At 33.0% G+C, this 42,423-nt stretch carries 46 protein-coding genes (1 of these 46 only partly in view); 20 read left to right on the top strand and 26 right to left on the bottom strand.

What is annotated here, in order from left to right; all coding sequences use genetic code 11:
- The first annotated feature begins 692 nt into the window (after window positions 1-692).
- From AC4NPH_RS23475 to AC4NPH_RS23450, 6 genes are all read left to right on the top strand, one after another.
- Entirely contained in the window at window positions 693-1,223 is a 531-nt protein-coding gene (locus AC4NPH_RS23475; protein WP_074683099.1) for a MerR family transcriptional regulator, read from the top strand.
- A 1,127-nt stretch (window positions 1,224-2,350) separates the two neighbouring features.
- The gene (locus tag AC4NPH_RS23470) at window positions 2,351-3,652 is read left to right on the top strand and encodes a replication protein (protein WP_491939018.1); all 1,302 of its coding nucleotides are present in this window, start codon (window positions 2,351-2,353) and stop codon (window positions 3,650-3,652) included.
- A gap of 108 nt (window positions 3,653-3,760) precedes the next feature.
- Window positions 3,761-4,549, top strand: a complete 789-nt coding sequence (locus tag AC4NPH_RS23465; RefSeq protein WP_491939017.1) for a ParB N-terminal domain-containing protein — start codon at window positions 3,761-3,763, stop codon at window positions 4,547-4,549.
- Window positions 4,550-4,568: 19 nt separating this feature from the next.
- Window positions 4,569-4,865 (top strand): hypothetical protein, encoded by a 297-nt coding sequence (locus tag AC4NPH_RS23460; RefSeq protein WP_097826789.1) that lies wholly within the window; start codon window positions 4,569-4,571, stop codon window positions 4,863-4,865.
- 131 nt (window positions 4,866-4,996) lie between these two features.
- Window positions 4,997-5,476: a hypothetical protein gene (locus AC4NPH_RS23455; RefSeq protein ID WP_491939016.1), complete on the top strand. Its 480-nt coding sequence runs from the start codon at window positions 4,997-4,999 to the stop codon at window positions 5,474-5,476.
- Between the two features lie 344 nt (window positions 5,477-5,820).
- Window positions 5,821-6,042 (top strand): helix-turn-helix domain-containing protein, encoded by a 222-nt coding sequence (locus AC4NPH_RS23450; protein ID WP_075422544.1) that lies wholly within the window; start codon window positions 5,821-5,823, stop codon window positions 6,040-6,042.
- Window positions 6,043-6,139: 97 nt separating this feature from the next.
- Here the strand turns inward: AC4NPH_RS23450 and AC4NPH_RS23445 are convergent, their stop codons facing one another.
- The 3 genes from AC4NPH_RS23445 to AC4NPH_RS23435 all read right to left on the bottom strand — a co-directional run bounded on the left by AC4NPH_RS23445 (window position 6,140) and on the right by AC4NPH_RS23435 (window position 8,882).
- Window positions 6,140-7,693 (bottom strand): DUF4365 domain-containing protein, encoded by a 1,554-nt coding sequence (locus tag AC4NPH_RS23445; protein WP_491939015.1) that lies wholly within the window; start codon window positions 7,691-7,693, stop codon window positions 6,140-6,142.
- Between the two features lie 318 nt (window positions 7,694-8,011).
- Window positions 8,012-8,416: an NUDIX hydrolase gene (locus tag AC4NPH_RS23440; RefSeq protein ID WP_098278716.1), complete on the bottom strand. Its 405-nt coding sequence runs from the start codon at window positions 8,414-8,416 to the stop codon at window positions 8,012-8,014.
- Between the two features lie 133 nt (window positions 8,417-8,549).
- Window positions 8,550-8,882, bottom strand: a complete 333-nt coding sequence (locus tag AC4NPH_RS23435) for a hypothetical protein (protein ID WP_098278717.1) — start codon at window positions 8,880-8,882, stop codon at window positions 8,550-8,552.
- Window positions 8,883-9,470: 588 nt separating this feature from the next.
- Here AC4NPH_RS23435 and AC4NPH_RS23430 point away from each other — a divergent pair.
- Both AC4NPH_RS23430 and AC4NPH_RS23425 read left to right on the top strand, forming a co-directional pair.
- The gene (locus AC4NPH_RS23430) at window positions 9,471-9,659 is read left to right on the top strand and encodes a hypothetical protein (RefSeq protein ID WP_098278718.1); all 189 of its coding nucleotides are present in this window, start codon (window positions 9,471-9,473) and stop codon (window positions 9,657-9,659) included.
- A 317-nt stretch (window positions 9,660-9,976) separates the two neighbouring features.
- Complete coding sequence (locus AC4NPH_RS23425) at window positions 9,977-11,116, top strand: NADH:flavin oxidoreductase (protein WP_335404675.1); 1,140 nt, start codon at window positions 9,977-9,979, stop codon at window positions 11,114-11,116.
- A gap of 245 nt (window positions 11,117-11,361) precedes the next feature.
- On the opposite strand, the gene AC4NPH_RS23420 is transcribed toward AC4NPH_RS23425, so the two are convergent.
- The 5 genes from AC4NPH_RS23420 to AC4NPH_RS23400 form a co-directional block, all read right to left on the bottom strand.
- Window positions 11,362-11,919 (bottom strand): hypothetical protein, encoded by a 558-nt coding sequence (locus AC4NPH_RS23420; RefSeq protein ID WP_097826793.1) that lies wholly within the window; start codon window positions 11,917-11,919, stop codon window positions 11,362-11,364.
- Between the two features lie 388 nt (window positions 11,920-12,307).
- The gene (gene sinI, locus AC4NPH_RS23415; RefSeq protein WP_098278721.1) at window positions 12,308-12,442 is read right to left on the bottom strand and encodes a DNA-binding anti-repressor SinI; all 135 of its coding nucleotides are present in this window, start codon (window positions 12,440-12,442) and stop codon (window positions 12,308-12,310) included.
- Window positions 12,443-13,065: 623 nt separating this feature from the next.
- Entirely contained in the window at window positions 13,066-13,761 is a 696-nt protein-coding gene (locus AC4NPH_RS23410; protein WP_098278722.1) for a hypothetical protein, read from the bottom strand.
- On the bottom strand, window positions 13,758-14,891 hold the full coding sequence (locus AC4NPH_RS23405) for an FtsK/SpoIIIE domain-containing protein (protein ID WP_491939014.1): 1,134 nt from the start codon (window positions 14,889-14,891) through the stop codon (window positions 13,758-13,760). The genes AC4NPH_RS23410 and AC4NPH_RS23405 overlap by 4 nt, the downstream gene beginning before the upstream one ends.
- A gap of 12 nt (window positions 14,892-14,903) precedes the next feature.
- Window positions 14,904-15,203 carry a hypothetical protein gene (locus AC4NPH_RS23400; RefSeq protein ID WP_491939013.1) on the bottom strand — a complete coding sequence of 100 codons (300 nt, stop codon included), beginning with the start codon at window positions 15,201-15,203 and terminating at the stop codon, window positions 14,904-14,906.
- Window positions 15,204-15,539: 336 nt separating this feature from the next.
- Between AC4NPH_RS23400 and AC4NPH_RS23395 the strand changes: the two genes are divergently transcribed.
- Window positions 15,540-15,743 (top strand): hypothetical protein, encoded by a 204-nt coding sequence (locus tag AC4NPH_RS23395; RefSeq protein ID WP_176528279.1) that lies wholly within the window; start codon window positions 15,540-15,542, stop codon window positions 15,741-15,743.
- Window positions 15,744-16,024: 281 nt separating this feature from the next.
- Here AC4NPH_RS23395 and AC4NPH_RS23390 read toward each other — a convergent pair whose 3' ends face one another.
- A complete protein-coding gene (locus AC4NPH_RS23390; RefSeq protein ID WP_098563049.1) occupies window positions 16,025-16,432 on the bottom strand; it encodes a hypothetical protein in 408 nt (135 codons plus the stop codon).
- A gap of 211 nt (window positions 16,433-16,643) precedes the next feature.
- Between AC4NPH_RS23390 and AC4NPH_RS23385 the strand changes: the two genes are divergently transcribed.
- Window positions 16,644-16,844, top strand: a complete 201-nt coding sequence (locus AC4NPH_RS23385; RefSeq protein WP_491939012.1) for a hypothetical protein — start codon at window positions 16,644-16,646, stop codon at window positions 16,842-16,844.
- A gap of 448 nt (window positions 16,845-17,292) precedes the next feature.
- Here the strand turns inward: AC4NPH_RS23385 and AC4NPH_RS23380 are convergent, their stop codons facing one another.
- The 7 genes from AC4NPH_RS23380 to AC4NPH_RS23350 form a co-directional block, all read right to left on the bottom strand.
- Entirely contained in the window at window positions 17,293-17,625 is a 333-nt protein-coding gene (locus AC4NPH_RS23380) for a YolD-like family protein (RefSeq protein ID WP_491939011.1), read from the bottom strand.
- A 475-nt stretch (window positions 17,626-18,100) separates the two neighbouring features.
- Complete coding sequence (locus AC4NPH_RS23375) at window positions 18,101-19,501, bottom strand: sucrose-specific PTS transporter subunit IIBC (protein WP_328230613.1); 1,401 nt, start codon at window positions 19,499-19,501, stop codon at window positions 18,101-18,103.
- 641 nt (window positions 19,502-20,142) lie between these two features.
- Window positions 20,143-20,493: a DoxX family protein gene (locus AC4NPH_RS23370; RefSeq protein WP_491939010.1), complete on the bottom strand. Its 351-nt coding sequence runs from the start codon at window positions 20,491-20,493 to the stop codon at window positions 20,143-20,145.
- 254 nt (window positions 20,494-20,747) lie between these two features.
- Window positions 20,748-21,257 carry a cyclase family protein gene (locus AC4NPH_RS23365; protein ID WP_491939009.1) on the bottom strand — a complete coding sequence of 170 codons (510 nt, stop codon included), beginning with the start codon at window positions 21,255-21,257 and terminating at the stop codon, window positions 20,748-20,750.
- Between the two features lie 2 nt (window positions 21,258-21,259).
- On the bottom strand, window positions 21,260-21,415 hold the full coding sequence (locus AC4NPH_RS23360) for a hypothetical protein (protein WP_328230610.1): 156 nt from the start codon (window positions 21,413-21,415) through the stop codon (window positions 21,260-21,262).
- 804 nt (window positions 21,416-22,219) lie between these two features.
- A complete protein-coding gene (locus AC4NPH_RS23355; protein ID WP_491939008.1) occupies window positions 22,220-23,005 on the bottom strand; it encodes a tyrosine-protein phosphatase in 786 nt (261 codons plus the stop codon).
- A gap of 46 nt (window positions 23,006-23,051) precedes the next feature.
- Window positions 23,052-23,876 (bottom strand): alpha/beta fold hydrolase, encoded by an 825-nt coding sequence (locus AC4NPH_RS23350; protein WP_328230607.1) that lies wholly within the window; start codon window positions 23,874-23,876, stop codon window positions 23,052-23,054.
- Window positions 23,877-24,069: 193 nt separating this feature from the next.
- Here AC4NPH_RS23350 and AC4NPH_RS23345 point away from each other — a divergent pair, with 193 nt between their 5' ends.
- The 3 genes from AC4NPH_RS23345 to AC4NPH_RS23335 all read left to right on the top strand — a co-directional run bounded on the left by AC4NPH_RS23345 (window position 24,070) and on the right by AC4NPH_RS23335 (window position 26,330).
- On the top strand, window positions 24,070-24,660 hold the full coding sequence (locus tag AC4NPH_RS23345; RefSeq protein WP_328230606.1) for a TetR/AcrR family transcriptional regulator: 591 nt from the start codon (window positions 24,070-24,072) through the stop codon (window positions 24,658-24,660).
- 904 nt (window positions 24,661-25,564) lie between these two features.
- Window positions 25,565-26,017: a hypothetical protein gene (locus tag AC4NPH_RS23340; protein WP_328230605.1), complete on the top strand. Its 453-nt coding sequence runs from the start codon at window positions 25,565-25,567 to the stop codon at window positions 26,015-26,017.
- Between the two features lie 13 nt (window positions 26,018-26,030).
- Window positions 26,031-26,330, top strand: coding sequence for a DUF2653 family protein (locus AC4NPH_RS23335; RefSeq protein WP_335404709.1), 300 nt, complete (start codon window positions 26,031-26,033; stop codon window positions 26,328-26,330).
- A 153-nt stretch (window positions 26,331-26,483) separates the two neighbouring features.
- Here AC4NPH_RS23335 and AC4NPH_RS23330 read toward each other — a convergent pair whose 3' ends face one another.
- From AC4NPH_RS23330 to AC4NPH_RS23315, 4 genes are all read right to left on the bottom strand, one after another.
- Window positions 26,484-26,681, bottom strand: a complete 198-nt coding sequence (locus tag AC4NPH_RS23330; protein WP_491939007.1) for an IDEAL domain-containing protein — start codon at window positions 26,679-26,681, stop codon at window positions 26,484-26,486.
- 614 nt (window positions 26,682-27,295) lie between these two features.
- The gene (locus AC4NPH_RS23325) at window positions 27,296-27,505 is read right to left on the bottom strand and encodes a cold-shock protein (RefSeq protein WP_491939006.1); all 210 of its coding nucleotides are present in this window, start codon (window positions 27,503-27,505) and stop codon (window positions 27,296-27,298) included.
- A 330-nt stretch (window positions 27,506-27,835) separates the two neighbouring features.
- Window positions 27,836-28,267: a hypothetical protein gene (locus AC4NPH_RS23320; protein WP_491939005.1), complete on the bottom strand. Its 432-nt coding sequence runs from the start codon at window positions 28,265-28,267 to the stop codon at window positions 27,836-27,838.
- A gap of 25 nt (window positions 28,268-28,292) precedes the next feature.
- Entirely contained in the window at window positions 28,293-28,859 is a 567-nt protein-coding gene (locus tag AC4NPH_RS23315) for a tubby C-terminal domain-like protein (protein WP_308334646.1), read from the bottom strand.
- Window positions 28,860-29,207: 348 nt separating this feature from the next.
- Here AC4NPH_RS23315 and AC4NPH_RS23310 point away from each other — a divergent pair, with 348 nt between their 5' ends.
- The 4 genes from AC4NPH_RS23310 to AC4NPH_RS23295 all read left to right on the top strand — a co-directional run bounded on the left by AC4NPH_RS23310 (window position 29,208) and on the right by AC4NPH_RS23295 (window position 31,713).
- Window positions 29,208-29,642, top strand: coding sequence for a tetratricopeptide repeat protein (locus tag AC4NPH_RS23310; RefSeq protein WP_308334647.1), 435 nt, complete (start codon window positions 29,208-29,210; stop codon window positions 29,640-29,642).
- A gap of 416 nt (window positions 29,643-30,058) precedes the next feature.
- Window positions 30,059-30,496: a hypothetical protein gene (locus AC4NPH_RS23305; RefSeq protein WP_308334648.1), complete on the top strand. Its 438-nt coding sequence runs from the start codon at window positions 30,059-30,061 to the stop codon at window positions 30,494-30,496.
- A 16-nt stretch (window positions 30,497-30,512) separates the two neighbouring features.
- The gene (locus AC4NPH_RS23300; protein WP_308334649.1) at window positions 30,513-31,124 is read left to right on the top strand and encodes an SMI1/KNR4 family protein; all 612 of its coding nucleotides are present in this window, start codon (window positions 30,513-30,515) and stop codon (window positions 31,122-31,124) included.
- Window positions 31,125-31,248: 124 nt separating this feature from the next.
- The gene (locus AC4NPH_RS23295; protein ID WP_491939004.1) at window positions 31,249-31,713 is read left to right on the top strand and encodes a hypothetical protein; all 465 of its coding nucleotides are present in this window, start codon (window positions 31,249-31,251) and stop codon (window positions 31,711-31,713) included.
- A gap of 110 nt (window positions 31,714-31,823) precedes the next feature.
- Here AC4NPH_RS23295 and AC4NPH_RS23290 read toward each other — a convergent pair whose 3' ends face one another.
- The 4 genes from AC4NPH_RS23290 to AC4NPH_RS23275 all read right to left on the bottom strand — a co-directional run bounded on the left by AC4NPH_RS23290 (window position 31,824) and on the right by AC4NPH_RS23275 (window position 34,842).
- Window positions 31,824-32,276: a DUF4288 domain-containing protein gene (locus AC4NPH_RS23290; RefSeq protein ID WP_308334651.1), complete on the bottom strand. Its 453-nt coding sequence runs from the start codon at window positions 32,274-32,276 to the stop codon at window positions 31,824-31,826.
- A 77-nt stretch (window positions 32,277-32,353) separates the two neighbouring features.
- Window positions 32,354-32,896: a hypothetical protein gene (locus AC4NPH_RS23285; protein ID WP_491939003.1), complete on the bottom strand. Its 543-nt coding sequence runs from the start codon at window positions 32,894-32,896 to the stop codon at window positions 32,354-32,356.
- 47 nt (window positions 32,897-32,943) lie between these two features.
- Entirely contained in the window at window positions 32,944-33,627 is a 684-nt protein-coding gene (locus AC4NPH_RS23280) for a hypothetical protein (RefSeq protein ID WP_491939002.1), read from the bottom strand.
- Window positions 33,628-33,705: 78 nt separating this feature from the next.
- Window positions 33,706-34,842 (bottom strand): tetratricopeptide repeat protein, encoded by a 1,137-nt coding sequence (locus AC4NPH_RS23275; protein WP_491939023.1) that lies wholly within the window; start codon window positions 34,840-34,842, stop codon window positions 33,706-33,708.
- Window positions 34,843-36,006: 1,164 nt separating this feature from the next.
- Here AC4NPH_RS23275 and AC4NPH_RS23270 point away from each other — a divergent pair.
- A complete protein-coding gene (locus AC4NPH_RS23270) occupies window positions 36,007-36,414 on the top strand; it encodes a hypothetical protein (protein ID WP_491939001.1) in 408 nt (135 codons plus the stop codon).
- Window positions 36,415-36,887: 473 nt separating this feature from the next.
- Here AC4NPH_RS23270 and AC4NPH_RS23265 read toward each other — a convergent pair whose 3' ends face one another.
- Together AC4NPH_RS23265 and AC4NPH_RS23260 are read right to left on the bottom strand one after the other, a co-directional pair.
- Window positions 36,888-38,309, bottom strand: coding sequence for a sensor histidine kinase (locus AC4NPH_RS23265; RefSeq protein WP_491939000.1), 1,422 nt, complete (start codon window positions 38,307-38,309; stop codon window positions 36,888-36,890).
- Window positions 38,302-39,003: a response regulator transcription factor gene (locus AC4NPH_RS23260; protein WP_491938999.1), complete on the bottom strand. Its 702-nt coding sequence runs from the start codon at window positions 39,001-39,003 to the stop codon at window positions 38,302-38,304. The genes AC4NPH_RS23265 and AC4NPH_RS23260 overlap by 8 nt, the downstream gene beginning before the upstream one ends.
- A 153-nt stretch (window positions 39,004-39,156) precedes the next feature.
- On the opposite strand from AC4NPH_RS23260, the gene AC4NPH_RS23255 reads away from it, so the two are divergent.
- Both AC4NPH_RS23255 and AC4NPH_RS23250 read left to right on the top strand, forming a co-directional pair.
- Window positions 39,157-39,906, top strand: a complete 750-nt coding sequence (locus AC4NPH_RS23255) for an ABC transporter ATP-binding protein (RefSeq protein WP_491938998.1) — start codon at window positions 39,157-39,159, stop codon at window positions 39,904-39,906.
- Window positions 39,903-42,423 carry the 5' portion of an ABC transporter permease gene (locus AC4NPH_RS23250; protein WP_491938997.1) on the top strand. It continues 95 nt past the right edge of the window, so 2,521 of the gene's 2,616 nt are visible here — the first part of the coding sequence; it begins with the start codon at window positions 39,903-39,905; the stop codon falls past the right edge of the window. The genes AC4NPH_RS23255 and AC4NPH_RS23250 overlap by 4 nt, the downstream gene beginning before the upstream one ends.

Genomic DNA, 42,423 nt, shown 5'->3' with positions numbered 1-42,423 from the left:
TGCCTATCGACACGTTCTTTATTACCCGGACATGATGCAGGGCGACATTAAGATTGAGGATTACCGAATCGTGTTGCCTATCGACACGTTCTTTATTACCCGGACATGATGCAGGGCGACATTAAGATTGAGGATTACCGAATCGTGTTGCCCATCGACACGTTCTTTATTACCCGGACATGATGCAGGGCGACATTAAGATTGAGGATTACTGAATCGTGTTGCCCATCGACATGTTCTTTATTACTTGGGCATGATGCAGGGCAACATTAAGATTGAGGATTACCGAATCGTGTTGCCCATCGACACGTTCTTTATTACTTGGACATGATGCAGGGCAACATTAAGATTGAGGATTACTGAATCGTGTTGCCCATCGACATGTTCTTTATTACCAGGTACAATACAGATTGATGTAGAATTATAATAGGGGGAAACCATGTTATTCTAATCAATATAAGTTTCCCAACTAATGCTACATAGACATACTTAAAAATCTTATTACTATCAATAAAAGGAATTTGGTAAAGGACCTTTTACAAAAATGATGCAGCCTTAAAACATTATAACTACGAAAAACTTCTAATTTCCAGTAACTTATTAGTTAGCAAACCATTTTTCTAGAGAAAATTGGTCTATAGAGGACTTCACTTTACCATATAGAATTTTACATATAAAAGGAGGGTGTCGCTATGGAAAACGACACAACAAGATCTGAAAAAGCATATTGGACAAACGAAGTTGCTAAAAGATTAGACATAGCAGTTACAACAGTACGCAAGTATGCTACTTTGATGGAAAAACATAATTATAAATTTATACGTAATGAACATGATCAAAGGGCCTTTTTGGAACGTGACATAATTGTTTTAAAAGATATTCAATCCCTAAGTAAATCACCTGGTATTACATTAGAAGAAGCTGTAAAAACTGTCCTTGAAGATATCCCTAAGACACCCGTGTCGCCACCCGACATAAAGGAGAATGACCAGTTACAAGCTATAATTAAACAATATGGTAATGAATTTACTACACTAAAAAATGAGAATGCTGAGCTGAAAAATATGATGTTAGAATTACAGGATATGATGAGGGAGCAAAAAGAATATATTGCTGTTTCACTTGAAAAACGTGATAAACAAATTACTGAGTTTTATAAAAAGACTATTGAAGAAAAACAAGAGAGAAAAAAAAGCTGGTTTCAGCGTCTCTTTAATAATTAATTACTACTAACCTGAACTTGAGGTAAAATAATAGTTCAATCAAAACTGTATCGCCCATCGACATAGTATTTTCCCCTAAATAAGATATAATTTAGGGGAAAAATAGTAGTTAGTTATTCATATATCGCCCTGCGATACAAAATCAAGCTTCAAGTACATCATAAGTTGAACTTAAAATAATAACTAGTTATTCATATATCGCCCTGCGATACAAAATCAAACTTTAAGTACGACATAAGTCGAACTTAAAATAATAATCAGCATTCATATGTCGCCCTGCGATATATGCTCCCTCCCACAAGTTGAACTATAGTTCAACTTGTTTTTTTGTATAAGCAATTTTAAAGATTATTTGTTTTACTAAATGATCTTTAAACCCTAATTATTTAATGTTTAGAGATACTTAAATCTCTGAAATCCACGTTGTATGGATAGTAGGATACTTTTGAATGTAATATAAAGTGAAAATAAAACTTTAATACCAATAAAGGGGGTTATAAATGTTACAGTCATGAACTTATTTTCATGAAAAAAATGGATGTGAAAGAGGATTATAAAAGCTGAGAGGAATAAACAATATTATTTCTAAAAGATAAAGACTTATATATCTTTCTCTTTTAGGCAGGGTGAGAAAAAATCACCCTACCCAAACTAATCTTTTGGCATTAACATAGAGAGAGAGTAATTAATCTATTACCTTTGAACAAACCTTGTCTTAAACATTTCATTTTCTAATTAAGTACTCTATTCTGTAATAGTTTCATTTCTACGTAGATATGTAGTTAAAAATAATTGTTTTAAGAGATATTATAATTTTTATTGAATTTTGAGACGAGTTAACGCTATAATAAAACTAACAAAAATGACCGGAATAGAAAAAAGACTTCAACTGTTTAAGAAGTGTTGACCGCACTCTTAAACCGTTCCCCCTAATGACGGTAGGGAAAACACTTGTCGAAGTCTCTTGTTAATAGAGTTAGTTTTTCTATAAGATAAAACTTATGTTTTTATTTTATACGAAATAGCTATCTATTTCAAGGGCTTAGTTCATCAAAATCAAGGCATTGTTTTCCTTTTCCCAGGGAAACAGTGTCTTTTTTGTGTTCCTTAAAGGAGACGATGAACAAATGACAAAGATTTTGACCTGCTATTTAAAAGATGTAGACACCTTTAATGGACGTTTCAAATGGTTATGGACCCACAAGTCCACACTTCGGAAAAAGAAAGAAGATTTTTTAGAAAATCTTTGTATCCACTTTAAACAACAACACTCTGCTATACATAAAGAATTTCCTAAAAAGAGAATGGAAATGCTCGATCACGTCATCTACAACCTAGTGGCTACGGGTATTCAAGCGATCCGTTCTGAAACACTTATGAAGAAATTTAATGTGTCCAAAAGTACAGTTTCTCGTTTTGTACGCTCGTTAAAAGCGACTTCGTTTGTACTTGTGGCACGTTACATCAAAGAGGATGCAACAGGTACTCATCCTGACAGTTATGTATTTATCCTTAAAAGTCATAAAAACTTTCAGCAAATTTGCAACGAAATCTTTTTTGCTCATGATACAACAGGTATACAAACGCTTCAACAAGAAGAAATGACCACTCCTGTGACACGTCCTGTGACGTCTCCAGAAAGTGCTGGAAACGTTGATACAGCAAGCTTAGAGGCCGATAAATCACCTGATGCCTTTATTAACCTTGATTTACCTGTAAATCATATAAATAATCATTTAATATCTGTTTCACAGGCTTTTACTTATATCAAGGGTGTGCCTAAGAAAGTCAATCAAGTCTATTCAGGTAAGTATGGACATCAACTACAAGACTTCTATGCTCGCATTCAAAATGCTGCAAAAGCTGTAAAACGAGATACAGAGATTAAGATTGAGAAAGAGCAAATACATGAAATTGCGTATACATCCATTGTAGGATTAGATAAATATGTACATGAAGCCAATCAACAAGGAAATCCTTTATCCCTGCGGGATATGTGTCGATTAATCTATCAAATTGCGAAAAATCAATTCTATGATTTAGCAAAGCCTAAAGACCAGGATTATTCATCAGTATACGCGAACCAACAAGAAGTTATACATAACGAAAGCAAAGAAACAAAATTAGGTACACCAAAAAGGATTATCCGTAAAGAACTCGTTCCAGATTGGTTAAAAGCTGAACAGCAGCAAGAAAAGGGTACACAAAAAGCAGAGATTTCTCTGAATCAACAGCTTGAAATGATCCAGTTAAAGCAAGATTTAGGACAAGAACTCACGCTAGAAGAAGAAAACTTGCTGCAAGAACACAGCTCTACGTACAGTTTGTTTGAAATAGCTCAGGTAAAACAAGACCTAGGACAAGCTTTAACACAAGAGGAACAAGAATGTTTACGTCAACATAACCAGTTAAAAGACACAGCTTCCTAATCAAAAAAGTAGAAATTCCCTAGAAGCTGATGTTTTAATGGCATATGTTTATTTAGAACTGTGTTCTAAATAAACAATAACTAAAAATCTACGCAGGAGGAGAACATTATGCCACATAAAATTACCTTAACCGGATCAGCCACAGGACCACTACGAGAGTACGATCGCTACGTTGCTTTTGATATGCGTGAAAAAGGGTCACCATCTGCGCCTAAAGGTCTGAAGAAAAGTACGTTTATTTCGTATACAGTTTTTGTTGCGAAGAAAGCCTTTAATAAAACCGGACTCACGAAGAAAAGTATCATGCATGAAAAAATCTTAATTCAAGGGGAACCAACGTTAGACATTCCCATTGATGAATGCCCTGGTGAAGTAGGAGTCATCTGTTTCCAGATTACCGTTCTCCCGAACAAAAATGATAAAGAGAAGAATCAGTCCGAAGAGAAAAAAGAACCTAAACAAGAGGTTTCTGCGTCTTCTGATGTCTCGCAGAACACGGAACCTAAAAAACAGGAAGAAGCGCAAGCACCTGTTTCTCAACCCATAGCAAATGAACAGAAAAAAGAAACAGAAACGGTACAGCCAGAAGCGAAAGAAGCACCTGTTCCAGAGAAAAAGGCTGTGCAAAAAAAGAAACAGTTACCTACTCAGCCAAAAGGAACACAGGATGTGTTGAATTTCGATGAAATTGTGGTACCTGAAGAGTTCCTAAAGACACGACCAAACCCCGAAAAAACACAAAAAGTTATTGAATTTGTGAAGCGTACTGGTCATTTAGATGAACCCTTAACCATTGATAAAGAATCTAAGATCTTAAAAGATGGCTACCGTCGTTATATCGTGGCCAAAACGGTCAAAATGGATCAAGTTCCTGTTGTCTATGAATATCAAAAATAAGGGTGTAGGAGTCTACTAAATGAATAATAAACAAAAAGCGATTGAATATATTCAAAAGGCGTCTGATGAATTGGAAAAGCACCGGGAGTTTCTTGCAAATCTAGGCCTGAATGTATCCTTCTTGAATACGGCTGATAGAAAGTTAGATCAGGCCATCCATTGTCTTGTTCATTCAATCGAAGAGCCCGAGGATGACAATGACAAAGAAATTAAAGAAGTGTCCTTTCATGAAGATGAAAAGGTTATTGTATTCAAAAACGGAGATATCAAAACGATTAAATATTTTAACCAAGCAGAGAATGTAGATGAAAATTAAATCATTTTGAGTAGGATTTAGATTGGTATATTAACGGCAAAATGACAAAACACCAAATATGGTCCTCTTATTATTTGAAGGTTTTTACATATATACCTAGAATAGTTCTCTTGATAAGAGGAGGTGATCGTATGTTGAGAGTCATAACCGCAGAAGCAGCATATACCACCGAAGAATTAGCCGATATACTTGGTTTGCCCATATCAACTATACGAAAATACAACTTCCATTTTGCCAAAATTGGTGTGCACTTTACTAAAAAACAAGGTAGATTAGCTTATACAAATGACGACGTTACCATCTTTCATAAACTAAAAAGAATTTATGCTCATCCCGAAATGACCTTAGAAAAAGCCGTTATAACCGTTGCAAAAAAATTTAACTTAGTACAAATACCAGCCACTCCAACTAACATTTCAACTGAAAAGCAAACCCTTAGCCTAGAACCACGTGAGATGCAAATGAAAGAGATACAAAGCTATATCGATGCAAAATTTGAGGAACGCGAACGTCAATTAATTTCAATGGCTCGTGAAATTCGGGCGTTAAAAAAAGCACAACAACAAAAGAAGAGTTTTTATAAGTGGTTAAAAACCTTTTTTGAAAAATGATTTGCTAGAATGATGGTATCTCGTTATCTAATATTCACACAAAAAAACCTTTTTCCTCTGCCTAGAGGGAAAAGGTTTTTTGTGCAAAGTTCAATTTCAAAGAATATCGATAACAAAGACCGCCCAATATGTATCAGTGTATAAGGCGGTCTTAACTGTATTCATGCTATATGATTATGACCAAAATATCGACATTATTCCAACTCTGCATAAGCAATATTTATATACTGTTTATTTTATAGTTTATTATATGTTGTAAATTAAGATTTTTGCCTGTTTTTTTATACAAAAATGTATAGTTTTTTTAGAATGCGTCCATCCTTTATAAAAAGGAGTGTGTTAGTATGCCTAAAATCACTAAAAAAAGTAAGTTAGGAAAATACCTAATGGGCAAGGGCTATACTCAAACAAAATTAGTTAAAGCAACTAATTTAAATAGACATACAGTTAGTAAAATTTATAATGACTCAAATTATATTCCATCTGGCTCAACCATAAAAAAAGTGATGAATATTTTAAAAAAACTTGACTCGAAGGCGAAAGTAGAGGACTTTTTTAACTTATAAGCCCTATCATAGGCAAATAGGGCTTATTTATTGTATTAAGGATAAAAAACTTTATAAAAGTTTACTAGCAATCTATATACAGAAGAAAATGAGCATATTACTCCAAGTCCTGATAAAAACGGTAGATTGGAAACTCCATGATTTCTTCTTTTTCCTCATCAGGAAGAGTAGCAAATATTCTCTTCGCTTTTGTCTTGTTTTTCAACAAAACTTCACATGCAAAACATATTGTTTGCTCTTTATTAATCTCTGCTCTTTCTTGCATATCATAAAGGTCAGTTTGTTCATCTTCTGATAATTCATGACCTTGTTTAAGTTTAATAAGAAAGATATTAACCTTTGCGATATCATCTTCTGGAAACGTCGCTAAGTATCGTTGGTTTAGGTCAAGAGCAAGCTCCAAATAATTTTCATCGAGGGTTTTATCGTAAAAGTCTATATACGCTAAAGAACTAGTAATTGTTAAGTCAGCATGTATATCATGATGTTCATCGACAAAAGATAATTTTATTATTTCGAAATCAAAGTTTGTGTCTTTCACCATTTCTTCAATTTTTTGAGAAGCGAAAATACTTACTTTTGGGGCATGATTTTCCCGATTATCAGGTAATATAACAGGTTCAACAGTATCGTGCTCGTGGTTACTAACTAGATCTGTTATAGACGAATATCTACCCATTATTTTTAACGCTTCTTCACTATAAAGGTTAAGGAAACATCCATCTGCATACACTAATGCTAGTTTCACATATTTAGAAAGTTCAATATTGATTATTTCCGTTTTTTCTAGTGTCTCTTGATGAATATTGAGTAAGCTATATTGTTTATTTTTAAAGATATTGATTATAGCATTGAATAGGGAAGGTAAATCTTCTTTATCATCGAATATATAATTTTCACTTAATCCAATTTGAGTGCAAATATCTATCAGTTCTTTGTAAGATTCAATCTCTTCCTCAATTTGTTGAAGTTGTCCCTTTACATTTAATGTTCCACCAGATAACTTTAAAGATTGAAAAGGAAACTTATTGCGTTGTATGTAATAGTTTATTAATCGTAAACTTTTCATGTAGGAACCGAGACTTTTTACTTTGCCTAAATGAAATACACCAGATTTCTTTCTCCTATCAAAATATAACGTTAAGTTATCTTCTATAACGACCTTGAATCCTTCCTCTGTTTCGATGATTTGGTAAGTAACAAGAGTGGATTCACTATTCATATAAACCACTTCGTTTTTTCTAATTTTCAACTCATCTGACTGGGCTTCCTCCACTGGTAACCTAATACCGTCGTCTGGGATACCATATACGTGGATCATCCCCTCAAATAAATTAAAAGCTTCCTTTTTCATGTTCACAAAATCTGCTTTGTAATGCGTAGATTCATCGTTTTCGGATGCTTCAATAGAGCGACTTTGCTGTTTGTCTACCTCCTCTCTAAACGTGTGGCATAAAGGCTTCAAATCTTCATTATTCAATTTTTTGAAATTGAAGGAAATAGACTTCTTTTCACTTGAATTAAAATGAGATAAGAGGGATTTCACTTCTAGTGGGGCTAACATTCGATAATACGCTAGCTGTTCAACAATTGTTGTATCAGTTTCTGAATTTTTTGCTGCAATCTTTTTTTGGATCTTTGTTGTAGCCATTCAATTCTCTCCTTCTTCACAATGAACATTTAAGTCCATTAAAAACTCATCGAATCTAGTATATCAATAATAGAACAGCATTCGTTAGATAAATTAAACCCACCAGATTTACTTCTAAGCTCTTCTCTGTCAATGAAATGGTTTTACTATCAAACAAGAAAAAAGCCTGTTATATACAGGCTTTTTTCTCGAATTTTATTATAAAAAATCAGAATTAGTAGACTAAAGTAGAGCATTCAGAACAAACTTGTTGTTTTAACGAATTATCTGTCAAGCCACCCAAAACTTTTAGAGGTAAAATAATACCCTTGAGCAAGATTAAGTGAATTGTTTTTTCATTTTTATATAATCCAGTACAACTTCACGCTCATCTTCAAATAACAGGTTCAAATGATTAATTTTAGATATAGGTTGCCAGAAATATGAGTCTAGGATCTGGACTTTCTTTTCTCCAGCTAATATTTTAACTTCGAAATAGGTCATGTGAACATCAACATTATAGGTAGTAGACCTATTCTCGTGTATTTTTCTTACTATCTCTATTTGATAACCCGTTTGATTCCATACTTCTCGAACACAACAGTCTTCGAGCCTTTCATGTCCTTCGATAGCACCAGAAGGAACAGACCAACACTTTGGCATGTTGGGTTTCTCTTGGGAGACCATTAATAATTCATCTTTATCATTTAAGCAAATTATTGCAAAACCACTACACGTATTCACTAAGATCTCCCCTTAAAAAAATATTATAGGCGTACAGGTGTTTCTTATAAATAGAACTTGATCAAATTCGATGATATTCTTCAGCAAGTTTTTTAAAAAAGTTACAGTTCGAGCTTAAACACAGACGATTTCTTTATTTGGTAAGTGTAACTTTAAATACCACTTCTGTGTCATCTGCTACTTCAGCACCTTGATAAAATGTACTATGCGAAACACTATGAGCTATAAATCTTTCACTCGTTTCGGGAATCACGACAGTATAATGGGTATTCTCAAAAAAGGAATCATATAATTGATAATCTTGTTTACCTAAAACAGAAAATGAAAACTTAATTTGATCTCTTCCCTTAGTCATTTTTCCATTATTAATAATTCTTTTTTCAAGCCCTACTTCTTCTTTGCTGACTGTAGACGTAGTAAGATATTTTACATCAAATACAACATCATTAATGACTAACTCTTTCACTATTAAGTCCTCCTTCTCTATTTGTTTCCTTTCCTTAATTCGCCAAAGCTTAACAGGTCACCTCTTTTCCACCATATAACATATACCTTTCTATAACCCATCTAAAAAAAGAACTCTTGTCTTTGAAATCCCAATATTTTTGTAATGAATTCATTAAATATCTAACTAACTAAGTTGTTTTATATAAGCATGCATAAAAGGTGAAAATAGAAGGAATTTCAGGAACAAAAATACAGTATGAAGGTCGTATAGACGAATTAAAGAATATTTTGGAAAATGAAGAGAGGGAAAGATATTTAGAAACAAAAAAACCTTAGTAACGACTATAGAGGATAAATACGATTATTTAATTAATAACCTAAAGTAACTACTAATATCCAGATACCTAAAGTGGAATTAAATAAGGTAAATAGAAAAGGAAATGGGGCGGGATAAAATAAGGAATTGAAGGTACCATGGAAGAGGATCTAGATTGGCCAAATAGATATTTAAAGAAGATTCCCAAAGACTTTCCACCTATATGATAGTAGCAAAATGAGGGACAGGAAAAAGAAAGAGAATAAAATAACATTTGAAAGGTGAATTCTGTTGAAAGAACGAGAACTTCAAGAAGTAACTCAACATCTAGATGAATTATTTGAAGATTTAATAAACGAGGATATCACAGAAGAGGAATTTAACTATTTGTCTGATGAACTTTACAAAAGACAAACAAGACTTAGATATGAGATAGAGATTGAAAATGGGATATATTACAGGAATTATTTCAGACTTTAAAGCTGGTTAACCCAAAGGACAAGGGTAGCTTTTTTAAGAGCTAGAAAATCATATATTCTATACATACAAAAAAACAATTGGTTATAACATAAATTGAGAAATTGATAGGTCCTTAAACTATTTAAATTAAGAGTAGCTTTTAAGCAGGAAAGGAGTTTATTTCTTAGGGGAAGTAATTAAACTTAATAATCAAATCAAATATTTTACTGGTTTCATGGACTGTTTAAAAATGACTTAATATTATTTTAATTAAAGTTTTTGAGGTGTTTTTAAATTAAATAGCCTAAAGCTTTTTTAAGAAGAAAGGAGTTTTAACAATGACCGATCCAAAACTATTATTTAAAAATGTTACATTAGGAAATATAACATTAAATAACCGAATAGGGGTTGCTCCAATGGCAAGGATAAGCGCAACTTCTGAAGGAGTAGCAACCAATCAGATGGTATCATACTATACATCATTTGCATGCGGAGGATTTGGTCTAATTATTACGGAAGCAATTTATACGGATAACAAGTATAGCCAAGGTTATTTCAATAATCCAGGTCTTATTAATAAAGAACAAATACAAGCATGGAAGAAGGTCGTCGATTCTGTTCATCAAGCAGGTGCTAAAATATTTGCACAAATAATGCATGCGGGAGCCCTTTCACAAGGGAATCGTTTTATTCAAGAAACAATCGGACCATCTGCTGTCCAGCCAAAAGGAAAACAAATGGAATTTTACGAAGGAAAAGGCCTTTACCGGATTCCAAGAGAAGCAACACAAGAAGACATCACAGAAGTGATAAACGGGTTTGTTGATACGGCTAAACGTGCTAAAACTGCTGGATTTGATGGGGTTGAAATTCATGGGGCCAATGGCTATCTACTTGATCAGTTTCTTACTGATTATACCAACAAACGTACAGATAAATATGGTGGTTCTACTGAAAATCGGGTCCGATTGTTGGTTGAAGTTTCTGAGGCAGTTCGAGAGGCTGTTGGGGAGCACTTTACCATTGGTATTCGAATATCACAGGGAAAGGTAAATGATTATAATCACAAGTGGGCAGGAAAAGAAAAAGATGGGGAAATCATCTTTGGTCAGTTAGGGCACGCAGGTCTTGATTTTATTCACGTTACGGAATATGAGGCATGGCAACCTGCATTTCCAAAAGATGAAGATACCATTGTAACCAGTTCAGGTTTGGACAACAGCAATTTGTCGCTTGCGGCTCTGGCAAAAAAGTATGGGAAACTTTGTGTAATAGCAAACGGACATTTAGAGGATCCTGTTAAAGCAAAAGAAATTATTGAAAAGGAGGAAGCCGATATAATTACCTTAGGTAAAGGAGCTCTTGCTAACCATGATTGGGTCAACAAAGTCAAAAAGGGGGAACTATTGGTAAAGTTTGATGAAGAAAAAGTGCTAAGGCCAGATGTTAAAATTAAGGATTTTGAGGTATTGCTTTAATCGTTGCTATCATTCTCGTAGTAAGAAAAAAACGAAGGAAGAGTAATTATGTTGCTGGTGTAACAATCTATTCTTAGAATCATGAGGAAAAGTATTTCATTCGTCAGAACCCTAATATTCTAAAAGAAACCTTTGCTCAGATTTAGAAAAAGTTCATAAAAAACCACTTTTTTTTCACTTTTTCTAAATAAGTGAGAAAATAGTGGTTTTAAGAAACCTTTACTTGTTCGCTCATAATCTCTTGTTTATTTTATTTCAATTGCCGAAGCTTTGTTATCCCAATCTGAAGCCATATTGGCAGTTTTACCATACCAATCAGAGTGTCTAAAAGAGACTCCTTTGCCATACCCTTGAGATGAAGTATGCTCCCAGAGAGTCGTTGAATAGCTTGAAGAAGGTGATGCCGTGCTTAAGGACGAAATTCTGTCGTTCCAGCTGGAAGGCAAGTTTTTAAAACCGTCTCTCCAATAAATGTACTGGCCTCCTTTATTTTTATACTCGTAGAAATCCGTACAACAAGCACCACTGCCCATCATGGTGACTTTGTTTTGAAGTCTCTGTTTATCTTTCTCAATAAATGCGTTCAAAGCCTCCCGGCTCGTAAACCCATATGCCAACCAAGCACCTTCTTTATTCTGTTTAGGTAGAACCATGGTTACTTGTATATCTTTGTTGGAAATACTATTCATCTGGACTGAAGAATCTACATCTTTTCCATCGACAGTTACATAATCAAATGTTTTAATTGTATACTCTTTTTCTGCATACGCCCCGTTCGTAGGTACTGCTATAAATCCCATCATAACAAAAAGAAAACATAGTGCGGAAAGGCAACGTTTCACTTGCAAGTCCTTCACTCCCTTATTATTTACATTTTGGTAATATGGTTGAAAAAGCGAACCGTTGTTAATACCCATGTGTAAAGTCTAGATGGCATAACAATTTTTTGGTCAAATGTTATAGCTAGTTACCCTAAATCCCCTATACCATAAATATAATAAATATTGAAAATGTAATAAAATGCTAAAATCACTAAATTTGATTTTAGTTAAAAGTGATTATTTTTAACATTAAATGTAAAATAATCGTGAAACAAATAGTATTTAGTTAATTTTTATACCCGTTTATTATTCCTAATAGAATAGTTCTAGTTACCATAATTTCATTTATCAGAAGCAAAAAGAGTCTGTATCATTTAGAAACAAGCTCTTTTCGCTTTGAATATATAAACTCCTTTACTTCTATGATTGAAAGTCCTAGATGATATGCTTCTTTAATGAGACTTATCCATTCCTGATCAAACGTATTATCTTCTTCTTTTAGCACTCATGATTCCCCCAATTGTCCTAATCGAGATTAAGTAGACGCTATCGTTTAAAGATAAAATATTGAAAATCAAGACTATTCATTCAACAAATTTCTTCTAAATTCCTGCAATATAAGTCTTTTTATATGAATATTTAAGATTTAATGTAGAAAAAAGTAAATTCGAAGAATTATTGTTAATACTTTGAGCAAACTACTCAAGAGGTCGAAAAGCTTCCATCCTTTGGTTAAATAAATGTAGTAGAAAAACTCCTGAATAGGCATCAGGAGTTTTTCTGTGTTTTAAGCTATATATGATATACATCTTTAGTTAACAAAAGGCCTCTTTCCTTAACCCGATTAAAAAGAGACCTTTTGGCATATGGTATCTTTTCTTGAGTATGCAGCTTTTTATACATCCTTGATATGACTGCGTTTACTCGATACCCAAGGGGGCGGAGGATGTATAAAAAGTGCACGTTACATATCTATGCTCAAGGTCATCTTATATTGATTTATTTCTTGATTTATTGTAAAATTATTCAGACTTTTATAAATTAGTTTAGGAATTCCCTTAAAAGCTACCTGTCCTGCAACGATGGGGTAGCTTTCTTTTTTATCAGAAAGCATATTTTCTTAGTATCCTATGTTAAGTTAATTTTAATTCCACTAGAAGAAGCTGATGTTCTTGATCTTCCATCTCTTTGCTGTTTCGCAGAACTCTTGTATTTCTCCATAAGTTCATGAATACTTGATACCTGTATAATGCGGATATGGTCAGAGTTAACAGCATAACGAACAGGTGTAATCAAAATGACAGAAGGGAAGATAGGTGACCGTTCTTCTGGTTGCCATTGTAACGCTTTCCACTCATCTGAAAAGAAAAACTCCTCATAGAGGTTAATCTTCGCTTGCATTTTCTGTTCTGAATACTGATTGCGTTGTATTTCAATCCAAAAAGGAGATCCTTTAAAAATGCAAAACAAATCCGGTTCAATTCCTCCTTTTCGTCCGGTGGGCTTATCTTCGACAATGACCTGTTTAGGTGTACTATACATAGACATTTGTTTATAGACATCCAAGATAGAAAGGAAATGTAAGATTTTTTGAGAATTCTTTTTGATCTTTGCATCCACGGGCAAATAGACGGTCGGAGAATACTGCTGTGTACGTTCAATTACGTCTAGTCGATATAAACGTACCATGACGCTATTACAAGCATTTATGGACGATTTAAGCTGTTTAAAGAATAGATCGACTAATGAGTCTCGATCCACGGCTCTAAATTGATTAATAAACGCTATGATATCCTTATCACGTTGAGACAAACGGAAACTCATCGCTGCTCCTCCTTCTCTAATAACCCAAAGATGGATTGTGGTGCAACTTCTATATCCGGCTTAGGATCATGTACCAACGTCTTGTAAGGAGAAAGTATTTCCTTACAAGCTCCTTCATCTAAGAAGTAGGCTTGAAACTCTTTCACGTCATCAATTTTAATTTTCATATGTCCCCTGGCTGCAGCATCAATTTCTTCTGCGCCCATCACTCCGGCTACTTTCGCATTTGTTGCATCTGCCTGCCTTCCAGAGATTCGTACTCGTAAGTTAGCTTTTAACGCTGAATTCAATAAATCTGCATCAGGACGCTGCATCGCAATAATGGTATGAACACCTAAAGCACGGCCTTGACTCGCAAACTGTTGGATCATCTCCACAAGGTCCGTTTCTCGTTTGATTATGCTCATTTCATCTACAACCACGACAATCCGAGGCAGCTTAAAAGGAAGCCTGCTGATATGGGTTACACCATGCTCTAACAATAAATCGCCTCTTCGATACATTTCAGCTCGTAATAAAGCAAAAGGTTTTCTCATATCTTTAGCCTCAAAACAAAGCGCATCTACATGCTCAATCCCGTGAAATAGCCCTAAATCAGCTCGTTTGAGATCGACTAATACTAAGCGCAAGTCTTCAGGAGAGGCATATTTCACCCATGTTGTGAGGATCACACGCATGAGACTACTCTTTCCGGCTCCAATTTCGCCAGATATCAATAAGGTTTCTAAGTCGGCAAAATCCCATGAGACGGGGTTTCCATAGATATCTTGACCAATGCATACCGGAAGTTCCATTTTCTCAATATGAGGATGAATGACTTCATACTTATAATTGAGCATCTTAGGTAGGCTTTTGTGATGAACAGTAATACTAAAATTCTTTAAGCTGCCATTCACTTCAATATTGCTTCCTAATACTTGTCGTAAGGCCCATCTTTTTTTAGTTAAAAGTTCAGGATCAATGCCATTTAGTAAGGAAAAAGCATACCGAGTGTAGCTCTTCTGATGATCGATCCGATGAATCTTCGGAAATTGATAGGAGGTACGATCCCCACGCTTTATAACCCGATAAATCTCTGCCGTACGAAACGCTTTCATCAATTGGCCACGCAATTTGAGTTTTTCAAACATCAACATCCCTCCTCAAAACATAAAGGTCGCAAAAAAGTAAATCAAGGCGCTATAGAAGGTGACAGGCAGGATAAAACGCATCACCTTTGCGAACTGGTCTACAAGGTCAATGACACCCCAACGTTCTAAAATTCGTTCAATAATCGCAATCCCTAAGACAATGCCTCCTATGGTTAGGGTAGTGGGGTCAAGCATGGCAAGTGGACTAAATGGGACAAAGGAATACGCCGTGAACGGACGAGGTTTTGTTGAGGGCTTAAAGGATGGTTTATGGAAGAAGTTTTGAAAAATAATATAATGAGTTTTTCTCATGTTGATACCTTCTTTCACTCTTTTAATTTTTTTGCTTTTTACGTACCTGTTTTTTCAGCTCGACGCATCCGGTCGCCCCCTTCGCCTCCTCGGCTCAGCTCCCTTACAGGTTCCACAAACGGCTTCAAGAGGGTTATACAGCTTGTATTAACGGGGTAGCGATACTGAATTAGCTACTGATTAGATAACGGAGTTACAATACTTTAGATACTATGTAGCTACTGCGGTAAGCTTGCCTGTCCAATCAAAAAATAACCAGCTACCCCTTACCGAAGTAGGTAAGGGGTAGCTGGTTATGCAAGAAGGAGTGGTTTTTATATGCTGGGGGTTGTCCTAGTGGCTTATATTTTTCATAAAATGGACGAGAAATCGAAAGATGTCCCAACGTCTAAAGTAGAACGTAAGGAGAATCAGCGAGAGGTTGGTAAATCAGATGCCTCAAGTTTTAAAAAGAGTGAAAACAAGATTGAATTAAAAAAAGAGAAGGGAAATCCTTCTCTTTTTCAACTGAATTCTTCAGGTAATGCGTTAATACATTAATTAAGTCTTTGAATAAGCTTCCACCTGTTAACTCACCTTAACAATGTAACTAAATTTGAAGGGAGATCTAAAGATGAGTCAGAAACGCGATAAAGGCAATAGTTAGAAGGGCAAACCAAATAGCAATACAGTAGATCCAGTAATCGCAGCAGAAGACGTGGAAAAAGCAATTTTTCCAACCAATAAGCCTCCTGGCAACGCAAAACCTTGAAAGAGAATTAGAGCTGGATTGTTAGCTGCCTGCTTGGCAGCTTTTTCATTAAGAAAAGACCTTGATTATATTACCACTCATCTTCTGAAAAAGTGTTGATTATGGTATGTTCAGTTTCATCTACTTCTGATTTTTTTATCAATTGAATTTGATTTCTGTCAGGAAATGACTCTAATTTTAAATAGTAGGTCTCTTCACTACTATACACTCTGCCATGCACATGTTCTGTTAGTTGCCCACTATAAATATAAGAGCTATCTTTCCAACGATAAATATCTACAATAAAACTTGCATCACTAGTTCTTTTGGAATCTTTTTCATCAGCGTCACCTGGGTTTAATTCTGATGGAACAGTAACATTAGATTGATCTATATCCCCTTTCCACTCTAACTTCAATTTTCTATCAGTGCCATTTATTAGTTTTAAATAATGTTGCGGACGTGGTACATCGTTTTTACTTTCTTCAGATGTTAACATTTGATCACCCCTGTTAAAGCTTTATAGTTATATACTTTCCATTAAGAAAAAAATTACTTTACTTTTTGGTGCTTATAAAATTTTATTAGTGGGAAAAGAAAATTGGAATATTATCCATAAGGAATATCTATAACAGGAAAATCATTTTGTCTTATACTACCTCTTATATTTTTTTACTCAAATCAAACAATATATGTGGGAGGTTTTTTTTATGCGAGAATCTGGTGTCAATGAACCATTAGATAGTAAAAAACATTATTTAGGAAGGTTCGACAATGATTATGCAAAGCATTTACACTTAAATAATCCAACCTCTACTAACATGCACGAGTTAGAACGTTTAAACGAAATAACTAATACGAAAAACATATTAAGTAATATACAAAAAAATATAGACAATGATCGTGAATAACAGAGGTGTATATGATGTCAGATGTAAGAAGTGACCTAACAGAGTATATGTATGACCCTTTCACTATACAAGGACTTGAACTTAGTATATCTAAAGAAGACGAAAGCACTGAGCGACTTATAAGTCGTGCAGGGTTAAGTACCTCTAGTTTCAAAATAAATATGAGTAGAGAAAATTTTGACCAGTATATTTATTGATAAGAAGCTTCCACGGCTTCTTACCTCATAAAAAGAACCTTCTGTTTAATATAGCAGAAGGTTCTCTCTAATTATTTTTTCTACATATACTATCCATATACCAATCATAGAAGGGCCTTAAAGAAATGCAGAGACAAACACTAATTTTTAATGTAGATGATACGCTTGTTCACTGTAATAAATTAGAGATACAATAAAAAAACTTTGTTGCCCAATTACAGGAATGGTTCCGTACACTTAAATTTCAAGAACTAAGCAAAACGAACATTAATTAGTTCACTTAACCTCATTTTGTTCTTTAATTCAAATACTTCATCGATAAAAACAAACAAATTCCCCAGGGAATCAACAAATTGTATGAATCCTGTTTCGGTTATATGTTGCCCGTTCTTATAATATGTAAGGTAGACTTGTTGATTTGTATGTAAGGCTTCAATCAAGGTGAAATTGATTTGTTCCATTTGCTCTTCTGTTAAAACAGGTTGAATTACTTCAAGTTGCTTGTTTATAACTTCCTGTAACCCTATGTATTGCTCGGGCATACTAGCAAAAGGGCGCCACTTTTTCATTCCTCTATGTTCCATGTTTCTGTCCTCCTTACGCTTTGTGGCCTCCAAGTAAGCCATTTCGGTAATGAGCTGTTGATAGATACTATGTAGCAACTGTAGTAAGCTTGCCTGTCTATTCGGAAAATAAAAAAGAACCTTTACTGCAGTAAGGGGTCATTAGATGATGATGTAACAGATGCTGTTTTTTTGTATGCGGGGGATCGGTCTTGTGGCTTCTCTTTTTATGAAATGGACAAGAGTTCAAAAGATGTCACTCCGTCTAAAGTAGAACATAATGAGCAGCAGTGGCAGCGTGAAGGATCATATATTTCAGATTTTAAAAATAAGTAAATAAAATTATATAAAAAAGAGAAGGTCTTTAATCTTCTCTTTTCCTACAACATCAATGATTAAGCTTTGCTAAAAAGGCCTTATACTGGATCTAGATACAAGGCTTTTTCTAATGTCATTCATTATAGTTTATTAATTACAATTTATAATTTATATATAATTATCGATTCTTAAGCATCTTATCGTTATAACCAAACAGCCATGTCAGAATAAATGATACAGCAAAGGCAATCAAATTAACGAAAATATAGGTGAAAATCTGATTATTCAAGTATAATAATAATCCTGGAATAGCTGTAACAGCCATTCCCGTTGCTTTCAGATGAAAAATCGAGGCTAAGAATCCTCCTACTGCTCCTCCTATAAGTCCCATTATAAAGGGTTTAAAGAACCTTAGATTCACTCCAAATATAGCTGGTTCTGTAATCCCTAAAAAGGCTGAAAATGCTGATGGGAATGCTAATGCTTTCACTTTTTTATTTTTAGATTTCAATCCAACTGCTAGCGTTGCAGCCCCTTGAGCTACGATTGCGCTAGTGATTAATGGATTGAATGGATTAAATTTTGTATCAGCTAATAATTGAATTTCAAGTAAATTAAATATATGATGAACGCCAGTAATTACAACAACTTGTTGTAGGCCACCAATAATAATACCAGCTAAACCAAACGGTAAATCTAAAATTGCTTTTGTGCCTGTTAGAATTATGTTTTCTAATGAATGAAAAACTGGTCCGATAGCGAAGAGACCTAATGTAATCATGATCAATAATGTTAGAAATGGCGTGAGTATTAAATCAATGGAATCGGGCACTTTTTTACGAATCCAACGCTCTAATTTTGCCCCTAAAAGACCTACAAAGAAAGCTGGTAAAACAGAACCCTGATACCCTACAACTGGAATAAATCCAAAGAAGTGAATAGGATGTGCGTCTCCTGAACCTACTGCATATGCGTTTGGAAGTGCTGGATTTACTAACATTAACCCCAAGACAATTCCTAGAACAGGGCTTCCACCAAATACTTTAAAGGCTGACCATGCAATTAATGCTGGTAAGAATGCAAAAGCTGTATCTGTGACAACTTGTGTAAACATTATAAAGTTTTCAGGGATATCATTGGGTGTATAACCCAACCAATTTAACACTGCTTCTTGCGTTAGTACCCCACGTAAACCCATAAATAATCCGGTTGCAACAAGAACTGGAATAATTGGAACGAAAACGTCACCAAAGGTTCGGATAGCTCGTTGAAAAGCGTTGCCTTGTTTCTTAGCTTCTGCTTTTACTTCAGATGCAGACGTGCCTTTAATACCCAACTCATTCACTGCTTCATATACTTTATTAACAGTTCCTGTACCAAAGATAATTTGGTATTGTCCTGAATTATAAAATGCACCTTTTACTTTTTCTATATTTTCGACTGCTTCTTGATTTACTTTTGTTTGATCATGTACCATAATACGCAATCTTGTTGCACAGTGAGCAAATGATGAAATGTTTTCTCTTCCACCTATTGCCTCAACTACTTTGCTAGCTATATCTTTGTAAACCTTTTCCACTTGATGATAACACCCCTTTGGTGATGATAGTATAATGAAGCTGTGATAAGAAAAAAACTAATATTCCTGATTTGATTGTGACTATACTTCTTGCTATTTATAAAAGAGATAGCCCAGACGAATAGGAACCGGTTCCAAAAAAACTAAAAAAACAGCATATACATAATTAAATGTTTTCTTTCATAGGAGCCAATTTCGTTAAATAAAAGTCGACTTGGAACCGGTTTCTTTCGCTTATTATAGTTTATGAAATAAGGGAATGTCAACGCTTTCTTTTATTAGTCAGGAATTCTAGATTCCAGACTAATAAAAGTAAACATAGCTATATAAAAGAGAAGGTACTTGCCTTCTCCTATTATTACAACATCTATGATTAAATGCTTTTCTTCATTTTTATAGAAGAAACTTTTTAAAAGAGACCTTCACTCTTATTGAGCGAAGGCCTCTTTTTGACGAGTTTCTTCTATAAAGTCTTTTGTTTTCTGTTTTTTCTAAGTGAGGAGAGTCCTATAAGGGCTGCTCCAAATGTAATTATAATTGCAACAGCAAGGATTCCCAGGGACACAACTTTGTTAGGAATATACCTAGCAAAAGTCGATAAAAGTGCCCCTAAAATTCCTAATCAGACTAAAGCTATTCGCTTAGGAAAACACCTTAAAGTTCCACATAATCACTATCATAGATAATATCAAACAGATTGTTGCAGGAATAATCATCCCAATAGGTTGATGAGCTCGAAAAATATGGGCATGTATGGCACCTATCATGAGAATTACAAACAATACGCCAGATACAAAAACCAAGTATGGATTCCAAATACCACCAATCATTCCTATTGCTCCAATAAGTTCCACAATTCCAATTACAGACATTAGCCATAATGGATATTGATAGTGCTGCCAATGTTCAACTTGAAACGGTATACGAAAAAGTTTTATGAAACCTCCCACTAAAATAAAAACGGCTAAAATCACTTGCATAATAGTTATCATCTAAACTTACTCCTTTTAAAAATCCTTTTGAGTAACATTTTCATGGATAATAAGTTGGGTCTACATCCCCCATGGTGTTCTATCATTAATATAATAAAAAGCCGTGAAGTTGAGATTATATATGTTGTATACAAAGTTAGTTACCATAACAGGAATTATTAAAAACAAAAACAAGACTCACGGATTAAGGGTTTCATGGATCTTCCCTGTGAATATAACAATAATATAAATGCCACTATGTCGAATAACTATAGTTAGTTTGAAACTTCTATAAAGGTTCTAACTAGAAAAGTTCCAAAGTCTTTGATTTTTGGAGCAACAGCATAAAATAAAAAGTTTTCAGTTGAAATTTCTTTTAAGTTGCATAAATGTTCAACGAATAGAATTTCTCGCCCCAATAAAGTTGTATGTACCGGACGACCTTTACCTGATGTATCATCTATATTTACAGAATCAATCTCAACTAAAGAAGCTCTTTTATCTACTAAATATTGTGCTGCTTTCTCAGTTAAATATGGATGATTTTCAAAGTATTGATCCGTATTCCAATACTGGTCCCAACCTGTGTGAATAAGAACAGTCTTTCCTTCCATAGCAAGGTCATCAAAGACATCATCCTCATCAATCTCTTTTTTGTTTTCATCGATATGAACAATGATTCCTTCTAGACCAGCCATCTTATCAATTGATGTTTCCGATAGAGCTTTTCCATCAACATACCTATGAAAAGGGACATCAATATAAGTTACTGTATTAGACACCATTTCTATTTTCTAATTTGAAATTCTGTACCTTCTTCGTAATGTTTTCGAGATTCTTCCCGACTTAAATAATCACAAATTATTGGGGCAGGAAGTCCTTTATAAGGTATAATGCCATCTTGAATGGTATGACTCAAATCAATATATTTTTGATTCTTCATACTAATTCCCCCGCTCTGTTCACATTAATAAAAACAACTTATATATGGGAATTTTATTATTTTTTCTTTTTCTAAAGGTGTATAATTCATATAATCCTAATTAACATATTGTCAATCAAATAAAATTTCAAGTACAAATAATATGTCCTCTACTTTAACACCCAACCATATATAACTGCCCCAAAAGAGGACAAATATTCTATTGGGATGATGAAACGTGCGAGAATGAGACCTGCTGGCATTAACATAATAAAATATTTCAAGCTGAACTTACGTTGCCAGCCTGAAAATAATAAAGGAACAACGAGACTTAAATTTAAAATAGAACCTACTACCATTCCATTTAAATTAGGAGATGATGAATTGATTTGAAAAAAGGAATGATATAACAAGTAATTTGAAATTAACACAAAAAGCAATCCGAAAAGACATAATGTGGACGTTGCACTTTTCTTAAGAATCAAACGATTCACCCCATTTTTAAGTTTTTTAATAGTATTTCATCTATATAATTAGTTGGCATGTTACTTATTATTAAATAATTATTTTATCTAGAAAGCTCCTCAATAAAGGATTTTCTCATTGATTTAAAAGGAACATGAGGACCGTTGATTAATATGCTATCTTACTTTATTTCACGTTAAACAGGTTTTAGCATAGTGATTTTTGGTATCTGTCTTAGACATCCCTCCTCAAAATATACATTTAATATTTTCTTTATTTCTTCTTCACTAACCTGGTAATTACTCATATCCATCATAACGCCTCCGTACGTTCTATATTCATAAGATATAGTTGATTCCATTATTCAATCAATAATTGCTTAAGGTTCTCTAAATTGCTTTGGGGAACTTTACAAGCCAGACGAAGGTAATTTTCAATGTCACCGTATTGCCCTATAATCTTGTTATACACTTCTTCTAAGTAATCACGTCTAACTTCTAAGATTGGTTTTATACGCTCTGAAGACATTTGGAACAAACTCATCCATCGAATAAATGTTTCTACCTTTTTCATACGTTTCGCAATTAATTGATTAGATAAAAGGTATTCATTTATCACTGTTTCATATGGCACCCCCACAAGTAATTGGATAAGGGCTGATATAAATCCAGTACGATCCTTCCCTCCGGTACAGTGAATGAGAGCAGGTGAATTTTTTTGATTTGAAAGAAACGTAATAACTTCATTGATTTCCTTATAACAACCAAATGCCATATGGTCATACATTTCTTTCATTATTTTTTCAAAATCAATGGTATTGGATTTACTAACTAGAAACTTAAAGAATTCAAGATGTGTAAACTCTCTGCTCTTATCATGAATTGATACGTTTAGTAGTTGAATTTCCTTTCCAGTCTGGATACGACTGACTTTTGATTGTTGTTCCTGAAGCGTCCTTAAATCACAAATTGACTTTATATTTATTTGATGAAAACTTTCTATATCTTTTTGAGACAATCGAGACAGTTCATCTGAACGGAATAGGATACCGGTCTTCACGTGGCAACCATCTTTGGTTTTAAAGCCCCCAATGTCACGGAAATTATATAAATTTTCAAATTGGTATATGTTTTCTGCAGTTTTCATTTTCATTTCTCCATTATTATTTAGTCAGATTATCTCTTATTTTTTTTTACTTAAAAGCTTTTATAAAAGGTTCAATTACTTCTAATACTTCTTCTTTATTTTCTAAATGCAGAGTATGACCTGCATTCTTTATCTTTTTATGTTGTAAATTAGGAGAAATCTCTAATGCCTTTTGCACATCTTTATCCCTTACTACCCCCCCTAATTCAGGATTTCCTTGTAAGAGCAACCCGGGACATCGAATTCTACGAAGTAACTTATCTACTTGATATCCAGCGTATGTTTCCTCAAACCGATCTATCATAGCTGTTAGTACATCTGGATCCATGTATGTTAAGTTTGTTATCATTTCATCAACCAAATTATTCCTTTTTAGTGAAATGTTTGGATTGTTTTTAATTAATGCTTTAGGATTTTTCAATGCCATTTGATTAGAGTGTAGTATATCTCTCCATTTCATTAACTCCATGGACCCTTCTTTTAAAACTGTCATAGATAAGGGGGAATCACCAATAATTACCCCTGTAACAAGGGTAGGGTGGTTAACTGCCATCATAAGACTAATCATTCCACCAAGTGAATGACCAAATATAAGTGTCGGTTTGTTAACATGTTTTTTAAGAAAAAGAAAGATGTCTTCTACATAATCTTTTAATCTGTAATTTTTATCTCCTCTCCCAGATTTACCATGTCCTCTTAAATCTACTGCATATACATGGGCTAGCTTTTCTAAATTAGGCAGAATAGTACTAAAAGTTTGCCACCTAGCAGTCCCGCCATGAAGTAACAAAAGAGATATATCAGACGAATTAGGATTTGTTTCAATATAATTTAAACGAATCTTTCCTGAATCAAAAAATTTTTCTAACATTATTCTTCACCCTCTTATAAAGAATATTTTTATTATATGACCAAAATAGTATATATGGTCATATAAAACCCAAAAAAATATTATGATTATTTAAGAATGTTTACTTTTATTTACATAACGGTTAAGATAAGTATAAACAGTATATGACTAAATGTCCATAAAAAGTCACAAAAATATCAAAAGGAGTTTTTCTATGCCTAAATTTACAGAACAAGAAAAAGAACATATTCACCAATCCCTTATGGAAAAAGGGAGAGAACTATTCATCCAATATGGGCTAGCTAAAACAAGTATTGATGATATTATACAAGCATGTGGAATTGCAAAAGGTTCTTTCTATAAATTTTTTCAATCTAAGGAAGAGCTCTATTTTGAAATCTTAAAAAACGAAGAAGAAGTAAGAGAAACTGTACTCAGTGAACTCTTTCGTGAAAATCTTCCCCCTAAAGAATTACTAACTTCCTTTTTTCATACCTCTTTTAAATTTGTTGAAGATAATCCCTTTCTTCAGCGTGTTTTTCAAAACGACGAACACGAAAGACTCACAAGAAAGCTTCCACAACAGATGATGGAATTTACTAAATGGCAAACTCAAAGAGGTATCGATGCAATCCAAATTTTGATGGAGCGTGGTGTCTTACCTCAAGAGAATCCAGAAGTAATTGTGGGAGTCATCCAGGCTATCATGATGCTACGATTACACAAAGAGGAAATTGGCACCGACCTTTTTCCAAAAGTAATGGATAAACTAATTGATTATGTAACTATAGGCTTAACTAAATAGGGATTTTAATCATATATAAAGGAAATTCGTCAAAAAGGAACTCATTGGAATTTACTTCAGACTCAGAAGTGGATTTTTCTGTTTCCCTTTTAGACATATAGAGTATTTGTTCTTAATTATGTTGGGGAAGCGAGGGGCATCACTGCCCCTAACTCCCCTAAGAACCTTAGGGGAGCATTTCAACTCATACGGCTCAAGCCTCCCATTACAAATCCATTTGCTGTCGTATCTTCGTCACATACCATAACAGTAAGTAAAACATACACCGACGCTCCGATTGGAGGTATACATAACAGTATGTTTCTTTCGTCAGAAGATAGCCACAACCTTATGTTCCCACGAGAGACCAACGAGAAGTGGGCTCCCTTTCGGGCCTGTCATGGATTTGTCCATAAGGACGACAGTATCCGTTCAGTTATACAGTTTCCTGCTTTCCTGTTCTCTTTCGAGACAACGGCATTCGCTTTCTCTCGTATCCTTTACCCTCTGTCACATCGTTTGATCTTACGATCTCCCTACTGTGTATACAGATAACAAAGGGCTTACCAAGTTCCGCATCTTATAGATACGACGAGGTTAGGTGGGTTCTTTACTCCGAGCAAGTTTCATCTTTTTCTCCCTTACCAAATCATTTCCTACGGTTTCTCATTCTGATATAAATCTTAGTAATTATATCACCGTTTTTTATTTTAATTTCACGAGTCAATTAGATATTGAAATTCTTTTTACTTTTCCTAATCATTTATACTAACTCTAAAATTCACCTTAAAATTACATTAAAAGTAGATGAAATTAGTAGAAATCTATAAATTAAGTGATATAGTAACATCTAAATAGGCCCTTGAGGAAAGAAATTTTAATAAAAATTAGCTATATTAGATTAATAAGGACAGGGGTAATGGTAATGAAAAAATTGACCTTAATTTTCGTATTAATATTTGCAATAGCTTTACCAAATGTTGCGCAGGCAAAAGGATTTAGTGGTCATAGTTCTTTCAGTCACAGTTCTTCGTTCAGTTCTCATTCAAGTAGGGGCACATATTCGAGTGGAACTTATCATTCTGGATATAAGTCTCCCTCAAGCAACTTTACAAGAACGCCATCACGTTCTAACTCTCACACAACATATAACCAGACCCCGCCTTCACGAACAAAAAGTATACTGACTCATGCTGCAGCTTTTGGAACGGGGGCTTTTTTAGGCCATATGCTTCATCCATTTGGGGGAAATTATAATGGTGCATATGGAAATAACGCTTCAAATGGATTTTCTTTTTTAGGAATTCTTGTGGATATACTTTTGATTTTAGTCATCATCTGGGTAATTAAAAATATCTTTACAAGAAGAAGATATTAAGGAGAAATTTAAGATGGAAGTACTATTTAATGAACAAGATCTTGTGGATAGTATTTGTATTTATATGGCGGTAAAAGAAAGAATTGAACCTCAACAGGTAGAAGTAGATTTGGAGTTTCATCCTTCTCATGGGTTTGCGGCTTCTACTTTAGCATTAGGGCGTACAGAGCGATTACATGAACAATACATCATTGATGCTGTTGCAGTATATTTACAGGTCTATCATCAGTTCGTTGCTGATCATTTACAAGTTAATTTATCCTTTTCTGAAAAGGATGGATTTACTGCATCTATCCAAGTATTAAATAATTAGTAATTAGTTTTTGACACGAAACTTCTGGACATTTGTGTACGGGAACCAGTAGGTTCCCTCATTACAATTTCAATTCATTATAAAAAGAAGCCTTAGTCTTTATATAACAAGGCTTCTTTTTGGTGAGTTTCTTTTATATTATGGTGTCTTTTATTAAGATACGGATTTAAGTTCCTCTGTTAAACGTAAAAAAGCTTCTTTATCTTTATTCTTTAAGGAATGATCAATTCCCTCGAGGATCTTACTTCTTTTGAAGTTCTTCATCATTTGATTCAAAAATAATTCAGCCAATATTTCATCACGTAAATTTGGATCAACTCGATCCATTCCGTTAATCATGTTATTTTCCATAAAAAATCAACCCCTTTATCTTTTCCCTTTTTCAAACAGCATTGACCTTTTTGACGTTTTGTATACGAGATTGATAGATAAAGTGAGACATCAAATAATATTTAACCTATATATTTACAACCCTCTTGCTATTCTGATTTTTATTTCATACTTATAAACCCTGAAGGAAGCACAAAACTATTTTATATACTTGTTGAAAGACATCTACAAACTAACTTTTAAGAATGTAGGTTTTAACAGTCACGTTTAACGGCGTCAATTGACCAGTTTAATCTGATTTACATTATTATAATATTATTCAATTATATACCTATTACTCTACCGAAAAACGTTCGTAAAAGTGTATGTATTTTAGAATACGTTCGTAATTTATTTTAAAACTTAAATGAACGATAGAAACGGTAGATTTCTTATACAAAATTCAAAGTCCGTAAATGTATACTTTTACGTACGGTTATTTTATGAACTGTCTGTTTGTGTTCATTTTTTATATGAAAGTTTATTTTGGTTATTGTAGTGATTGTTTATCTAATAATTGCATAACAGCTTTATAAAGTACAAATAAGGCAATGGAATAACCCGTTGCCTTTTAAATAACAGATGATCTTAGGATATTAGTCTAGGACCCGTACACGTACTGCTTCTAGCCCCTTTTGACCTGTTTCTACGTCAAAAGAAACTTTTTGACCATCCCTCCGGGCTGCATAACCATTCCCTTCAATAGAGCGATAAGAAACAAAAAGCTCAGTTTCATCTTCTGTTGTAATAAAACCATACCCTTTATTAAAATTGTACGACTTGATTGTTCCATTTTTTCTTCCCATATAACCTTCCCCCCCTAAATTATTAGTGTTTTTATATTGTATAATATTTGTAACACATTGAGGAAATTAGTGAAAAAACAGGCTTGTGTCTTTATTATTAAGTATAGTTTTCTAATCTATAAAATTAACATAATTTCATTCTTCTTAAATCACCCTCCGTAAAAGCATACATTTTTAGTTACTATAATGGATGTTCTCGGAACAAAAAAGAAAGCCGTATAAATCTATAGATTCCTGAGGCTTTCTTTGTATTTATATTGCATTTGGGATACATATTTTCTAATTGACGTTCTTCAACTCAAATACCATTTAGTTAAATACGACTCTATGTTAATACTCAACTACATTTAACCATTGACCATCAGGACCTATAGTTACATGAGAAATTTTATTCAATTCAAATATGTTGTAAATATCAACGTTTTTCTTATCTATTTTATCCAATTTCTCAATTACATCTACCTCCGAGTAAACTATATCCATTGTCGTAGACCTCAAATAAAATTCATATATAAATTGTTTTTCACTATCTCTCACATAACCCAAATACCCTGTTGTCCTTGGGAATGTACGTGGTAATTTAACATCTTTAACTCTGATGAATTGATTTGAAAGTTCATTAAGTAACTCTTCTTCCCAATTAGGGATAATCGCATAGATAAAACATTCTTGTTTGTAAAAACAAGAGATCATATTAACAAACTCTTGTTCATTAATATCTTCATCAAGCAATATTTTTCTTTCTTTTGGAAGGCTATCCATATACAACACTCCCGTTTTTTATAAGTTAATAAGGGATATAATTATTTATATAGTAGGCTCCAATTATAACCGGTATTGGGATACTATCTTCCATTACTACCAAAGAATATTTACCTTCTTTTAAATGATAAAGGTCTGATTTAAAAGTTCCAACTACTTTTCCAGAACTATTAAAAACATTCACATCAGGGCCTAATTCATTAGTGCTTAGAATGAAACTTTTTTCTTTCAGGACGATTTCTTTAGAACCATTCTTGTCAATGTTAAACCTTCCTTTACCTACTATTTTTCCTACTGTATTTCCTTCTTCTATAATTGACCATATACCATCTTTGTCCTGAAGAAGGAGGAATTTTTTGTCCTCCCATAAAATTTCCAAATTCACTTTTATAAATTGCATAAAAAATTGGGACCATAATGGACGAACTCTTACCATAGAAGTAAGATCACGTAGAATAAAATCCAAGAAATGCACAATAAAATTACTATAAATTCTTTGGATAGTTGCTATCTTTTTCATATCTCCATTTTCTATGATAAATGGCTTAGCTGAAGATTTGATTCTAGAAACATGAAACGTATATATATCCATTTAAACCCCCTTCCCTATCGCCAAAACAAATTTATCTCTTGCAGATTTAATTATAAGATAAAAGCTTAATGATACCATTACTACGCCAAATAAAGCCTCCCAGAATGATTCTTTTGCGTTCCTCACTTCCATAAATTTCTTCATTTGTAATATTATCGACTCATTTTATCATACATCATGTATAATAAAGTAACTTAATAATAGAAAGTCGGGAACGAATTGAAAAAATTTCTTCTTTATATGCTATATTTCTCTCTTATTTATGATGTGGTCCATTTAATTTATAGAGCTATAACACAATATAGCCTTGAGAACTTCGGTTACGATATCTTTTCAATAATAAGAGACTTGATTGTAATTTGGATCATCTTTAAGATAACTCGCCCTAAGAAAAAGCGAACAAAATTTAAACACTTTCACAATGAAGCTATTATTGCTGAAATGAAAAAAGAATATGAGAAAGCACTTGATATTAGAAATGAAGGTCTAAAGTTTACAACGTTAAACAATGCAGAGCGCGCGGGTCTGTATGCTGGAAATGGAGGAACATACCTTTATTTGAAGGATTATAATAATGCTACCCTTTGTTTTGATAAAGCTTTTGAACTGGTTCAAGAAGAGAAATTTCCATATGATGAACAATACATTGAGGTTATTGATAGTTATGTGAAAGCCAATCGCAAAGAGGATGCTCTTAAATTAGTGGAAAGTTTGTTACAACGGCAATCTTATCATAAGAAATTCAAAAAGTTAGAACCCTTAAGAGAGAAATTATTGACATAATACAATCAATCTTATTTGAAATACATAGTCACGACTAGAACAACCAAATGGCCTAATTCAATTTAGGTTATAAAATTTATATTTAAAAATGTTTAATGGAGTGTACCTATATTGTTCATCTTAATTAGAAACTCTTTGATATTAGTTGTTGTTTTTTATTTATCCATTTATGTCCTACCTGAGGTTTTACATGTTAATGAAACAATTTCAAAATATTTAACTGTTGCAGTTGTGGGAACTTGGCTTGTTAGGTCTAATAATAGATGGTTGCTTAATATGGCCTCTATACTTTTAGGGTTTTTAGGTCTTGCTCTTAGTTTTATAATTTTTGAATCATTTTTTCTGTAAATACTATCTAGTTCAGGATAGTACATGTGTAAAGGTTTATAAAGTAATTTTGAATAAGGAGTTATTTAATGAAAAACCATTTAGATGGAATCGTTGTAGAAGGAGAAAGGGTAGGCATTTTTCTTTTAGGTATGTCTGAAGAAGCTTTGTTAGAAAGTCTTGTGCAACCATATGAAAGTGAAAAAAGACATGGTTGTACAGTTTATCTAACTAGATACATGTCTTTTTTCGTAGATGAACAAACAAAAAAAGTAAATCAAATCTGTATGTTTAAAGGGTTTAAAGGTAAGTTTTTAACTCAATATGGAATAGGAAGCGATTTGTTAGAGGTGGACCCTAACCCAGAAAACTGGCATGTAGATTGGGAAGCATGTTGTTATGAATCAGTAAAATACAAAGGAATTATATTTGGATTAGAAGACGACGCGATAATGAATGAAGTCGAGACAAATAAAAATTTCCCTATTGGATGGATATGTATTGCTCTCCCCTCGAAGTATGAGTAACACGAAGAATAGAGGAATGATTGAAATAGCTACTACAATCATGATCAATGGCATGAATATGGGGTTATTTGAGGAGGATAAGAAGTTGATTGGTATTAAATCTAACTCTAGACGGTTTGATCATAAAGACTTGGAGAGAGTAGAAAAAAAGGTAGGCGCATCGTTTCCCGAGGAGTATGTAAATTTTCTAAGGAAATATAATGGTGGTGAAGTAGAGGATAGTATAGTTAAACTTCCATTCGAAGAAATAGAATCATTTATCTTATCTTCCTTCTTTGGCACAAGAGTAGAAGACATAAATGATATTTTATCTTGTTATGACATGTATGAAGGTAGAGTACCTAAGGGCTCTATTCCAATTGGACGTGATGTTGGGGGGAATATTGTTTGTCTAAACCTGAATAGAGAAAGATATGGATACATCTTCTTGTGGGATCATGATATAGAGCTAGAGTTTGAAGATAATGAGATGGAGATACAGGATTTATATTATGTTGCACCTTCGTTTAATGATTTCTTACATATGATTAAGCCATATAATCCAGAAGAAGATGATTTGGACGGATACGAAGTTGAGGAAGTTTGGATAGACCCTGATTTCCTAAAGGAATTAAAAGATAACGAGTAATTTATTAGTGTTTCTTTAAGGATTAGATTTTGTTTATAAATTGTATGTGTTAGAGAAATCTTAGCAAGATTATTATAAAGAAAAACGAAGTTTCGTATTATCTTCTTAAATAGGTGGTGGAATTTTGTTTAATAAATTTAAACTTTTGTTTACAGGTAAGCAACAGGACGAAGCATCTGATAAGTACGTTGAAGTACCAGCAAATGAAATAAATGAAGACTTAAAAAGTCATATAATCGCGTTAGAAAAGTTAGGCGAAAAATATAGTGAGGTTATTGAAGAGGAATACACAAGTAAATTTGAGTGCAATGGAAAGAAGAATTTAAAAATATGGGTTTGTAGAGACATTGATGGAGATCAGCTACCAGACTTAACTTCTAATCATTGCCTAGAAGGCGAGTATCGTTCTCAAGTTGCTATAAACTTTGATGGTTTCACAGATGAAGAGGATGCATATGTGTACTATATACAGTTGTGGTATTACTTTAGTGGAGGTCGTAAAGGGATAGGAACTCTATACGATTTATCAAAATATGACCTAGAAGCAAACATTAAAGACCAGTTAGAAGTAATACTCAAAGAAGTATAACTTTGTATGAGCAAAAAGAAGAGTCGGTTTTAAACTCTTCTTTTTTTGTCTAGAACAGCGACTAAGTATTCTAGGCCCATATATAATATATAGATTTTTAGTATTAATACTCAGTTAAAATCTCGGTTTCTTAAGATGAAGTTTCTTTTTATCTGCTCTTCATCAGATTCGACAACTTCTGGGTAATATCTAGTCAAAAAATCAGTGAATTTTTCACCTTTAGAAATATGTACGAATCTAGAATATACTTCTGTACCACTTGCTAGCTCTTCGTCTTCAAATAGCTCAAAAGCATCTAAACTTTCAATGTATTTAAACTCTACAAGTTGGTCATAAACATTTGTATAACTATCTTCACGTCCCTTTGCTTCTTGTTCTGCAAGTTCGTAGGCTTGATCGAACGACTGGGCTTTAATTAATAAAATACTTTCTTCAAATATTTGATGTTCATTATAATTTGTGTCAATTTTTTCTGGAGTGGGCTTTCCACTAACTAAGTGTTTATAAAGAACCTTTACTCCATACCATTTCCATACTAGGGTTTCTTCCTTATGTGTTTGCATGTAACGACTCCATTCTGAAAAAGCGTAAAAAGAATAATAGCTAAGTTTGGGCGTAATTAATAGAGAGGCTTATTCTTTCAGATATCTCCAGTTTCAATATAAGAATATAAAATCTTCAAACACACTGCATCCTCATGATCACACGAAATAGAAGTTATATCTTCAAGCTTTACGATTGCTTCACCGTCAGGTTCTCCATCATTAGTCAGGATAGAAATAACAAGAATATCTTCACTAATATCTTTAATAAATCCTTGTACATCTCCATCTTTAAATAGCTCTACTGAAACAACGAAGTTATTTTTCTGAGCAAATTTTAAAATGCTCACCATTAAATTTTCATGCTCTCCATCAAATTCAAGGTGTTTTTGGTTTTTAGCAGCATATAGCTTTTCAATGTTTCGAATGTATTTAGATCCAGTATTGATTTGATAAATATCTTCAATCTCAATAAGGTGAAATCCATCATACATACCAGTTGCTGATACCTTTACGATGATTGCATGGTTATCAGTAACCTTCAAAACCTTTGCCACTATGAAGGTATCCATATCTTCAATATCTTTGTAAATCTCTATAAGCCTATCTGTTTTTATTACCTTTAATAGTTCGTTTTTCAATGTTTAATTACTTCTCCTTCTAAATTAATTTTCTCTGACACACTAAACTAAACCTCTTTATCTTGATCTATTAATTTGTCATTAATTTGTACTACTCTTGAGCCTTCTGGGAAGGTTGCGCACACTTTTTGTATGGATGAATATCTATCCTCGTTTGAAAATAAGAAAAATCCTGCTCCATCATGGAAAATGGTTATGAATGTAGTATCTTCTTCCGTTTTAAAAATAGGGATAGATACGTTTTTCCACCTGCCCCATTCCTTAACTTTCTGAAGCTCAAATCTTATATTTTCAGAATAAGAAAGCGAGTAAAATTCGTTCATATTAGCAAGATAAAAGGTATGTTCTAATGCTAAGGATAATGTACGCGCGTCTTTAATTGGTAAAGTAAAACATCGAGGGTGATAGGTAACCCGTTTAAAAAATGTATAGTAGGCTTGTTTTTCCTCTAACAATTCATAACTATATTCTATACCTAATTGATTAAATTCCTTTTCAAAATCCTCTGCCATCATATCATCACAAAGGAATGTAAGATATAAAGGATACCTATCCTGATTGATTAAGAAATCGAGTAAAAAATCCCTTTGTTCATCCCTATCTTCAACGCTTTCTGTTGTTTCAGATATAAAGTAAACAGACTCAATAGTCCCCTCCAATTGAACATAATGCCCCACCATTTCATAAAACTCGGCATTTAGATGTTCTTCCTGAATCCAAACTTCACTCATACAAAACCTCCTTCACCTATAAAATCACTTATAAAAACAATAATTTTGCTTATTTGACCTTCAGAGATTTGTAGCATCTTATATAGAAAAATAATGAGGGTTCGAATCTGTATGTCTGAAGCAGCCATACAAATAACATCGAGTTTCTAATTGTGGCTCATAATCTACAGTAGGAGCTTTTCCCCAATAAACTTCTCTAACTGTATTTTTAATGAAAGCAATCTCTTCTGTTGTGACTTCTTCGTATTCTTTTTTAAAATCTTCTTCCTCATCTGGATCTTGAATGACGTCTTTCATCTCTTGTTCTTTTCTTTGAATAGTCTTATAAGCAAGTTCTTCAATTTCTTTTGTTTTTGAAAGCATCCATAAAGAATAAAAATAAGTCGGAAGGAACTCTTCTGAATAAAAATCCCAATCTAATTTAGAATAGATTTTAACGAACTCCTCATAATCTCCCAGAATATAATATATCTCTGCTATATCAGCTTCTAATGCTTCTAATGCTTCTTCCTCTTTTTCACTCAAAAAAAGTAATTCTTTTGCAACTGCTCTTGCTTCTGATCCCCTTTCTAGTCGTGCTAGACAAATTCCGTAGCTAAGTAACGGAAACAAACTATAGTTGTTACAGGATCGTAGTGGGTGTGCTTTATGAAAACATTCAGCAGCTTCAGGTAACATTCCTTTTTTGTAGTAACATAACCCAAGATTATTTAGATTTTCTAGTGAAGGTGTTAGATTGATGCCTTCTTTTAATACATTTATTGCTTCTTCATACTTTTCTTTTTTTATGTACATCTCACCCATTAAGTTATAAATAAAATAATGCCCAGGTTTGTTTTTTAACAAATCTTCTACTATATCAAATGCTTCTTCATCTGCAATTTCCCATGTAGAGAACATTGATTCCTCTTCTGCATCTTCTTCAGAACTTCTTATTTCTTTAGTATTACTTGTAGCCTCTATAATTGGTTTGCCTTCTGTAAAATAAAAATAGGCTAAATTATAAAGAGTTTGAACAGAAGGGTTAATTTCAGCAGCAGCTTGTAGTTGAAAAAAAGCTTCTTCATATTCATTTGTTTCCATAAACACTATAGCGAGCTCATTTCTTAGCTTTACATTGTTTGGGTCCTTTTCAACTTGCTCCTGCAATTGAAGCGAAACCTTTTCAAAATCTATTTCATCATACTTGCTCATATTCATACTCCTTCTAAACATTAAACTCAATTTCATCTGTGGGATTAGTAAAGCTCTTTATGTGTAAGAACAAAATAAAAAGCTGCCTCAGCAGGGTGGAAGCAAGGTAGCCTTTTAGAAAGTTAAATCCCATAAAGAGTAATTTTACATTTAAAAATAACTACCAGAAACCAATGGATTCCTAAGAACCATTGGTTCCTACTAATTTATCGTTTCCTGTGCTGTTGAGTATATCTAACACTATGTAAGTAAAAAGGAATTACAACCATACCTTAGCTTTCTTTGTCTTTGAAGAATACTAAATCAAAAAAAGTTAAGCTAAGGGCCATAGCTAAAGGAGTGCTAAGATCATAAATATCTATTTCAGATGACCGAAAAATATAATTGAAAATATATATAGCAGCGCTAAAGGAAATGAATAATCCAATAAACTTAAATAGTCTCTTTCTTAGTTCAAACCATTTTATATTCTTGATGTTGATGATCAAAGTAATAATCCAATATAAAGATACTATGATAATAAAGAATATATAGCCTAGCATAAATCCAAACGAAAATGAATTATCAATATCCATATAAACAATAAAGGATATAATAACTGTACTTAGCACGCATAGCGTACATATGATAGATGTTATAGTGCTTTGCCTCATTTTATCCCCTCCTTCAACCCTTAACACCCCCATCTATTCAAGAAGAAACGCATTTTATTCTAAATAATCTTCATTTCTCTTTTGAAAATATTTTATCTAATATCATACAAACTTTATAACAAATAAAGAAATTCTATATGTATATTACTTGTTGTTCTTATAAAACATACAAGATGAACCCGATGACATAAACCAAAATAGCAATTGTCCATTTTACTGTTCGGGAGCATTTGAATTTGTCTAATTTACTTGATAAATAGATAGCAATTATGCCAATAACAATATAGGCCCAGGGTGCCCTCCATGACTCAGGAGTCAGGGTAAAGAGTATCCAACATGTACCTAATACAAATGCAACACTAAGCTGAGATGAGTTCTCTTTAGTTTTATGTCTTTCACTTCTTGTCGGTAGTTGATTAGTGTCCATTTACTTCTTCTCCTTCCTTATCATTACATTTTATCAAAGGATTTGGGTGATTTCAGTCATGAATGAAAAATTTGTATAATAAGGGTGTATGAAGGAGGGAAATAAATGAAATTTACACATTTCCGTAATTTAAACAAGAATGAGAAATACTCGACTAATAAAAGACAACTTAAATTAGTCTTTTTCAACATAGAAATGGATGTTTCATTTGGTTTGGTAAGAAAATTCGAATTTGATAGTAGGTGTCCTAACAAGCCAAATATCTTTGGTAACGTAGTTTCTTCAATTTCTTATTCCAGAGATAGAACTGTTCTTTTTTCGCTTTATCCTCTTTCAATTGCTGATTATCCAAACTGTGCTTCCGATGATTTTAATAATCAAATACTATTAACTATTAAACAATGGCTTGAAGGTCAAATTAACAAACCAGATACTGCCCTATTGGGTTATGAACAACTCGTTATTGAGTGGACTGAAAACGAACATTTGCTTCATAAAGTAAAGTTCTTATAAAATTATTTCTAACAGCAACAATCTTGACGGTAAGATCTTAATTTTGTTTCTAAATATGGATTAAATTTAAAAGAAGAACGCTATGGTAACTAAATCTGTAGATCATATATATCCAAATTATTGTTATTAATTAAAATAATGTTGGTATAATTATGGAAAGATCCACGCAGGAAGTAGGAATATAATGAATCCAAACGAAAAGCAGAGTTCAAAATTTAGTATAGTGTTTAAATTCTACGAACAGTTTTTGAAAAGGATTTTAAATATGTTCTTTACTAGATGATACTTCAATCAAAAAGGCTTTTAAGAAATACAATTCTTAAAAGCTTTTTTGGTGCCTAGAACATGTCTTATGTTAACTACAAAAGTATACTTTTACGAATTGTATCGTTGTATTTTATGGACTAAAATCAGTTCTCAGAAGGACAACACCATTTAACACTAATTATTAGTAAACTAAAAAGACCACATCGCTAAGATGTAGTCTCAATAGGTAGGACAATCTCAAAAGTAGTTCCTCTCCCATCATTGCTATAAACTTTAATAACTCCTCTATGTTGATCTATAATTTGTTTAGCTATAGACAACCCCAATCCAGATCCTCCTGTTTTTCTATTTCTGGATTTCTCTCCACGATATAAAGGCGTAAATATATGAGGAATCTCACTAGGTAAGATGCCAATACCGTTATCTTTTATAATTATTTTGCAATATTCTCCGTTTAAAGGTGTAACCGTGACACTTACTTCTCCTCGATTAGGAGTATACCTTATAGCATTTCCTATTATGTTTTCTAAGGCTCTAGATAAGAGATACTGATCTCCATTTATAATGATAACCTCTTCATCATTATAATTAGATTGTAAGCTTATCTCTTTCGTTACAGCTGCTGGATAGAACCCTTTAATCGTTATATCAACTGTATTAATTATATTGATTTCTTTAAATTTAGGTGTAGGTTCAATATAATTAACAGTAGTAAAAGTATGTAAATCATTAATCAGTTCATTTAAAATAGTTGCTTTCTTATAACTAATATCAACATATTTATTAATTTTTTCCGGTGTATTGGCCACTCCTTTTTTTATTCCTTCCAAGCACCCGCGAATAGAAAAAAGAGGAGTCCGTAAATCATGTATGATAGAGGATATAAAAATTTTTCTTTCCTTTTCCATTTCATTCTGCTTATCTAGGGACTCTTTTAATGTTTCCTGCATAAATACTATAGCCTCAGAAAGTTGATTTATTTCCTTGACTGGAGTATGGGGTACATTAAAATTAAAGTTTTGTTTACTTACTGAGTCAGTAGCTTTCCTGAATTCCTTCAATGGAAAAAGTATTTTTCTTTTAATAAACCTTACACTAATAATTAAAATTAAAACAAAGATAGATAACCAAATGAACGCTCCTCCCCATTCATTAATTATGTAAGATATCCATCTATTAGGGGTATGTTTCATCTCAAAAGTACGATTATCTTGTACGTAGGCTACGCCTAGTAGCTTGCCATGAGAATAAACCTTATATTCTTCTAAGAAACTTGACAATTCCACCTTATTATTGGAAATATCTGAGTTTAACTCGTACTTATTAGAGTTGTTAATGTTAGAAAATATTTGTTGTTGCCTTCGATCTATTAGCCTTATTTTAATTCCTAATGTACTAGTTTTTTCATTAATTGACCTCTGCCATGATAAGTTGTTCCAATGTTCCACATCATCTAAGACATACTTCTTCATCCATGCATCCAAGTTATCTAATTCCACATTCTTATAAGGAGAGTAAAAATCTTCATACAGATGAACGGTTAATCTCGTAATAAACAAAGGAATGACTAAAAATAAAATCAAAAAGATTAAGGACCATTTCTTTATAGATAGTTGAAAATTAGTCACCTGAAACTCCTTCTGCTTTATAACCTACTCCCCACACTGTAGAAATTTTAAAATCCTTTGTTTTTTCCTCAATTTTATCTCTTAGTTTACCAATATAGACTCTCACACTATGAAAATCTCCTTGGTTATATCCCCAGATTTTCTCAATAATTTGGTCATATGTAAAAACTTGATTAGGGTTAGTCAAAAAAAGCTTGATAAGATCGAATTCTTTCGCTGTTAGGGTAACTTCTTCATCCCGTATAAATAAAGATCGTGTCAGTGTATTCAATTCTAGACTTTTAAACCGTATAACTTCGTTTGTTTTATTTTTCAATGGATTATTAAAATTAGTTAGTCTTCTTTCAATTGCCTTGATTCTTGCTACGATTTCCCCTGGAGTAGCATCTTTTACAATGTAATCATCTGCTCCAATGTTTAATCCTCTAATTTTATCCGTATCGTTTTGTAAAGCACTGAGGAAAATGATTGGCATACTATACGATTTTCTTAAGCTTTTACAGAGAGCAAAACCTGACTCTTCTGGCATCATGATATCCAACAATATAAAGTGAATCTCTATTTCAGAAAGAATTTCCTTTGCCCTTTTTCCATTTGCAGCTTTATAGACTTTATAACCTTCAATACTTAGAAAATCCTCCAATAATTCAGCTATTTCTACCTCGTCATCTACAATTAAAACGTTTTTATTCATAATAAGTTCTCCCCATTAATTAAAATACACTTAATTATAACAATAAATTCTTCTGATGTTTATTTTTGTTAAATTTGATACTTTTTTGATATTTATTGAATAATATTTTTAGATTTTCCCCTTAACATAAACCCTATAAGGGGGTTATTAAATATGAAAACCATATTAAGTGTTGAAAATATCACTAAAATATACGGTGAAGACTCTAATCAATTTTACGCATTAAGAGATGTAAGTGTGACAGTAAAAGAAGGCGAATTTTTAGCGATTATGGGGACTAGTGGTTCTGGAAAATCTACTCTGTTAAATATGATGTCTGGTCTAGATAAACCCACTAAAGGGGAAGTAATTTTGGATGGTCAAAGAATAAATCAATTAAAAGATTCTGCTTTAACAACTATAAGAAGAGATAATATAGGGTTTATTTTTCAATTTTTTAATTTAATACCCGTTCTTACAGCTATAGAAAATGTTACTTTACCTATTGATCTAGCAGGGAAAAGAAAAGCAGAAACAAAAGGAAAAGAAACTTTAAAACTTTTAGGAATTAGTCAATTAAAAGATTCATACCCTTCTCAAATGTCTGGTGGCCAGCAACAACGCGTTGCAATAGCACGAGCATTAGTGACAGAACCTAAAATTATATTGGCTGATGAACCAACTGGAAGTTTAGACTCTAAAACGGGAAAAGAAATCTTAAATATATTGAGACATTTTTGTGATAACTTAAATCATTCCCTCGTAATGGTTACCCATGATGCAAATGTAGCCTCATATGCACATAGAGTGATTTTTTTACAGGATGGAGTAATTCAAGACGAATTAATATTAAAGAATAAAAATTTATCTGCTAAAGAAAAAGTTACTAAAATAACTGAAAGAGTGGAAGGTATTTCATTATGAGTTTAATTTTTTCTTTAGCAAAAAGTTTTCTTAAATCACGAAAAAGCAGAACTATCTTATCAATTATAGGGATTTCGATCGGCTTCATGTTACTTATATCTTCTAATATACTAATGAGTACGTTAGAAAAATCAAATGAAAATATAGTTAAGGAGAAATACGGTAATTATGACTTAATAGTGGGTTATCAAAAATCTAGTTTATTTTTAAATAATAGTGATGTAGATAAAATTAATAAGCTTGAAAATATTCAACAAACCAGCCCATTTCTTTATCCATATATAGGTAAAGATAATCCTTATAAAAAAGAGATGGAAATTCAGCCGATGTATGTGGGGTTGAAAAGTGATTCTTTATCAAAAGAGCATGAATTCACCAAGCTATCTTCGGGTCATCTACCTGGAAAATCTGAAGTAGTTATTCCATATAGCTGGGCTAAAGCAAAGAATTTAAAACTTGGCTCTACATTAGCTTTTCCATTTCCACCAAATGATAAGAAAAACGTACGTGTCTCAGGAATTATGAAGAAAAGTGAATACCTTCACTCAGTTGTTTTATTTCAATATGATTGGTTAGCTAAAGCTACTTCTCAAGACAATCATGTTACAACATTAATGATCAAATTAAATGACTGGCATGCAAAAGGACAAGTAATAAATCAATTAAAAGAGATTGACCCTAAATTTTTTATTGATGGACAAATTAAAATGGATAAAGAGCGAGAGCAATTAGGAGGACTAAAACCTGTCGTTCAAGGGTTAAATATAGCTGTATTGATTGGAAGTGCTCTTTTGTTAATTAGCACGTTGCAAATGTCGATTCAAGAAAAGAAAAAGGAATTAGCTACTCTAAGGTTATTAGGGGCAAAGAAGATACAAATAGCATGGTTAGTGATTTCTGAGTCAGTAATTATTGCAATTTTATCTGCTTTACTAGGTGTTATTTTTGGCATAGGAATCTCTTTTGTTCTAAAGGATGTAATAACAAAAGTGAGTGGAATACCAGTAGAAAATATTTATATTGGATGGCCCTCAATTATGTATAGCGTGTTATTAGGTACTTGTATAACAATAGTAGCAAGTACAATCCCTGCAACTTTAGCCGGCAAATTATCTCCTATGCAGGCATACAGACAATCCATTGACACAGAACATAAAACAAGGGTTGCTTTACCTTTTATTAGCGTTTGTTTAGTTTTCTTATCTATTGCTCTAAGCTTTTTTAATTATGTAAAAATCCATGATCCTAAGATCTATATACTTTCGGCTGCCATATTAATCATATCTATATTTTTTGGTATTTCTTTCTTGTTAAGGTGTACTGTTAAAATATTATCTTTTATAATCAAACCTTTTTTAAAACAATATAGTTTATTAGCAAGTCGTAATACAATTAGACAGTTACGAAGAAGCGTACAAATAGCAGGTGTAATCATGCTAGGTGTTATCATAAGTATTGTTGGAATAAGTGTTTTGACTACAGTGAGAGATACAACGGAGAAATCCATTTTAACGAAATACCCTCTAAGTCATGTAATTGACTCTAATTCAGAGTATGACAAACCTGGATTACCGTTAACTTTTTATAAGCAAGTAGACAGCATTCCGGGGGTAAAATCAGTCCCCGTTTATAAAGATATTACAGTATTTACTCAAAACTTTGATGAATCTAATATCAAAAAGAATTCAAAGCTGATGTTGTACAATATAAATAAAAAAAGAGAAGTCATGACAGGTCTACAAGGTGTAGACTTTAATAAGGTAAAGCGCAGTTTATCCTTAAAAGTCACTAAAGGAAACATAAACGTAAATCAATTAAACCAAGGTGGAGTAATCATAACAAATTATGGTTCTAAAGTGTTAGGCTATAGATTGGGGGACTACATTAAAGTTATCCATGATAAGGAATTGAATTTTAAAGAAGATAAACTTGATTACAAAGATGGAAAATCTAAAGACCAAATACTCAGCCTAAAAGTAGTTGGTATTATAAAAGATTATCCTATGCAAGAAGGTCCTGATATAGGCATCTATACTTCACCTGAATTTATGAAAAAACATTTCAATATGGATAGTATAAATGAAGTCTATTATAAAATACTCGATAAAAAATCCCAAAGTGACATAGAAAATAAAGTTGAAACCCTAATCGGAAATCAGCCTTCGTCTAAAGTTATATTATATGACCGTCAAACTGAATTACAGACATTATATAACCAATTTAATCAAAGGGTTGCTATTTTATTATCATGTGTTGTATTAATTTGTTTGTTAGCTATGATAGGTCTAATGAATGGTATGGCGAGTAGTCTTCAAGAACGTTCGCGAGAATTTGCTACAATACGCGCTTTAGGAAGTCAAACTAAAAATATAGTTTGTTTGACGTTAGTAGAGGGAGCCCTGGTCACATTAGGTGGTGGAATCCTAGGAGCTCTCTTCGGATCTGTACTATTAAATCAACTATTGTTGTCACTTGATCATAATAGCATTACTCTCCCTTGGAAAATGATAATAATTT

Source organism: Priestia sp. MDV22-iso46 (genome assembly GCF_058629175.1).
The sequence above is the reverse complement of the archived record's forward strand: the minus strand, read 5'-3'. Positions and strand labels throughout refer to the sequence as shown.

Coding starts and splice junctions, on each gene's coding strand:
- AC4NPH_RS23475 (WP_074683099.1), top strand. CDS start 693: ATGGAAAACGACACAACAAGATCTGAAAAAGCATATTGGACAAACGAA.
- AC4NPH_RS23470 (WP_491939018.1), top strand. CDS start 2,351: ATGACAAAGATTTTGACCTGCTATTTAAAAGATGTAGACACCTTTAAT.
- AC4NPH_RS23465 (WP_491939017.1), top strand. CDS start 3,761: ATGCCACATAAAATTACCTTAACCGGATCAGCCACAGGACCACTACGA.
- AC4NPH_RS23460 (WP_097826789.1), top strand. CDS start 4,569: ATGAATAATAAACAAAAAGCGATTGAATATATTCAAAAGGCGTCTGAT.
- AC4NPH_RS23455 (WP_491939016.1), top strand. CDS start 4,997: ATGTTGAGAGTCATAACCGCAGAAGCAGCATATACCACCGAAGAATTA.
- AC4NPH_RS23450 (WP_075422544.1), top strand. CDS start 5,821: ATGCCTAAAATCACTAAAAAAAGTAAGTTAGGAAAATACCTAATGGGC.
- AC4NPH_RS23445 (WP_491939015.1), bottom strand. CDS start 7,693: ATGGCTACAACAAAGATCCAAAAAAAGATTGCAGCAAAAAATTCAGAA.
- AC4NPH_RS23425 (WP_335404675.1), top strand. CDS start 9,977: ATGACCGATCCAAAACTATTATTTAAAAATGTTACATTAGGAAATATA.
- AC4NPH_RS23420 (WP_097826793.1), bottom strand. CDS start 11,919: ATGATGGGATTTATAGCAGTACCTACGAACGGGGCGTATGCAGAAAAA.
- AC4NPH_RS23410 (WP_098278722.1), bottom strand. CDS start 13,761: ATGAGTTTCCGTTTGTCTCAACGTGATAAGGATATCATAGCGTTTATT.
- AC4NPH_RS23405 (WP_491939014.1), bottom strand. CDS start 14,891: ATGTTTGAAAAACTCAAATTGCGTGGCCAATTGATGAAAGCGTTTCGT.
- AC4NPH_RS23400 (WP_491939013.1), bottom strand. CDS start 15,203: ATGAGAAAAACTCATTATATTATTTTTCAAAACTTCTTCCATAAACCA.
- AC4NPH_RS23390 (WP_098563049.1), bottom strand. CDS start 16,432: ATGTTAACATCTGAAGAAAGTAAAAACGATGTACCACGTCCGCAACAT.
- AC4NPH_RS23385 (WP_491939012.1), top strand. CDS start 16,644: ATGCGAGAATCTGGTGTCAATGAACCATTAGATAGTAAAAAACATTAT.
- AC4NPH_RS23380 (WP_491939011.1), bottom strand. CDS start 17,625: ATGGAACATAGAGGAATGAAAAAGTGGCGCCCTTTTGCTAGTATGCCC.
- AC4NPH_RS23370 (WP_491939010.1), bottom strand. CDS start 20,493: ATGATAACTATTATGCAAGTGATTTTAGCCGTTTTTATTTTAGTGGGA.
- AC4NPH_RS23365 (WP_491939009.1), bottom strand. CDS start 21,257: ATGGTGTCTAATACAGTAACTTATATTGATGTCCCTTTTCATAGGTAT.
- AC4NPH_RS23360 (WP_328230610.1), bottom strand. CDS start 21,415: ATGAAGAATCAAAAATATATTGATTTGAGTCATACCATTCAAGATGGC.
- AC4NPH_RS23355 (WP_491939008.1), bottom strand. CDS start 23,005: ATGAAAACTGCAGAAAACATATACCAATTTGAAAATTTATATAATTTC.
- AC4NPH_RS23350 (WP_328230607.1), bottom strand. CDS start 23,876: ATGTTAGAAAAATTTTTTGATTCAGGAAAGATTCGTTTAAATTATATT.
- AC4NPH_RS23345 (WP_328230606.1), top strand. CDS start 24,070: ATGCCTAAATTTACAGAACAAGAAAAAGAACATATTCACCAATCCCTT.
- AC4NPH_RS23340 (WP_328230605.1), top strand. CDS start 25,565: ATGAAAAAATTGACCTTAATTTTCGTATTAATATTTGCAATAGCTTTA.
- AC4NPH_RS23335 (WP_335404709.1), top strand. CDS start 26,031: ATGGAAGTACTATTTAATGAACAAGATCTTGTGGATAGTATTTGTATT.
- AC4NPH_RS23330 (WP_491939007.1), bottom strand. CDS start 26,681: ATGGAAAATAACATGATTAACGGAATGGATCGAGTTGATCCAAATTTA.
- AC4NPH_RS23325 (WP_491939006.1), bottom strand. CDS start 27,505: ATGGGAAGAAAAAATGGAACAATCAAGTCGTACAATTTTAATAAAGGG.
- AC4NPH_RS23320 (WP_491939005.1), bottom strand. CDS start 28,267: ATGGATAGCCTTCCAAAAGAAAGAAAAATATTGCTTGATGAAGATATT.
- AC4NPH_RS23315 (WP_308334646.1), bottom strand. CDS start 28,859: ATGGATATATATACGTTTCATGTTTCTAGAATCAAATCTTCAGCTAAG.
- AC4NPH_RS23305 (WP_308334648.1), top strand. CDS start 30,059: ATGAAAAACCATTTAGATGGAATCGTTGTAGAAGGAGAAAGGGTAGGC.
- AC4NPH_RS23300 (WP_308334649.1), top strand. CDS start 30,513: ATGATTGAAATAGCTACTACAATCATGATCAATGGCATGAATATGGGG.
- AC4NPH_RS23290 (WP_308334651.1), bottom strand. CDS start 32,276: ATGCAAACACATAAGGAAGAAACCCTAGTATGGAAATGGTATGGAGTA.
- AC4NPH_RS23280 (WP_491939002.1), bottom strand. CDS start 33,627: ATGAGTGAAGTTTGGATTCAGGAAGAACATCTAAATGCCGAGTTTTAT.
- AC4NPH_RS23275 (WP_491939023.1), bottom strand. CDS start 34,842: ATGTTTAGAAGGAGTATGAATATGAGCAAGTATGATGAAATAGATTTT.
- AC4NPH_RS23270 (WP_491939001.1), top strand. CDS start 36,007: ATGAAATTTACACATTTCCGTAATTTAAACAAGAATGAGAAATACTCG.
- AC4NPH_RS23260 (WP_491938999.1), bottom strand. CDS start 39,003: ATGAATAAAAACGTTTTAATTGTAGATGACGAGGTAGAAATAGCTGAA.
- AC4NPH_RS23255 (WP_491938998.1), top strand. CDS start 39,157: ATGAAAACCATATTAAGTGTTGAAAATATCACTAAAATATACGGTGAA.